This is a genomic window from Curtobacterium sp. MCBD17_019, from assembly GCF_003234555.1.
Taxonomy (GTDB): domain Bacteria; phylum Actinomycetota; class Actinomycetes; order Actinomycetales; family Microbacteriaceae; genus Curtobacterium.
In genome coordinates this window covers 1-57,671 of the sequence record NZ_QKTT01000012.1, presented here as the reverse complement: position 1 = coordinate 57,671, position 57,671 = coordinate 1, and the positions used below count along the sequence as shown (strand labels likewise).

Annotated in this window: 52 protein-coding genes (1 of these 52 running past the window's edge); 36 read left to right on the top strand and 16 right to left on the bottom strand. The window is 72.3% G+C overall.

The annotated features are described in order from the left end of the window. A protein-coding gene (locus DEI82_RS11900; protein WP_111036911.1) for an aldo/keto reductase crosses the window boundary here: on the top strand, positions 1-136 show its end. It extends 923 nt beyond the left edge of the window; the window shows 136 of its 1,059 coding nt (coding positions 924-1,059); the start codon falls outside the window, past its left edge; it ends in the stop codon at positions 134-136. 92 nt (positions 137-228) lie between these two features. Here DEI82_RS11900 and DEI82_RS11895 read toward each other — a convergent pair whose 3' ends face one another. Further along, on the bottom strand, positions 229-711 hold the full coding sequence (locus DEI82_RS11895; protein WP_111009812.1) for a glutathione peroxidase: 483 nt from the start codon (positions 709-711) through the stop codon (positions 229-231). 119 nt (positions 712-830) lie between these two features. On the opposite strand from DEI82_RS11895, the gene glmS reads away from it, so the two are divergent. From glmS to DEI82_RS11845, 10 genes are all read left to right on the top strand, one after another. After that, complete coding sequence (gene glmS / locus DEI82_RS11890) at positions 831-2,678, top strand: glutamine--fructose-6-phosphate transaminase (isomerizing) (protein ID WP_111009811.1); 1,848 nt, start codon at positions 831-833, stop codon at positions 2,676-2,678. A 4-nt stretch (positions 2,679-2,682) separates the two neighbouring features. Continuing rightward, positions 2,683-3,051: a holo-ACP synthase gene (locus DEI82_RS11885; RefSeq protein ID WP_111012143.1), complete on the top strand. Its 369-nt coding sequence runs from the start codon at positions 2,683-2,685 to the stop codon at positions 3,049-3,051. A gap of 96 nt (positions 3,052-3,147) precedes the next feature. Next, positions 3,148-4,233 carry an alanine racemase gene (gene alr / locus DEI82_RS11880; protein WP_111009907.1) on the top strand — a complete coding sequence of 362 codons (1,086 nt, stop codon included), beginning with the start codon at positions 3,148-3,150 and terminating at the stop codon, positions 4,231-4,233. Continuing rightward, positions 4,230-5,408 (top strand): alanine racemase, encoded by a 1,179-nt coding sequence (gene alr, locus DEI82_RS11875; protein WP_111036909.1) that lies wholly within the window; start codon positions 4,230-4,232, stop codon positions 5,406-5,408. Before alr (DEI82_RS11880) ends, alr (DEI82_RS11875) begins: the two co-directional genes overlap by 4 nt. Positions 5,409-5,446: 38 nt before the next feature. Further along, complete coding sequence (tsaE, locus tag DEI82_RS11870; RefSeq protein WP_111036970.1) at positions 5,447-5,923, top strand: tRNA (adenosine(37)-N6)-threonylcarbamoyltransferase complex ATPase subunit type 1 TsaE; 477 nt, start codon at positions 5,447-5,449, stop codon at positions 5,921-5,923. 84 nt (positions 5,924-6,007) lie between these two features. Continuing rightward, the gene (locus tag DEI82_RS11865; protein ID WP_111027350.1) at positions 6,008-6,694 is read left to right on the top strand and encodes an SGNH/GDSL hydrolase family protein; all 687 of its coding nucleotides are present in this window, start codon (positions 6,008-6,010) and stop codon (positions 6,692-6,694) included. A 147-nt stretch (positions 6,695-6,841) separates the two neighbouring features. Continuing rightward, a complete protein-coding gene (gene tsaB, locus DEI82_RS11860) occupies positions 6,842-7,510 on the top strand; it encodes a tRNA (adenosine(37)-N6)-threonylcarbamoyltransferase complex dimerization subunit type 1 TsaB (RefSeq protein WP_111012149.1) in 669 nt (222 codons plus the stop codon). After that, positions 7,507-7,998 (top strand): ribosomal protein S18-alanine N-acetyltransferase, encoded by a 492-nt coding sequence (gene rimI, locus DEI82_RS11855; RefSeq protein WP_258369899.1) that lies wholly within the window; start codon positions 7,507-7,509, stop codon positions 7,996-7,998. The genes tsaB and rimI overlap by 4 nt, the downstream gene beginning before the upstream one ends. Next, positions 7,995-9,056 (top strand): tRNA (adenosine(37)-N6)-threonylcarbamoyltransferase complex transferase subunit TsaD, encoded by a 1,062-nt coding sequence (gene tsaD / locus DEI82_RS11850; protein ID WP_111036907.1) that lies wholly within the window; start codon positions 7,995-7,997, stop codon positions 9,054-9,056. Before rimI ends, tsaD begins: the two co-directional genes overlap by 4 nt. Positions 9,057-9,265: 209 nt before the next feature. Beyond that, the gene (locus DEI82_RS11845; protein WP_111012151.1) at positions 9,266-9,802 is read left to right on the top strand and encodes a DUF4190 domain-containing protein; all 537 of its coding nucleotides are present in this window, start codon (positions 9,266-9,268) and stop codon (positions 9,800-9,802) included. A gap of 141 nt (positions 9,803-9,943) precedes the next feature. On the opposite strand, the gene DEI82_RS11840 is transcribed toward DEI82_RS11845, so the two are convergent. Next, positions 9,944-11,134, bottom strand: a complete 1,191-nt coding sequence (locus DEI82_RS11840) for a class I SAM-dependent methyltransferase (RefSeq protein WP_111036905.1) — start codon at positions 11,132-11,134, stop codon at positions 9,944-9,946. A gap of 213 nt (positions 11,135-11,347) precedes the next feature. Between DEI82_RS11840 and DEI82_RS11835 the strand changes: the two genes are divergently transcribed. The 8 genes from DEI82_RS11835 to DEI82_RS11800 all read left to right on the top strand — a co-directional run bounded on the left by DEI82_RS11835 (position 11,348) and on the right by DEI82_RS11800 (position 20,820). Further along, positions 11,348-12,526, top strand: a complete 1,179-nt coding sequence (locus DEI82_RS11835) for an EfeM/EfeO family lipoprotein (protein ID WP_111036903.1) — start codon at positions 11,348-11,350, stop codon at positions 12,524-12,526. Continuing rightward, positions 12,523-13,842, top strand: coding sequence for an iron uptake transporter deferrochelatase/peroxidase subunit (gene efeB / locus DEI82_RS11830; RefSeq protein ID WP_111036901.1), 1,320 nt, complete (start codon positions 12,523-12,525; stop codon positions 13,840-13,842). Before DEI82_RS11835 ends, efeB begins: the two co-directional genes overlap by 4 nt. A 36-nt stretch (positions 13,843-13,878) precedes the next feature. Continuing rightward, positions 13,879-15,612, top strand: coding sequence for an alkaline phosphatase family protein (locus DEI82_RS11825; protein WP_258372049.1), 1,734 nt, complete (start codon positions 13,879-13,881; stop codon positions 15,610-15,612). A 139-nt stretch (positions 15,613-15,751) separates the two neighbouring features. After that, positions 15,752-16,753, top strand: a complete 1,002-nt coding sequence (locus DEI82_RS11820) for an NAD(P)-dependent oxidoreductase (RefSeq protein WP_111036968.1) — start codon at positions 15,752-15,754, stop codon at positions 16,751-16,753. Between the two features lie 118 nt (positions 16,754-16,871). Further along, the gene (gene groES, locus DEI82_RS11815; RefSeq protein ID WP_111009800.1) at positions 16,872-17,168 is read left to right on the top strand and encodes a co-chaperone GroES; all 297 of its coding nucleotides are present in this window, start codon (positions 16,872-16,874) and stop codon (positions 17,166-17,168) included. 193 nt (positions 17,169-17,361) lie between these two features. Then, positions 17,362-18,324 carry an EamA family transporter RarD gene (gene rarD, locus DEI82_RS11810; RefSeq protein ID WP_258372048.1) on the top strand — a complete coding sequence of 321 codons (963 nt, stop codon included), beginning with the start codon at positions 17,362-17,364 and terminating at the stop codon, positions 18,322-18,324. Positions 18,325-18,580: 256 nt separating this feature from the next. Then, positions 18,581-19,921 carry an ABC transporter substrate-binding protein gene (locus DEI82_RS11805; protein ID WP_111036897.1) on the top strand — a complete coding sequence of 447 codons (1,341 nt, stop codon included), beginning with the start codon at positions 18,581-18,583 and terminating at the stop codon, positions 19,919-19,921. Positions 19,922-20,019: 98 nt separating this feature from the next. Continuing rightward, positions 20,020-20,820: an SDR family oxidoreductase gene (locus DEI82_RS11800; RefSeq protein ID WP_111012157.1), complete on the top strand. Its 801-nt coding sequence runs from the start codon at positions 20,020-20,022 to the stop codon at positions 20,818-20,820. Positions 20,821-20,972: 152 nt separating this feature from the next. Here DEI82_RS11800 and DEI82_RS11795 read toward each other — a convergent pair whose 3' ends face one another. Both DEI82_RS11795 and DEI82_RS11790 read right to left on the bottom strand, forming a co-directional pair. After that, complete coding sequence (locus DEI82_RS11795; protein ID WP_220037271.1) at positions 20,973-21,260, bottom strand: DUF3253 domain-containing protein; 288 nt, start codon at positions 21,258-21,260, stop codon at positions 20,973-20,975. 11 nt (positions 21,261-21,271) lie between these two features. After that, entirely contained in the window at positions 21,272-23,722 is a 2,451-nt protein-coding gene (locus DEI82_RS11790; RefSeq protein WP_111036895.1) for a phosphoketolase, read from the bottom strand. A gap of 163 nt (positions 23,723-23,885) precedes the next feature. On the opposite strand from DEI82_RS11790, the gene DEI82_RS11785 reads away from it, so the two are divergent. Beyond that, positions 23,886-24,896, top strand: coding sequence for an aldo/keto reductase family protein (locus DEI82_RS11785; RefSeq protein WP_111009796.1), 1,011 nt, complete (start codon positions 23,886-23,888; stop codon positions 24,894-24,896). 6 nt (positions 24,897-24,902) lie between these two features. Here the strand turns inward: DEI82_RS11785 and DEI82_RS11780 are convergent, their stop codons facing one another. Further along, positions 24,903-25,541 (bottom strand): DUF1992 domain-containing protein, encoded by a 639-nt coding sequence (locus DEI82_RS11780; protein ID WP_111009795.1) that lies wholly within the window; start codon positions 25,539-25,541, stop codon positions 24,903-24,905. Then, positions 25,538-27,355, bottom strand: a complete 1,818-nt coding sequence (locus tag DEI82_RS11775; RefSeq protein ID WP_111036893.1) for a glycoside hydrolase family 15 protein — start codon at positions 27,353-27,355, stop codon at positions 25,538-25,540. The genes DEI82_RS11780 and DEI82_RS11775 overlap by 4 nt, the downstream gene beginning before the upstream one ends. A gap of 447 nt (positions 27,356-27,802) precedes the next feature. On the opposite strand from DEI82_RS11775, the gene DEI82_RS11770 reads away from it, so the two are divergent. Beyond that, on the top strand, positions 27,803-28,969 hold the full coding sequence (locus DEI82_RS11770; protein ID WP_111009793.1) for an RtcB family protein: 1,167 nt from the start codon (positions 27,803-27,805) through the stop codon (positions 28,967-28,969). Positions 28,970-28,990: 21 nt separating this feature from the next. Here the strand turns inward: DEI82_RS11770 and DEI82_RS11765 are convergent, their stop codons facing one another. Beyond that, entirely contained in the window at positions 28,991-29,617 is a 627-nt protein-coding gene (locus DEI82_RS11765; protein ID WP_181434591.1) for a TMEM175 family protein, read from the bottom strand. Between the two features lie 68 nt (positions 29,618-29,685). Between DEI82_RS11765 and DEI82_RS11760 the strand changes: the two genes are divergently transcribed. Continuing rightward, the gene (locus DEI82_RS11760) at positions 29,686-30,555 is read left to right on the top strand and encodes an SMP-30/gluconolactonase/LRE family protein (RefSeq protein ID WP_111036891.1); all 870 of its coding nucleotides are present in this window, start codon (positions 29,686-29,688) and stop codon (positions 30,553-30,555) included. 124 nt (positions 30,556-30,679) lie between these two features. After that, positions 30,680-31,774 (top strand): alpha/beta fold hydrolase, encoded by a 1,095-nt coding sequence (locus DEI82_RS11755; RefSeq protein ID WP_146242905.1) that lies wholly within the window; start codon positions 30,680-30,682, stop codon positions 31,772-31,774. Positions 31,775-31,802: 28 nt separating this feature from the next. Here DEI82_RS11755 and DEI82_RS11750 read toward each other — a convergent pair whose 3' ends face one another. The 4 genes from DEI82_RS11750 to DEI82_RS11735 form a co-directional block, all read right to left on the bottom strand. Beyond that, positions 31,803-32,999: an NAD(P)/FAD-dependent oxidoreductase gene (locus DEI82_RS11750; RefSeq protein ID WP_111036887.1), complete on the bottom strand. Its 1,197-nt coding sequence runs from the start codon at positions 32,997-32,999 to the stop codon at positions 31,803-31,805. A 14-nt stretch (positions 33,000-33,013) separates the two neighbouring features. Next, positions 33,014-33,814 carry an SDR family NAD(P)-dependent oxidoreductase gene (locus DEI82_RS11745; protein ID WP_111036885.1) on the bottom strand — a complete coding sequence of 267 codons (801 nt, stop codon included), beginning with the start codon at positions 33,812-33,814 and terminating at the stop codon, positions 33,014-33,016. A gap of 125 nt (positions 33,815-33,939) precedes the next feature. Beyond that, positions 33,940-34,464 carry a Dps family protein gene (locus tag DEI82_RS11740; RefSeq protein ID WP_111009787.1) on the bottom strand — a complete coding sequence of 175 codons (525 nt, stop codon included), beginning with the start codon at positions 34,462-34,464 and terminating at the stop codon, positions 33,940-33,942. A gap of 110 nt (positions 34,465-34,574) precedes the next feature. Beyond that, complete coding sequence (locus tag DEI82_RS11735; protein WP_111036883.1) at positions 34,575-35,084, bottom strand: MarR family winged helix-turn-helix transcriptional regulator; 510 nt, start codon at positions 35,082-35,084, stop codon at positions 34,575-34,577. Positions 35,085-35,295: 211 nt separating this feature from the next. On the opposite strand from DEI82_RS11735, the gene DEI82_RS11730 reads away from it, so the two are divergent. The 5 genes from DEI82_RS11730 to DEI82_RS11710 all read left to right on the top strand — a co-directional run bounded on the left by DEI82_RS11730 (position 35,296) and on the right by DEI82_RS11710 (position 41,569). After that, entirely contained in the window at positions 35,296-36,948 is a 1,653-nt protein-coding gene (locus tag DEI82_RS11730; RefSeq protein WP_111036881.1) for a glycoside hydrolase family 13 protein, read from the top strand. Positions 36,949-37,101: 153 nt separating this feature from the next. Continuing rightward, entirely contained in the window at positions 37,102-39,045 is a 1,944-nt protein-coding gene (locus DEI82_RS11725) for a DUF11 domain-containing protein (RefSeq protein ID WP_146242904.1), read from the top strand. Positions 39,046-39,196: 151 nt separating this feature from the next. Further along, positions 39,197-39,838, top strand: a complete 642-nt coding sequence (locus DEI82_RS11720) for a DUF308 domain-containing protein (protein WP_258368540.1) — start codon at positions 39,197-39,199, stop codon at positions 39,836-39,838. Continuing rightward, positions 39,835-40,089: a hypothetical protein gene (locus DEI82_RS11715; protein ID WP_111009783.1), complete on the top strand. Its 255-nt coding sequence runs from the start codon at positions 39,835-39,837 to the stop codon at positions 40,087-40,089. Before DEI82_RS11720 ends, DEI82_RS11715 begins: the two co-directional genes overlap by 4 nt. Before the next feature lie 82 nt (positions 40,090-40,171). Then, a complete protein-coding gene (locus DEI82_RS11710) occupies positions 40,172-41,569 on the top strand; it encodes an MFS transporter (RefSeq protein ID WP_146242903.1) in 1,398 nt (465 codons plus the stop codon). On the opposite strand, the gene DEI82_RS11705 is transcribed toward DEI82_RS11710, so the two are convergent. Then, the gene (locus tag DEI82_RS11705) at positions 41,539-42,474 is read right to left on the bottom strand and encodes a LysR family transcriptional regulator (RefSeq protein WP_111036877.1); all 936 of its coding nucleotides are present in this window, start codon (positions 42,472-42,474) and stop codon (positions 41,539-41,541) included. The two genes, DEI82_RS11710 and DEI82_RS11705, sit on opposite strands and share 31 nt — an antisense overlap. Before the next feature lie 81 nt (positions 42,475-42,555). Here DEI82_RS11705 and DEI82_RS11700 point away from each other — a divergent pair, with 81 nt between their 5' ends. Next, positions 42,556-43,833 carry an MFS transporter gene (locus DEI82_RS11700; RefSeq protein ID WP_111036962.1) on the top strand — a complete coding sequence of 426 codons (1,278 nt, stop codon included), beginning with the start codon at positions 42,556-42,558 and terminating at the stop codon, positions 43,831-43,833. A gap of 15 nt (positions 43,834-43,848) precedes the next feature. Here the strand turns inward: DEI82_RS11700 and DEI82_RS11695 are convergent, their stop codons facing one another. Then, the gene (locus DEI82_RS11695; protein ID WP_111036875.1) at positions 43,849-44,763 is read right to left on the bottom strand and encodes a cation diffusion facilitator family transporter; all 915 of its coding nucleotides are present in this window, start codon (positions 44,761-44,763) and stop codon (positions 43,849-43,851) included. A 57-nt stretch (positions 44,764-44,820) separates the two neighbouring features. On the opposite strand from DEI82_RS11695, the gene DEI82_RS11690 reads away from it, so the two are divergent. Both DEI82_RS11690 and DEI82_RS11685 read left to right on the top strand, forming a co-directional pair. Then, the gene (locus DEI82_RS11690) at positions 44,821-45,495 is read left to right on the top strand and encodes a DUF4166 domain-containing protein (protein ID WP_111036873.1); all 675 of its coding nucleotides are present in this window, start codon (positions 44,821-44,823) and stop codon (positions 45,493-45,495) included. A 77-nt stretch (positions 45,496-45,572) separates the two neighbouring features. Then, complete coding sequence (locus DEI82_RS11685) at positions 45,573-46,583, top strand: epimerase (protein ID WP_111036960.1); 1,011 nt, start codon at positions 45,573-45,575, stop codon at positions 46,581-46,583. On the opposite strand, the gene purB is transcribed toward DEI82_RS11685, so the two are convergent. Next, positions 46,538-47,923 carry an adenylosuccinate lyase gene (gene purB, locus DEI82_RS11680; protein WP_111012169.1) on the bottom strand — a complete coding sequence of 462 codons (1,386 nt, stop codon included), beginning with the start codon at positions 47,921-47,923 and terminating at the stop codon, positions 46,538-46,540. The genes DEI82_RS11685 and purB overlap by 46 nt on opposite strands. Then, positions 47,920-48,444 (bottom strand): low molecular weight protein-tyrosine-phosphatase, encoded by a 525-nt coding sequence (locus tag DEI82_RS11675; RefSeq protein ID WP_111036958.1) that lies wholly within the window; start codon positions 48,442-48,444, stop codon positions 47,920-47,922. Before DEI82_RS11675 ends, purB begins: the two co-directional genes overlap by 4 nt. A gap of 297 nt (positions 48,445-48,741) precedes the next feature. Here DEI82_RS11675 and DEI82_RS11670 point away from each other — a divergent pair, with 297 nt between their 5' ends. Then, positions 48,742-51,420 carry a LuxR C-terminal-related transcriptional regulator gene (locus DEI82_RS11670; protein WP_146242902.1) on the top strand — a complete coding sequence of 893 codons (2,679 nt, stop codon included), beginning with the start codon at positions 48,742-48,744 and terminating at the stop codon, positions 51,418-51,420. A 139-nt stretch (positions 51,421-51,559) separates the two neighbouring features. Here DEI82_RS11670 and guaB read toward each other — a convergent pair whose 3' ends face one another. Further along, entirely contained in the window at positions 51,560-53,062 is a 1,503-nt protein-coding gene (guaB, locus tag DEI82_RS11665; RefSeq protein ID WP_111036871.1) for an IMP dehydrogenase, read from the bottom strand. Between the two features lie 351 nt (positions 53,063-53,413). Between guaB and DEI82_RS11660 the strand changes: the two genes are divergently transcribed. From DEI82_RS11660 to DEI82_RS11645, 4 genes are read left to right on the top strand one after another with little or no spacing between them, the layout of a single operon-like run. Beyond that, a complete protein-coding gene (locus DEI82_RS11660) occupies positions 53,414-54,805 on the top strand; it encodes a branched-chain amino acid ABC transporter permease (RefSeq protein ID WP_258368539.1) in 1,392 nt (463 codons plus the stop codon). 10 nt (positions 54,806-54,815) lie between these two features. Continuing rightward, positions 54,816-55,802 (top strand): branched-chain amino acid ABC transporter permease, encoded by a 987-nt coding sequence (locus DEI82_RS11655; protein WP_111036869.1) that lies wholly within the window; start codon positions 54,816-54,818, stop codon positions 55,800-55,802. Further along, positions 55,795-56,802, top strand: coding sequence for an ABC transporter ATP-binding protein (locus tag DEI82_RS11650; RefSeq protein WP_111009775.1), 1,008 nt, complete (start codon positions 55,795-55,797; stop codon positions 56,800-56,802). The genes DEI82_RS11655 and DEI82_RS11650 overlap by 8 nt, the downstream gene beginning before the upstream one ends. After that, positions 56,799-57,551 (top strand): ABC transporter ATP-binding protein, encoded by a 753-nt coding sequence (locus tag DEI82_RS11645; protein WP_111012171.1) that lies wholly within the window; start codon positions 56,799-56,801, stop codon positions 57,549-57,551. Before DEI82_RS11650 ends, DEI82_RS11645 begins: the two co-directional genes overlap by 4 nt. Positions 57,552-57,671: the final 120 nt, after the last annotated feature.

The following is a 57,671-nucleotide window of genomic DNA, read 5'->3' as shown; positions in this document are numbered from 1 at the left end:
GGACGAGATCGCCCGCCTCGACGACGCGAGCGCGACCCCGCTGCAGTACCCGTACTGGCACCAGGCGAACACGGCGGACGGTCGCTCGAGCGCGGCCGACCTCAGCCTCATCGGGCGGCACCTGCACCAGGACTGACCGCCGATCGGTCCGAGGCCCCGCACGCCACCGAGCGTGCGGGGCCTCGCCGTCGTTCAGCACCCCGCACGCCGTTCGGCTCAGGAGCAGGCTCAGGCGGGGAGCGCGGCCTCGATCACGGCGACGATCGCCGGGTCGTCCGGCACGGTGGTGGGCCGGAACCGGTGGACGGCGCCGTCCGGCGTCACGACGAACTTCTCGAAGTTCCACGTCACCCGTCCGGCCTTGCCGTTCGCGTCCGGGGTCTGCTTGAGCTCCTGGTACAGCGGATGGGCGCCGCGGCCGTTCACCTTGACCTTCTCGGACATCGGGAACGTGACGCCCCAGGTGGTGCTGCAGTACTCCTCGATGGCCTCGGACGACCCGAGCTCCTGCAGGAACTGGTTGCTCGGGAACCCGAGGACGGTGAACCCACGGTCGCCGTACCGGCGCTGGAGTTCCTCGAGCTGCTCGTACTGCGGCGCGAGGCCGCATCGGGAGGCCACGTTCACCACGAGGACGACCTTGTCGGTGAACGCGCCGAAGGTGGTCTGCTCGCCCTGGAGCGTGGTGATCGGGATGTCGGTGAGGGTCACGGGCCGAAGCTAGACCCGGCAGCTGGGCGCCGTGCGTGTCCCGGGACCGGCGACCGGCAGGGCGATCGCGCGACGCCCGTGCGGCGGGCTCCCGCCGCGCACCCCATAGGATCGAGCGCATGTGTGGCATCGTCGGGTACGTCGGCAACGGCAGCAGTCTGGAGGTCCTCCTCGGCGGACTGGGTCGGCTCGAGTACCGGGGGTACGACTCCGCGGGCGTCGCCGTGATCGACGCCGCGGGCGACCTCGAGTCGCGCAAGCGGGCCGGCAAGCTGCAGGTCCTCAAGGACGACCTGCAGGCCGACCCGATGACGGACGGCCGCACGGGCATCGGCCACACGCGATGGGCGACGCACGGCGGCCCGACCGATGGCAACGCCCACCCGCACCTGGCCGACGGTGGCAAGTTGGCGCTCATCCACAACGGCATCATCGAGAACTTCGCCCTGCTCAAGGACGAGCTCCTGGCCGAGGGTGTGACGTTCCACAGCGAGACGGACAGCGAGGTCGCGGCGCACCTGGTCGCGCGGGAGTTCCGTGCCGGCCACGACCTGACCGAGGCGATGCGGCGGACGGTCGCCCGACTCGACGGCGCCTTCACGCTGCTCGTCGTGCACGCGGACGAGCCGGACGTCGTGGTCGGCGCCCGCCGCAACTCGCCCCTGGTGGTCGGCCTGGGCGACGGCGAGAACTTCCTCGGCTCGGACGTCGCGGCCTTCGTGTCGCACACCAAGCGCGCGCTGGCGATCGGGCAGGACGAGATCGTCACGATCCGCCCCGACGCCGTGACGGTGATCGGGTTCGACGGCACGCCCGCGACCGCGAGCGAGTTCGAGGTGTCGTGGGACGCGTCCGCAGCCGAGAAGGGCGGCTGGTCGAGCTTCATGGCGAAGGAGATCAGCGAGGAGCCCGAGGCGGTCGCGAACACGCTGCTCGGCCGCGTGCACGACGGCGCCGTGACCCTGACGGACCTCGAGCCGATCGCGGACCGGCTCGCCCAGGTCGACCGCGTCATCGTGATCGCCTGTGGCACTGCGGCATACGCCGGAATCCTCGGCAAGTACGCGATCGAGCAGTGGGCGCGGGTCCCGGTCGAGGTCGAGCTCGCGCACGAGTTCCGGTACCGCGACCCGGTGCTCGACGAGCGGACCCTCGTCGTGTCGATCAGCCAGTCCGGCGAGACGATGGACACCCTGATGGCGGTCAAGTACGCCCGTGAGCAGGGTGCCCGCACGCTGTCCATCTGCAACACCCAGGGCGCGACGATCCCGCGCGAGTCCGATGCCGTGCTGTACACGCACGCGGGCCCCGAGGTCGCCGTGGCCTCGACGAAGGCGTTCCTGGCGCAGGGCGTCGCGCTGTACCTGCTCGGCCTGCACCTCGCGACGCTCCGGGGCACGCTCACGCCGGAGCAGGTCGCGGCGCAGGTCGCGGAGCTCGACGCGCTCCCGGCCAAGCTGCAGCAGACGATCGAGGACGCCGCCTCGGTGACCGAGCTCGCGCGCTGGATGGCGGACACCCGGAGCGTGTTGTTCCTCGGGCGCCACGTCGGCTACCCCATCGCCCTCGAGGGGGCGCTCAAGCTCAAGGAACTCGCGTACATCCACGCCGAGGGCTTCGCCGCAGGCGAGCTCAAGCACGGCCCGATCGCGCTCATCGAACCGGGGCAGATCGTGTTCGTCATCGTGCCGAGCCCCCGCGACGAGCGGTCGCTCCACCCGAAGGTCGTCTCGAACATCCAGGAGATCCGGGCCCGTGGCGCGCGGGTCATCGCGATCGCGGAAGAGGGCGACGCGGCCGTCCTGCCCTACGCCGACGAGGTCCTGCGCATCCCGCTGGCGACGCCGCTGTTCGAGCCGCTCCTGGCGGTCGCGCCGCTGCACATGTTCGGGATGGAACTGGCGGCGGCCAAGGGGCTCGACGTGGACCAGCCCCGCAACCTCGCCAAGTCGGTGACCGTCGAGTAGTCCCGTGATCATCGGCATCGGTGTCGACGTCGTGGACCTCGCTCGGTTCGCCGGGGTCCTCGAGCGCACGCCCGCGCTCCGGCGTCGCCTGTTCACGCCGGCGGAGCTGCTGCGGGACGGCGAGCCCCGCCCCACCGCCTCGCTCGCCGCCCGCTTCGCGGCCAAGGAGGCCCTGATCAAGGCGTTCGGCACGAGTGCGGGACTGAGCTGGCAGGAACTCGAGGTCGTCGCGGACGACCAGCGTGCACCGTCGCTGACCCTGCACGCGGGGGCCCAGGCGGTGGCCGACGCGCGTGGCGTGACGGCCGTCCATCTGTCACTGTCGCACGATGGACCGATCGCGACGGCGTTCGTCGTCATCGAAGGGAACTGAGGAGTTGACCGACCATACGTGGAGGCCGCGCGGGAGCGCGCGGCCGACCCAGCACGCCGGGGCCGAACCGTGCCTCCCGTCCGTGGTGGTGACCCGGTGAGCGCGTTCACCGGCGTCACCGTCGACCGGGAGGCCCTGATCGCCAACTACGCGACGCTCGCCGAGCGGGTGGCACCGGCGGGCGTGATCGCGGTCGTCAAGGCCGACGGGTACGGGCACGGCGCCGTCGAGGCGGCACGCGCCTTCGTCGACGCGGGCGCGGAGTGGCTCGGCGTCGCGGACGTCGACGAGGCCCTCGCGCTCCGGCGCGCGGGCATCGACGTCCGGATCCTCGCGTGGCTGCACGCCCCGGACGAGGACTTCGTGCGCGCCGCATCCGAGGGCATCACGCCAGCCGTCTCGTCGGTCGAGCAGCTCGCCGCGGCGGCCGGCGCGGAGGTGCCAGCGGTCCACCTCGTCCTCGACACCGGCCTGAGCCGCAACGGCGCCGTCGAGTCCGAGTGGCCCGAGCTCTTCGCCGCTGCCGCGGCGCTGCCGCGGACACGGGTGGAGGGCGTCATGTCGCACCTGGCCAACGCGTCCCGCGAGGACGACCTCGCCCAGGACGCCGCCCTCGACCGGGCGCTCTCGGCGCTCGCCGCCCACGGGATCGTGCCCGAGGTCGTCCACCTCGCGGCGAGCGCGGCGTCGATCGCGGTGCCCGAGACGCGACGCGACCTGGCCCGGATCGGCCTGTCCCTGTACGGCCTGAGCCCGTTCGCGGACCGGACGTCCGCCGAGCTCGGACTCCGCCCGGCGATGACGGTCACGGCGTCGGTCCTCCGGACGATCCGGGTGCCGGCGGGGCACGGTGTCTCGTACGGCTACACCCACCGCACCGAGCGCGAGACGACGCTCGCGATCATCGGACTCGGCTACGCGGACGGCTTCGACCGTGGCTTCGGCAACCGGGTGTCGGTGTCGATCGGCGGCCGACGCTTCCCGGTGGTCGGCCGCGTGGCGATGAACGCGATGCACATCGACGTCGGCGACGCGGAGGTCGCGGCGGGCGACGAGGTCGTCCTCTGGGGCGACCCGGCCACCGGGGTGCCGTCCGTCGAGGAGTGGGCGGCCGCCATCGGCACGATCAACTACGAGGTGGTCGCACGACTCGGCCCCCTCCTGGCGAGGAGGACCATGTGAGCGCGCCGCTCCGCGAGGCCGTCGTCGACCTCGATGCGTACCGGGCCAACATCGACCTCCTGCGGTCGTGGATGGACCCGGTCGAGGTCATGGTGGTCCTCAAGGCCGACGGGTACGGACACGGCATGGTGCCCCTCGCGCTCACCGCGGTCGACGCGGGCGTCCGCTGGCTCGGGGTGCTCACGGTCGAGGCGGCCCTGCGGCTGCGCTCGGTCGGTGTCGGCGAGGACGTCCGGTTGTTCGCGTGGCAGCACGACCCGGACCTCGACCCCCGGGACGCCGTGGACTCCGGTGTCGACCTCGGGGTGTCGAACGTGGCCGAGCTCGACCGGATCGTCGCGGCCGTGACCCAGCGGCCGGCGCGCGTGCACCTCGGCGTCGACACGGGCCTCCACCGCGACGGCGCGACGCCGGACCGGTGGCCTGCGCTCGTCGAGCGTGCCCGCGACGCCCAGCGCGCCGATGCGATCGAGGTCGTCGCCGCGTACACGCACCTCGCGGAGGCGTCCGACGACGACGACGCCGCGGCGGTCGCCGTGTTCACCGAGGCGGTCGACGCCGCCGCGGGACTCGGGCTCGAGCTGCCGATCCGGCACGTCGCCGCCAGCCTCGCCGGCCTCGAGCGGCCCGAGTTCCGGCACGACATGGTCCGCATGGGGGCGAACACGTACGGCATCCCCGGCGCGGACGGCGTCGTCGCGGCGGACCTCGGGCTCACCCCCGTGATGACGCTCACGGCGTCGGTCGCGAAGGTCAAGCGGGTCCCCGTCGGCACGGGTGTCTCGTACGACTACACCTACCGGACCGCCGCCGAGACCACGCTCGCCCTCGTGCCCGTCGGCTACGCGGACGGCGTGCCCCGGCGCGCCCAGGGACGGGTCGAGGTCACGATCGGCGGCGTCCGCTACCCGATCGCGGGCCGGGTGGCGATGGACCAGTTCCTCGTCGACGTCGGGGACGACGACGTCCGTGTGGGCGACACGGTCGTGTTGTTCGGCACGGGCGAGCGCGGCGAGTCGACGATCCTCGAGTGGGCCGCGGGGCTCGACACGATCGGCGAGGAGCTCGCCTGCCGGATCGGCGGACGCGTGCCACGGCGCTACTCCGGGCGGCACGCCGAGGAGTTCAGCCAGCGTGCCGCCGTCCTGAGCCGCAGTGCGGGTGGCCGACCGTGACCGTGTTGCTCGACGTCGTGGTCGACGGCACCGGGGCGATGGAGGCGCTCGGAGCCCGGCTCGCAGCGGTGCTCCGTGCGGGGGACCTCGTCGTGCTGACGGGGCCCCTGGGCGCGGGCAAGACGACCCTGACCCGCGGCCTCGGCGCCGCCATGGGCGCACGGGGTCAGGTGTCGAGCCCGACCTTCGTGCTCGCCCGGACCCACCCGACGGCCCGGGGCGTCGACCTCGTGCACGTCGACGCGTACCGGCTGTCCGACCCGGTCGAACTCGACGACCTCGACCTCGACTGGGACGGCTCGGTCGTCGTCGTCGAGTGGGGGCGGGGCATGGTGGACGGCATCAGCGCGGACGTGCTCGAGGTCGAGATCGAGCGGGCGAGTGGTGCTGCGCTGCCCGGCGACGGTGCGGGCGTGATCGACACGGACGACGTCGACCCGGACGACGTCCCGGACGAACCGCGCCACGTGGTGGTCCGCGCCGTGGGCCCGCGCTGGGACGGCGTCACCGTCTGACGCTGTACTCCCCGGGTCGGCTGCGCACCATCCGTCCCCCGAGCGCACAGGTCACGATCCGGTCACGCCGCTACCGTCACCGCCATGAAGATGCTCCCGAAAGCAATCCTCGTGTCCATCCTCGGTGTGGCCGCGTCATCCGGCCTCGTCGGACAGACCGCGTTCGCGGAAGCGGCCGACTCGACGGCGCCCTCCGCGGCGAACGCGACGCGACCGCACATCGTGACGATCGGCGACTCGATCATGGCCGGCTACGGCCTCGCCAGCCCGGACCAGGCGTGGCCCGCCCTGGAGGCGGCGGACGAGCACGTCGACGTCACGAACCTCGCGTGCAGCGGTGCCGGGTTCGTCCGCGTCGGCGACTGTGGGACGGACTTCAACGGGCTCGTCGGGCAGGCCGTCGCGGCGCACCCCGACCTCGTCGTCATCCAGGCGTCCGACAACGACCAGGGTCAGAGCGCCGCTGCGATCGCCAGGGGAGCCTGGAGGACCGTGGCGCGCATCCACGGAGCACTGCCGGATGCCCGGATCGTCGGGCTGAGCACCCTCTGGAACCAGCCCGGGCCCGCGGACCCGGTGGTCGCGGAGAGCTCGGACGCCCTCCAGGCCGCGGTGACCGCCGCCGGCGGGACGTTCGTCGACGTCGGGCAGCCGCTCGCCGGACAGCCGCAACTCCTCCAGGGGGACAGCGAGCACCCGACCGTCGAGGGCCAGCGGGTCCTCGGGGACGCGATCGCGGACGACCTCGCCGCGGCCGGCATCAGCAACTGAGCAACCCGCCGGCCGGTGCCGTGCACCGGCCGGCGACGGTGCGCCCGCGCTCGTCCAGCTCGTCGGACAGCTCGATCCCGTCCCCGCGTGCGCCGGGGAGGCGCGGGTGGCCACCCTGCGTCCCCACCACGACCGTACGATGGTCCGGTGCTCCTGACCATCGACACGTCCGCCGGCACGGCCGTCGCCCTCGTCGACCCGGCCGCCCGGACCGTGCTCGCCGAGCGGAGCACCGAGGACACCCGGCGGCACGCCGAGGTCGTCGGGCCCTTCCTGGCCGACGTCCTGTCGATCGCCGGCGTCACCCCTGCGGCGGTCACGGGCGTGGTCGCGGGCATGGGTCCCGGGCCGTTCACGGGCCTCCGTGTCGGGATCGCCGCGGCGCGGACGTTCGCCGTCGCGCGATCGGTGCCGTTCCTCCCGGTCGTGAGCCACGACGCCGTCGCCGCGGCCGAGGCCGACGGCGGGCCGCTCGTCGTCCTGACCGACGCGCGCCGACGCGAGGTCTACTGGAGCGTCTACGCGGGCGGCAGCGAGGCGGTGGCGACCGGCCGGTCGGACCGGCACCGTGCCTCCCGACCGCTCCCGGTGCGGACCGCCGGGCCCGGGCTCGCGCGCCCGGACGACCTCGACGCCGTGCTCGGTGACGCCGCCGACCTGCGTCGCGTCACCGCGGTGACGATCCCGGCCGGGCGCCTCGGACTGCTCGCCGCCGAACGTCTGGCGGTCGGCGCACCGTTCGCCGACGACGAGCCGCTGTACCTCCGGGACCCGGACGTGACCATGCCGGGTGCGCCGAAGCGGGTGCGCTCGTGAGCTGGCGGATCCGGCCCGCCCGGCCCGACGACCTCGACGCGGTCATGCGGCTCGAGCGGACCTCCTTCCCGACCGACGCGTGGTCGACCGCGCAGATGAGGGAGGAGTTCCGCTCGCCCTACGGCCACTACGTCGTGGCCGAGACGACCGACGAGGCACCGGAGCCGGTCCTGGTCGGGTACGCCGGGTTCTCGTCGTTGCCCGGAGGACACGACGGTGACGTCCAGACGATCGCCGTGGCCGCCGACCACCGCGGGCAGGGCCTCGGGCGAGCGCTGTTCCGCGAGCTGCTCGACGAGGCCGCCCGCCGCGACGTGCGCGAGGTGTTCCTCGAGGTCCGTGCTGACAATCCCGTCGCGCAGGCCATGTACCGCTCGTTCGGCTTCGAGGCCATCGGCACGCGGCCGCGGTACTACCAACCCGACGACGTCGACGCGCTGGTCATGCGGGGCTCGGTCCGGGACCGAACGACGGGAGGCACGGCATGAGCACGACGACGGACGGCCCGCTGGTCCTCGGGATCGAGACGAGCTGCGACGAGACCGGCGTCGGCATCGTGCGGGGCCGCACCCTGCTCGCGAACGTCATCGCGTCGAGCATGGAGGAACACGCCCGCTACGGCGGGGTCGTGCCCGAGGTCGCGGCGCGTGCCCACCTCGAGGCCATGACCCCGACGCTCGAGCAGGCACTCGACACCGCGGGCGTGCGGCTCGACGAGCTCGACGCCGTCGCCGTGACCGCTGGACCCGGGTTGGCCGGTGCCCTCATGGTGGGGGTCGGCGCGGCGAAGGCGCTCGCGGTCGCGACCGGCAAGCCGCTCTACGGCGTGAACCACCTGGTCGGCCACGTCGGGGCGGACGTCCTGCGTGCCGACGGCACCGAGATCGAACTGCCGACCGTCGCACTGCTGGTGTCGGGCGGCCACACGTCGCTCCTGCTCGTGCGGGACCTCGTCGACGACGTCGAGCTCCTCGGCGAGACGATCGACGACGCTGCCGGTGAGGCGTTCGACAAGGTCGCACGGCTGCTCGGGCTGCCGTACCCGGGCGGGCCCGAGATCGACCGAGCCGCCGCCGATGGCGACCCCTCCGCGATCCGGTTCCCCCGCGGCCTCACCCTGCCGAAGGACATGGCGGCCCACCGGTACGACTTCTCGTTCTCCGGCCTCAAGACCGCGGTCGCCCGCTGGGTCGAGCGCTGCCGCGACGACGGGCGCGACGTCCCCGTCGCCGACGTCGCCGCGAGCTTCCGCGAGGCCGTCGTCGACGTGCTCCTGACGAAGGCGCTCGCCGCGTGCCGGGACACCGGCGTCGACCGGCTCCTGCTCGGCGGGGGTGTCGTCGCGAACCGGCGGCTCCGGGCCGTGGCCGAGGAACGGTGCGCGGCCGCCGGCGTCACGCTCCGGATCCCGCCGCTCGACCTCTGCACCGACAACGGCGCGATGATCGCCGCGATCGGGGCGCAGCTCGTGGCGTCCGGGCACGCCCCGAGCGACCTGGGGATCGCGGCGGACTCGACGTTGCCCGTGACGACCGTGCAGGTCTGACGACGGTGCGGGTTTGACGAGGGTGCAGGTCCTGACGAGGGTGCAGGTCCGACGACGGTGCGGGCCTGACGACCGCGGCGGCGCGGCACCGCGCGTCCGCTGGCCGTGCCTCCCCCGCTCCGGGGGTGCTGGCGGCCGGTCGTGCGCACGCGCCCTGTGGGAGGATCGGCGGGACGCCCGCACCGTGGGCGACGAGGAGGGGAGAACACGTGTCCGACCAGAACGACCAGCCGCAGTACGGACAGACGCCGTCCGGCCAGGCGCCGTCCGGACAGACACCGTCGGGACACCACGGGTACGGACAGCCGCAGTTCGGACAGCCGCAGCACGGGCAGCAGTCGCCGTACGGACAGCAGGGTCAGCACGGTCAGCAGCCGTACGGGCAGGCGCAGTACGGCCAGCAGCCCTACGGACAGCAGCCGTACGGCCAGCCGCAGTACGGCCAGCCCAATCCCTACGGGCAGCCCGGGTCGGGGTACCCGCAGGCGTCGTCGAGCTGGAACCTGTTCTCGATCCTCGCCATCGTGTTCGGCTTCGTGGTGGCGCCCCTCGGGGTGGTGTTCGGGCACATCAGCCTGCACCAGATCAAGCGCACGGGGGAGCAGGGGCGTCCGCTCGCGCTCACGGGGCTCATCGCGGGCTACGTGATCACGGCGCTGTGGGTCGCCTACATCGTGTTCATCGTCATCTTCTTCGCGTTCGTCGCGTCGCACAACGGCGACTACTCGAACTACCCGAACACCTGATCCCGGGCCGCCCGGGCCGCCCGGGCCGCCCCGCCCGCCCGCCGACGGCGGTCCTCACCGAGATCGCACAACACGCCGCTCACCTTCGAAGGTGAGCGGCGTGTTGTGCGATCTCGGCGGATGGGGCAAGCAGGACCGGCGTCATGGGCGATCGCACAGGACGGCTGCGTGCCGTCCCTCCAGGCGGGTGAGGACGAGCGTCGCCTGCCCGGACCCGCCCTGCAGGCGCAACCGCCGACGGAACTGCGCGGGGTCCACATCGACGCCGCGCTTCTTGATCTCCACCCGGCCGACGCCGTCCGCTGCCAGCCGCGCGCCGATGCGCTTCGGGTCGAGCGGCAGGACGTCGCGGACGCGGAACACCTGGGCGAACGGGGTGTCGACGGGTGCGTCCGTGCTCAGGTAGGCGATGCCCGACGAGAGCATCCGGCCGCCGAGTCGCCGCCCGAGATCTCCGATGAGCCGAGCTCGGATGACCGCGCCGTCCGGCTCGACGAGGTACTCGCCCAGCGGGCCGACCTCGACGTCCTCGGCGTCGGCCGGACCCGTGAGCTCGGCGACCCCGTGCGCGCCGATGACGGTGGCCGCGCGGCGGACGCCCGGCCGCGCGAGGGGACCGAACCACAGCGCGAGTTCGACGACCTCGCGGTCGACGCTCGTCCACTGCGCCTCGGCCGTGTCGGGGACGAGGTCGCGGTCGACGCCCGGCCCGAGCTTGACCCCCGTGGGCAGCTGCGTCGCCGCGGCGAACACCGTGTCGAGGGACGGGGACCAGTCGTCCGGGTCGTCGAGCCGTCGTGTGTCGCTGTGTCCCGCGGTGCGCCGTGCCGGGTCGAGCCACACGCCGTCGACCCGGCCGACGTCGAAGCGGGCCGCGTCCCCGAGCTCGACCCGGGCCGCGGGCCACGGTGCCAGGTTGTGCGTGGCGATCGCGGCGGTGACCTCGTCGCGGTCGACGGCGACGACCTCGAGGTCGAGCGCCGCGAGCGCGAGCGCATCACCACCGATGCCACACCCGAGGTCGGCGACGCGTGTGATCCCGGCGGCGGCGAACCGGCCGGCGTGCTGTGCGGCGACGCGGAGGCGCGTCGCCTGCTCGAGACCGGCCTCGGTGAACAGCATCCGGCCCGCGAAGTCGCCGAACTTCGCCCGGGCCCGCTGACGGAGTCGCGCCTGCGTCAGGACCGTCGCCACGAGCCGTGGATCGTGGCCCTCCGCGCGGAGGCGCGACACGGCACGCACGACGTCGTCGCCCTCGGCGAGGCCCGGGACACGGTCGAGGAGCGCCATGCCCTCGGGTGTGAGCAGCTGTGCGAGGTCCGCGGCGTCCATGCCCCGATCCTCCCAGTTCCCGCACGACGGTTCGGCAAGCCCCCACTTCCGTGACCGTCGGCGGACGGGCGTCTGAACAGTCGGTGACGACGGTGAACGCAGGGGAAACCCGGCCTCGGAGCGGGCTTACGGTGTTCCGCGGATCCCCCCGGACGGGGGTCCGATCAGGGCGTCCCGTGCTGCTCCACGGGGCCGGGAGCGGAAGGGGCTCGGGTGTCGAATCGGTTCGCGTACGGAGTCGTCGGGCTCGTCGTCGCACTCGTCGTGACGGCCGGCATCGTCGTGCCGCACCTCCTGCCGACGCGCGCCGTCCCCGGACACTACGACGTCGCCGCGGGCACCGACGTCTGCGGGACGGGATGGACCGACCCCGCGGACGGCACGCAGACGCTCCGCATCACGAACACCTCGGTCGCGGGCGTCGAGGTGCAGCTCGAGGACCCCCGGTCCGGGGCCGTGTACCTCGACGCCGAGGGGCTCGGTGCCGGCGCGTCCCAGACCTACCGCGTGCGCCTCGGCTCGGGCGCCTACCGGTTCCGCTGCCTGCCGGCGGACGCCGACGCGGTGGTGGGTCCGGTCGTCCACCTCCACGGCACGGCGCACGTGACCGGCGCGACGCCCGGGGTCGTGCCCGTCACCCGCAACGACCTCATCCCCGCCGCGAAGGCGTACGGCGACTGGATCGAGGGTCGACTGCCCGTGCTCGAGGCCGACGTCCGGCGGGTCGCCGCCGACGTGCACGGCGGCGACCGCGCGGCCGCCGAGCGGGACTGGCTGACCGGGCACACGGAGTACGAGCAGCTCGGCGCCGCCTACGGGGCGTTCGGCGACGCCGACACGGCCATCGACGGCACCCCCGCATCGGGGCGGACCGCGCTCGACGACCCGGACCTCACCGGGTTCCACCGCCTGGAGGCCCTGCTCTGGTCCGGCGCACCGGTGTCCGCGAGCGCTCCGGTCGCCGACGCGCTCGTCGCGGCCGTCCAGCACCTCGAGGCCACGTTCCCGACCGCCCGCATCGACCCGCTCGACATCGGGCTCCGCGCACACGAGATCCTCGAGAACGCGCTGCAGTTCGAGGCCACGGGCGCGACCGACGCCGGCAGCCACACGAACCTGGCCACCATCGCCGCGAACGTCGCCGGCACGGAGCGGGCCCTCGACCCGATCAGGGGGATCCTCCGCACCCGGTACCCGCACCTCGCCGCGACCGATGCAGCACTCGCCGCGCTCACGGCGCGCGTCGACGAGGGCCGCCACGCCGACGGCACGTGGACGCCGCTCGCCGACCTCACGACCACGCAGCGGGAGGACCTCGACGCGTCCATCGACCGCGCACTCGAACTGCTCGCGCCCGTCGCGGCGATCTGCGACATCCGGAGGACCTCGTGACCGACCAGCCCCAGTGCCCGCACGCCGCGGCACGCCGTCCCTCCCGCCGTGGGTTCCTGGCGGGAGCGGCCGGAGCCGGCGCCGGGGCGGCGGCGACCATGACCGCGGCGCTGGCACCGGGCCTCCCGGCCGTGGCCGACACGACCGCGGCGAGCGCCGGGAACCCGGCGAGCGACACCGCGACCGACGGTGGTGCCGCCGCGTCGTACGCGTTCCACGGCGCCCACCAGGCGGGCATCACCACACCGGCCCAGCGGTCGGCGGCCTTCGTGGCGCTCGACGTGACCGCGGCTTCCCGGTCCGAGCTGCGCGACCTGCTGCGCACGATCACGGAGCGCTCGCGGTTCCTCACCCGCGGCGGACAGCCGACCGACGTCGGGATCACGGCACCGCCGTCGGACTCGGGCGTGCTCGGACCGGACGTGCCCGCCGACGGTCTGACGATCACCACGAGTGTCGGGGCGTCGCTGTTCGACGACCGGTACGGCATCGCGGACCGGAAGCCCGCGCGCCTGCGGACCATGGAGGACTTCCCGAACGACGCGCTCGACCGGGCGATCTGCGACGGCGACCTGCTCCTGCAGGTGTGCGCGAACAACACCGACACGGTCGTGCACGCGCTCCGGGACGTCACGCGGGCGACGCGCGGTGCGATGCAGGTGCGGTGGCGACAGGACGGCTTCGTGTCCCCGCCGCGGCCGAGTGGCACGCCGCGGAACCTGCTGGGGTTCAAGGACGGCACCGCCAACCCGTCGACGAGCGACCGGACGGCCATGGACGACCTCGTGTGGACCCGGGCGGGCCGGATCGAGGACGGCGTCGTCGAGCCGGACTGGGTGACCGGCGGCAGCTACCACGTCGTGCGGACGATCCGGATGCTCGTCGAGTTCTGGGACCGCGTGTCCCTGCACGAGCAGGAGACGATGATCGGCCGCCACCGCGACTCCGGCGCCCCGCTCACCCGAACGCACGAGTTCGACGACCCGGACTACGCGGACGACCCGACGGGCGACGTCATCCAGCTCGACGCGCACATCCGGCTGGCGAACCCCCGCACGGCCGCGGCGAAGCGCCAGCAGATGCTCCGTCGCCCCTACAACTACGACGCCGGCACCGACGCGAACGGGAACCTCGACATGGGGTTGCTGTTCGCGTGCTTCCAGGCGGACCTCGAACGGCAGTTCGTCACGGTCCAGAAGCGCCTCGCCGACGAACCGCTCGTCGACTACATCTCGCCCGTCGGCGGCGGCTACTTCTTCGCCCTCCCGGGAGTCCGCCACGCGGACGACTGGCTCGGGCGACCACTGCTCAATTGACGCACTGTTCCACACACCACCAGACAGGGGACACCAGTGATCCGACCATCCGCGCTCATGCGGTCGACGAAGGGGCGATTCGCACTCGCCGCCGGAGCGACCGCCGTGGCCGCCGTGACCGTGGGGGCCATCGCCATCGCGCCGCTCACGGCATCGGCCACGAACCAACCGGCCTCGTCGTCGCGCACGAGCACGCCCATCAAGCACCTCGTGGTGTTGTTCGACGAGAATGTCTCGTTCGACCACTACTTCGGGACCTACCCGAACGCGACGAACACCGACGGCACGACCTTCGCCGCCGCCAAGGGCACGCCGAGGGTGAACGACCTCGTCACCTCGGGCACGCTGACGAAGAACCCGAACCTCTACGCGCCGAGCCGGCTCACCCCGTCCCAGGCGCTCACCTGCGACCAGAACCACGGGTACGCGGCGGAGCAGAAGGCGGAGGACGGCGGGAAGATGGACGCCTTCGTACAGAACACCTCGACCGACACGTGCACGGGCGAGTACGGCAGCCCGGGCCTGGCCATGGACTACTACGACGGCAACACCGTCACGGGTCTGTGGAACTACGCCCAGAACTACGCCATGAGCGACAACGCCTGGGACACGACCTTCGGGCCGTCCACCCCCGGTGCGCTGAACCTCGTGAGCGGCCAGACGCACGGCGGCGTGGCGGTCGACTCCGTGACCGGCGCCGTGGTCAAGGGCTCCACCGCGGTCGCCTCGGCGAACGCGGGCGGTGTGGGCACCGTGATCGGTGACCCCGACCCCGCCTACGACGACTGCTCCGACAGCGACCACACGTCGACGTCGAACCTCGTCGCCATGCAGGGCAAGAACATCGGTGACCTGCTCAACGCCAAGGGCATCACGTGGGGCTGGTTCCAGGGCGGCTTCACGCCGACCACGAAGTACGCGGGCTCCGGCACGTACGCCAAGTGCGACGCCACCACCGCGAACGTCGGCGGGACCGCGGCGAAGGACTACTCGCCGCACCACAACCCGTTCGCGTACTACAAGTCGACGTCGAACCCCCACCACCTGCCCCCGACGAGCGACGCGATGATCGGCCACAGCGACCAGGCGAACCACGAGTACGACCTGTCGGCGTTCACCACCGCGCTCGCGCAGGACAACGTCCCCGCCGTGTCGTTCCTCAAGGCCCCCGAGGCGCAGGACGGCCACCCGGGCTACTCCGACCCGATCGACGAGCAGCAGTTCCTGACGCGCGAGATCAACGCCATCGAGCAGTCGAAGGCGTGGTCCTCGACCGCCATCGTCATCAACTACGACGACTCGGACGGCTGGTACGACCACCAGGTCCCGACGATCCTCAACGGGTCGAAGGACACGGCGACCGACAGCACCATCTGCACGAACGCCCGTGCCGCGGTCGCCGGCGGGTACCAGGACCGCTGCGGCCCCTCGCAGCGCCTGCCGTACCTCGTCATCTCGCCCTTCGCCAAGCAGAACGCGGTCGACCACACCCGGATCGAGCAGACGTCAACCACGGCGTTCATCGAGGACAACTGGGGCCTCGGCCACATCGGGGACGCCTCGTTCGACCGTCGCGGTGGATCGCTCGCCGGCATGTTCGACTTCGCGCACCCGCAGCAGCGCGAGGTCCTGCTGGACACCACCACCGGCGCCGTCGCGAAGGTCGTGTCGACCGTCCCGACGCACACGCCGGCCCCGCCGCACGGGCCGGGGAAGCCGGGGAAGCCGGGGAAGCCGGGCTGGGGCGGTGGGCACCACCACCACCACTGACGCCGCCGCGCGTCGGCGGGGGGACGTGACCGCCTGACGGCCGGGAGGCACGGTGCAAGCCCGCACCGTGCCTCCCGTTCGTCGTCGGTCCGGGGCCGCGGCCGCTCGCGGTCCCGCGCGGAGGAGCACGATGGAGGACATGAGCAACGTCGCCGTCATCGGAGCCACCGGTCACATCGGGAGCTTCCTCGTGCCCCGCCTCGTCCGGAGCGGACACCACGTGGTCGCCATCAGTCGCGGGCACCGCGCCCCCTACGTGGCGGACGCCGCGTGGGACGACGTGGAGCGGATCGTGCTCGACCGCGAGGGCGACCCCGAAGGGTTCCCGCGTGCGGTTGCGGACCTCGGGGCCGACGTCGTCGTCGACCTGACGAGCTTCACCGAGGACGACGCCCGGGGCCTCGTCGAGGCGCTCCGTGGGCGCGCCGGGCACCTCGTGCACTGCGGCACGATCTGGGTGCACGGTCCGTCGCTCGTCGTCCCCACCTCGGAGGACGACCCGCGGGGGCCGATCGGCGAGTACGGCACGCGGAAGGCGGCGATCGAGGACCTGCTGCTCGCCGAGTCCGCCCGCGCCGACGGGCTCCCCGCCACCGTGCTCCGCGCCGGCCACATCACCGGCCCCGGGTGGCCCGTCATCACGCCGCTCGGGAACCTCGACGCGACCGTCTGGGAACGCCTCGCCGCGGGGGAGCCGCTCACCGTGCCGGACCTCGGGCTCGAGACGCTGCACCACGTGCACGCCGACGACGTCGCCCAGGCGTTCGCGCTCGCCATCGAGCGGCCGGACGTGGCCGCCGGCCGCGTCTACAACGTCGTGTCGCCGCGCGCGATGAGCGTCCGCGGGCTCGCCGAGGGCGTCGCGAGCTGGTTCGGGCGCACCGCGGACCTCCGTCCGGCCTCGTGGGACGCGTTCCGCGCGTCCACCACGCCGGAGCACGCCGACACGACGTTCGAGCACGTCCGCCGGAGCCACGCGATGAGCATCGACCGGGCCGCGACGGAGCTCGGGTACGCGCCGGGCTGGACCTCCCTGGAGGCCCTCGCCGACGCCCTCGTGTGGCTCGCGGACCACGGCCAGGTCGACCTCGGTGGCTCCGTGCCCGAGGTCTTTCGGACGCTCGCCGCCGGCCGGCGGTAGGCTCTTGGCACTCGGATTGACCGAGTGCCAGACCACCCCCTACAGTTGGGGTTGGCACTGCCCCCGGGGGAGTGCCAGCCCCAGTTTTTCTTCAGTACCGAGAAAGAAGAGGTCAGCCGTGGCTGTCAGCATCAAGCCGCTCGAAGATCGCATCGTCATCCGTCAGGTCGAGGCGGAGCAGACCACTGCGTCCGGTCTCGTCATCCCGGACACGGCGAAGGAGAAGCCCCAGGAGGGCGAGGTCGTGGCCGTCGGCCCGGGTCGCATCGACGACAACGGCAACCGCGTGCCGCTCGACGTCGCGGTCGGCGACAAGGTCATCTACTCGAAGTACGGCGGAACCGAGGTCAAGTACTCGGGCGAGGACCTCCTGGTCCTGTCCGCGCGCGACGTGCTCGCCGTCGTCGTCCGCTAGGACAGCACCAGCAGCAGGACCAGCTCCAGCAGGCCCCGTCGGTTCCGACCGGCGGGGCCTGCTGCTGTCCCGGCCCGGCACCCGGCGTCCGCACGTCAGCCTGGCGCGCGTCCCGTCGGACGACAGCGGTTGCGTCGCTCGGGAACGCGCCAGCGGGGCGACCACGGTGTCGTCGGTGCCTAGGATCGGACGCGTGCCAGCACGACCCGCGTCCGCCGAAGCCCGATCGGAAGCGGCCGTCGGCGTCGTCCAGGCCCTGGCCGCGTACGGGCTCTGGGGCCTCATGCCGCTGCTGTTCGTGGCCATGGCACCGGCGGGAGCCACCGAGATCGTCGCGTGGCGGATCCTCTTCGCACTGGTGTTCTGCGCCGTCCTGACGGCGGTGCTCCGCGCGTGGGGTCGCCTGGTCGCACTGCTCCGACAACCGCGGGTCATGGGCGTGATGGCGCTCGCCGCGTTCCTCATCGTCGTCAACTGGACCGTGTACGTCGTCGCCACGACCACCGGTCACACCGTCGAGGCGGCCCTGGGGTACTTCATCAACCCGCTCGTGACGATCTTCCTCGGCGTCGTGCTGCTGGGGGAACGCCTCCGCGCCGCACAGTGGGCGGCGGTGGGCATCAGCGTCGTGGCGGTGGTGATCGTGGCCGTCGGGTACGGCCGGATGCCGTGGATCTCGCTCGCCCTCGCGTTCTCGTTCGGGCTCTACGGGCTCGTCAAGAAGCGCGTGAGCGGGGTCGTCGACGCGGTCAGCGGCCTCACCATCGAAACCATGTGGCTGACCCCCGTCGCGGTGATCGGCCTCGTCGTCGTCGCCACCGCGTCCCGTGGGGGGATCACCCTCACGGCGAACGGCTGGGTGCACGCGCTCATCACCATCGCGGCTGGGCCGGCGACCGCGGTGCCGCTGCTGCTGTTCGCGTCGTCCGCACGCCGGCTCAGCCTGTCGACGCTCGGCCTGACGCAGTACCTGACCCCGGTCCTCCAGCTCGTGGTCGGCGTCTGGCTGCAGCACGAGCCGATGTCGCCGGAGCGGTGGGTCGGGTTCGCGCTGGTCTGGGTGGCGCTCGTCGTCCTGTCGACCGACGGTCTGCTCGCCGGGCGCCGAGCCCGGCGCCCCGTCGGCGACCCTGTCCGCGTCGACCCGGTGATCTGAGCGCGCCGACAGGCTGACGCTCCGACGGGCCTCCGGGCCGAGCGCGAGCAGCGCCGGCACTGTGCACCCGCTGGGTCCGCATCGCCGTTCCCGTTCGTTCCCACAGGTTCGGTCACGGTTCAGCAACGAAACACCACCCTGACGAGACCGCCACATGGCCGAAACAATCGAACCCTACGTTTGCTCGCATCCCAGCGGACGCACAGCTGCTCGACGATCGAAGCGGTCGCGGCCGCTCAGAGAAAGGGCATCACGGATGATCAGAACCAGCAGCGCCGCCAAGGCGTTCGCGATCGCGGGAGCAGCCGCCATCCTGCTCGCCGCGTGTTCGACGGAGAGCGCCGGCAGTGGTGGCGCATCCGGTGCGGCGTCGACGTCGTCGTCGTCGGGCAAGGACCCGGCGGCCAGCTGCAAGGCGCCGTCGAAGCCCAGCCAGGACGCGTTGGAGTACGGCACGCTGCTGCCCCTGACCGGCAGCCTCGCCTACCTCGGGCCGCCTGCCATCGCCGGTGCAGGACTCGCGATCGATGACATCAACGCCGCTGGCGGTGTCATCGGCAAGGACGTGAAGATCTCGACCGCCACCGACTCGGGTGACAGCACCGACATGACGGTGTCGTCGTCCGCGGCCCAGAAGCTCATCGCGGCCAAGGTCCCCGTGGTCCTCGGCGCCGAGTCGTCGTCCGTGACCCTGAACGTGGTCGACCAGATCACGAGCAACTGCACGATCGAGATCTCGCCGGCGAACACGGCGACCGACCTGTCCGGCTACTCGTCGTACTACTACCGGACCGCGCCGCCGGACACGGTGCAGGGCTCCGCGCTCGGACAGCTCGTCGTCGGCGACGGCAACGCCAAGATCGCGTTCCTCGTCTTCAACGACGCCTACGGCACCGGCCTGCGGAACACCGTGCAGAAGGCCGTCGAGGCCGCGGGCGGCAGCGTGGTCTACGGCGGGAAGGGCAAGGGGCAGGAGTTCCCGCCCGGACAGACGACGTTCTCGTCCGAGGTGACCGCCGCGTTGGCCGCCAAGCCGGACGCGATCGTCATCCTCTCGTTCGACGAGACGAAGTCGATCGTGCCCGAGCTCGTCTCGCAGGGCTGGGACATGTCGAAGACGTACATGTCCGATGGCAACACCGCGGACTACTCGAAGGACTTCGACCCGAAGACGCTCCTCAACGGTCAGGGCACGATCCCCGGTTCGGACCCGAAGGCCGCGTTCAAGACGAAGTTGACGACGTGGTACAAGACGAACGAGGGCAAGGACCTCCACGACTTCGCCTACGCCGCCGAGTCGTACGACGCCATGGTGCTCACCGCGCTCGCGGCAGAGGAGGGCAAGGGCACCGACGCCGGTACCATCCAGGCGCACTTGGCCTCGGTCTCCGGTGCCAAGGGCGGGACGAAGTGCTCGACCTTCGCCGACTGCAAGAAGCTCGTCGACGCCGGCACGAAGATCCAGTACACCGGACCGTCCGGCGTCGGGCCGTTCAACGCCGACAACGACCCATCGAGCGCCTACATCGGCATCTACAAGTACGACCAGGACAACAAGCCGGTCTACCAGAGCGCCATCCAGGGCTCGACCAAGTAGGTCACGTCCGTCTGATCGCAGAGCGGTCCCGGGGCACCGGGGCCGCCCTGCGTCGTCGCTGGATGCACGGTCCGGCGGCTGGGGGTACCGTCCGCGGCATGAGTGACTTCCAGCCCACCACCGCCATCGTCACCGGAGCCGAGTCGGGGATCGGGAGGGCCACCGCGGTGGCGCTCGCCGAGGCCGGGATGGACGTCGGCATCACGTACCTCGAGGACCTCCGCGGCGCGGAGGACACCGCCGCCGAGGTCCGCGCCCACGGACGCCGCGCGGTCGTCATGCAGATCGACGTGACGGACCTGCAGCGCTGCGGGCAGGTCATCGACCGACTCGCGGAGGAACTCGGCGGCGTGGACGTGTTCGTCAACGATGCCGGCACCGGCGACAACGCACCGTTCCTCGAGATGACCCTCGACCAGTGGCGGCACACCGTCGCGACGGACCTCGACGGCGCCTTCGTGTGCATCCAGCACGCGGCCCGACGCATGGTCGAGGCCGGTCGTGGCGGTCGCATCATCGGCATCACGAGCGTGCACGAGCACCAGCCACGCGTCGGGTCCGCCGCGTACGACGCCGCGAAGCACGGCCTCGGAGGCCTGCTCAAGACGGTGGCGCTCGAGCTCGGGCGCCACGGGATCACCGTGAACGCCGTGGCGCCCGGCGAGATCGCGACGCAGATGACGGGCAACGAGGACACCGACCCGCACCCCATCGACCGGCCGGGGGTGCCGCTCGGACGCCCCGGGGATGCGCGCGAGATCGCCGCGGTCGTCGCGTTCCTGGCGTCGCCGCTCGCGTCGTACGTGACCGGTGCCTCGTACGCGGTGGACGGGGGCATGCTCCAGATGGGGCCGCAGGCCGGGTCGCACCTGCAGTCGGACGACTGGCGTCAGGCCTGAGTCGCCTCCGCACTGGGCGGCGGAGCCGGCCTGCTGTCGGCGCGCGCCGCCCGTGCGACCTCACGCTGCGGTCTTCGACGGGATCGATCACGGCGGTTCCTCCGACTCGCCGCGGATCGATCGCCGAAGGAGGGCGATGGGGAGGAGCGGCGTCAGCGCGGCCGGCGGATCCGGATCGGACCGTGGATGTGGTCGGGATCGATCACGGACCCGCGCTGGGTGATCTCGACCTCCCCGCGCGCGACCATGCGGCGCGCGGCCTGCCGCGTCGGCTCCATCAGGCTGCGCCAGTCATCGCCGCCGAGTGCCCGTGCCGCCTCCGACGGGCAGGTGCTCGACGTGGCGGCGCGTGTGTCGAGCAGACGGGCGATCGTCGCCTCGAGGGCGTGATCGGTGTCGGTCAGGACGCCGTCCCCGGCGGTCCGCTGGTCGTCACCCACGACTGCACGCCTCAGTGGTTGTCGTCCGACGAGTCCGCACCCTGCTGCACCCCGCCGGCGACGCCCTGACGGTGTCCGTCGGGGTCGTCCTGCGGCCAGCCGTTGAACTGCCAGCCGGCGACCGCCGGGTGGTCCTCACCGCGCTCGTAGGCGAACCGACGTGCCGCGTCCCGGGCCTCCTGGCAGGCCTGCACGAGACCCGCGTACCGGTCGGCGTCCACGTGGGACAGGGCGTCGGCGGCGAGCGCGAAGCGGTCCATGTCGTTGAGCATGACCATGTCGAACGGCGAGGTGGTGGTGCCGCGCTCCATGTAGCCGTGCACGTGCATGTCGTCGTGGCCGTGCCGGTTGTACGTCATCTGGTGGACGAGTGCGGGGTAGCCGTGGAACGCGAAGACCACGGGCGTGCCGGGCAGGAACAGGGCGTCGTAGTCGTCGTCGCTGATCGGGTGCTCGTGGTTCCGCGGGTCCCCGAGCGCGAGGAGGTCCACGACGTTCACCATGCGGATCGCGACCTCGGGCGCGTTCGCTCGGATGAGGTCGATCGCGGCGATGGTCTCGAGTGTCGGGACGTCACCGGCGGAGGCCATGACGAGGTTCGGCGTGGCGCCCTCCGCGACGGTGCCCGCCCAGTGCCAGACCCCGACGCCGGCCGCGACGTGCGCGACGGCCTCGTCGATCGGGAGCCAGTCGGGCTCGAGGTTCTTGCCCGCGACGATCACCTCGACGCGCTCGGTGGTCTCGAACGCGTGTCGGGCGACGGCGAGCAGCGAGTTCGCGTCCGGCGGGAACTTGACGCGGACGAGGTCCTGCTGCTTCGAGGCGACGACGTCGAGGAACCCGGGGTCCTGGTGTGAGAACCCGTTGTGGTCCTGCCGCCACACGTGCGAGGACAGCAGGATCGTCAGGTTCGAGACCGGGACACGCCAGTCGATGTCCGCGGAGGACTCGAGCCACTTGAGGTACTGGCCGACCATCGAGTCGATGATGTGCGCGAAGGCCTCGTACGTGTTGAACATGCCGTGCCGGCCGGTGAGCACGTACCCCTCGAGCAGCCCCTCGAGCGTGTGCTCGGACAGGACCTCGGTCACCCGGCCCTCGAGGGCGAGGTGCGCGTCGTCCGGTTCGAGCTCGGCGCGCCAGACGCGGTCCGTCGTCTCGAACACCGCGTCGAGCTTGTTCGAGATCGTCTCGTCCGGGCCGAACAGCCGGAAGTTCGACGGGTTGCGGCGGATGAGGTCCCGGAGCCACGGACCGAGCGTCCCGGTGGCGGACGTGTTCGTCGTGCGGTCGTCGGGGACGTCCACCGCGTAGGGCTCGAGGTCCGGCAGGTCGAGCGCCACCCGGAGCCGGCCGCCGTTCGCGTGGGGGGTCGCGCTCATGCGCTTGTCGCCCTCGGGGCGGATCGTGCCGAGGATCCCGATCGGCTGGCCCTGCTCGTCGAACAGTTCCTCGGGGCGGTAGGAGCGCATCCACTCCTCGAGCTGCCGGCGGTGGTCGTCGGAGTCGCGGACGCCCGGCAGTGGGACCTGGTGCGCACGGAAGGTGCCCTCGACCCGCTGGCCGTCGACCTCCTTCGGCCCCGTCCAGCCCTTCGGCGTCCGGAGGACGATGAGGGGCCACCGCGGGCGCTCGGTGCCCGAGCCACCGCGTGCGGCGGCCTGGAGGTCCTCGATCTGCCCGAAGGCACGTCGCAGAGCGGCGTCGAACAGGGCGTGCACCGCGAACGGGTCGTCGTCGACCCGTGCCGAGTCGACGATGATCGGCGCGTACCCGAGCCCGCGGAAGAAGGCGACGAGGTCCTCTTCCGGGATCCGAGCGAGCACGGTCGGATTGGCGATCTTGTAGCCGTTGAGGTTGAGGATCGGCAGGACCGCGCCGTCCTTGACCGGGTCGAGGAAGGTGTGTGCCTGCCAGGACGCCGCGAGCGGACCCGTCTCGGCCTCACCGTCGCCGATCACGCAGGCGACCACGAGGTCGGGGTTGTCCAGGGCCGCGCCGTAGGCGTGCGACAGCGAGTAGCCGAGCTCGCCACCCTCGTTGATCGAGCCGGGCGTCTCCGGGGCCGCGTGGGACGGGATGCCGCCCGGGAACGAGAACTGCTTGAAGAACTGCCGGAGACCGTCGACGTCGGGTGTGATGCCGGGGTAGAGCTCGCTCCACGTGCCGTCGAGCCACGCGTTCGCGTCCATCGCCGGACCGCCGTGCCCGGGCCCGCACACGTACAGCACGTCGTGTCCGCGCTCGCTGATGAGCGCGTTGAGGTGTGCGTACACGAGGCTCAGCGCGGGCGAGGTGCCCCAGTGTCCGAGCAGCCGGGGCTTGATGTCCTCGCGGCGGAGCGGGCGGGTGAGCAGCGGGTCGTCGAGCAGGTAGATCTGCCCGACGGTGAGGTAGTTCGCGGCGCGCCACCACGCGTCGATCGCGAGGAGCCGGTCAGAGGTCGAGGCGCTGTGCGACATGGCCCCCACCGTAGGCGCGCTCGAGCGTCACCGTCCACAGGACCGGACGCACGTGCACAGGTCGCCCCCGTCCACAGGACCGGAGACGCCGGTGCGCGCGGTCCCGGGTCGGGACTACCGTCGACCCCGGCGCCGCACCGACGCGGCCCGGGAGGAACGACACATGGAACACCGCTACCTCGGCGACTCGGGACTCAAGGTCTCGGAGATCACCTACGGCAACTGGCTCACCCACGCATCGCAGGTCGAGAACGACGCGGCCATCGCCTGCGTGCGGGCGGCACTCGACGTGGGCATCTCGACCTTCGACACCGCGGACGTGTACGCGAACACGGGTGCCGAGACCGTCCTCGGCGAGGCCCTGAAGGGCGAGCGGCGGCAGTCCCTCGAGATCGCCACGAAGGTCTTCGGGCCGACCGGGCCCAAGGGACACAACGACACCGGTCTGTCGCGCAAGCACATCCTCGAGTCGATCGACGGTTCGCTGCAGCGGCTCCAGACCGACTACGTCGACCTGTACCAGGCGCACCGCTTCGACCACGAGACCCCGCTCGAGGAGACCATGCAGGCCTTCGCGGACATCGTCCGGCAGGGCAAGGTCCTGTACATCGGCGTCTCCGAGTGGACGTCCGAGCAGATCGAGAAGGGCCACGCGCTCGCGAAGCAGCTCGGGGTCCAGCTCATCTCGAACCAGCCGCAGTACTCGATGCTCTGGCGCGTGATCGAGGGCGAGGTCGTCCCCACGTCGGAGCAGCTCGGCATCTCGCAGATCGTCTGGTCGCCCATCGCCCAGGGTGTCCTGACGGGCAAGTACCAGCCGGGCCAGCCGCTCCCCGAGGGATCGCGGGCGACGGACGAGAAGGGCGGCGCGCAGATGATCTCGCGCTGGATGCGCGACGACGTGCTCGAGCGGGTACAGCAGTTGCAGCCGATCGCGCAGGAGCTGAGCCTGTCCATGGCGCAGCTCGCCGTGGCGTGGACCCTGCAGAACGACAACGTCGCGTCCGCCATCATCGGGGCGTCCCGTCCCGAGCAGGTGCACGACAACGCCGGCGCGGCCGGTGTCCGGATCCCGGCAGAAGCCCTCGCCCGCATCGACGAGGTCCTCGGCGACGTCGTCGAGCGCGACCCGGCGAAGACGAACGACAGCTCGCCGAAGACGCGCGAGGCCTAGGAGCGGTCAGCGGCGGCGCCACCACCGACGCCGCCGCTGCCGTTCCTCCGCATCGGCGGCGGCCTGCTCGGCCGCTGCGGCGCGCTCGACCGCGTGTCGGGCCTCCCGGCGGTCGCGCCACCGCTCGATCTCGACGTCGACGTCCCGGACCGGCGTGACGACCGGCGGGCCGCCCATGAGCTGCCGCCGTGCCTCGACGACCCGCGCGTCGAAGTCCTCGACGATCTCGCGGACGCGTCGCTCGCTCGACTCCTCGTCGAGCCGGGCGTCGAGTTCCGCGTCCTCCTTCCGGAGGGCGAGCGCCGGCGGTCCGAGGCCGGTCAGCTCCTCGCGTTCGACGTAGCGCCGGATCCACCAGTCGGGGTCGTGCCGGCCGTCGTTGTCCGGCAGGGGCTTGCCGCGCAGCGGGTTGTGCTCGAACACCCCACGTTCGTCACCCTCCTCGATGAGCGCGTTGGCGTGCGCGACCATGTCCCGGGCACCCCGGAGCCGTCGCTCGGCACGGACCTCGTCGGGGTCGAGCGATCGCGATGCGGGCGTGCCCGATGCCTCCGTCTCGCGCGCCTGCTCCTCGGCGTACTGCGCGAACCGGTACCGGGCCGCTTTCCGCAGCCGGTCCATCCGGGCGTCGGGGTCGTTCGTCATCCTTCGCGGGCCATCTCCTCGATCGTGATCGCCGCGTTGATGAGGGCGAGGTGGGACAGGCCCTGCGGCAGGTTCCCCATGAACTCCCCCGTGTCGGCGCTGATCATCTCGGCGAACAGGCCGACGTCGTTCCCCTGGGCGACCATGTCGTCCATGAGCGCCCTGGCTTCGCCGTCACGTCCCACGCAGGCCAGCGCCGACGCGAGCCAGAACGAGCAGGCCACGAACGGCGACTCCTCGTCCTCGAGCCCGGAGTAGCGGTAGACGAGCGGCCCGACCGACAGCTGCTCCCGGATGGCGTCGATCGTCGCGGACATCCGCGGTCCCCGGTCGAACGACGACGAGGCGTGCAGCAGGATCGACGCGTCGAGGGCATCGGTGTCGGGGTGCATGACGTAGTGGCCGAGTTCCTCGTTCCAGCCGTGCTCAGCCACCCACTGCTCGATGAGCTCGCGGTTCTCCACCCACTTGTCGCGCGGGCCGCCGATCTGCCCCTTGTCGTGCAGTTCGATCGCCGCGTCGAGTGCCTGCCAGCAGCCGATCTTGCTCGTCGTGTAGTGGTGGGCCTCCTGGAGCTCCCACATCCCGGAGTCCTCCTCGACCCACTTGTGGCAGGCCTCGTCCGCGAGCCGTTCGAGCACGTGCGCCGTCTGCCGGTCGAGGACGTTCCCCTGCGCGACGTACTGCCGCATGATGTCGAACACGTCACCCCAGACGCCGAGCTGGAGCTGGTCCGCTGCACGGTTGCCCTCGGTCACCGGACCGATGCCGCGCCAGCCGGGCACGTCACGTTCCACGACGCCGTCCGACCGCGCGCCGGAGAGCCGGTAGAAGATCGGCATGCCGTCGCCGTTGTCCGCGATGGTCCGCATGAGCCACGAGACGGCGGCGTGCGTCTCCTCGCGGAGCCCGAACCGCGTCAGCGCGCGGACGGAGTAGGCGAGGTCGCGCACCCAGGCGAACCGGTAGTCCCAGTTCTTGTCGCCGTGCTCGTCCTCGGGCAGCGACGTGGTGGCCGCGGCTGCGATCGACCCCGTCGGCGCGAAGATGAGCAGCTTGAGCGCGAGGGCACTGCGGTGCACGGCGTCCGCCCAGGGGCCGTCGTACGCGAACTCCTTCGACCAGGTCTCCCAGTTGCGGATGGTGCGGTCGACACCGCGCATCGTCTCGTGCGGGTCCGGGATGAACAGCGGCTCGTCGAGCGTCCCGATGACCGACAGGATCGACCTCGAGCCCTCGGACGTCCGGAACCGTCCGGAGAACCGCGGGCCGTCCTCGTGCACGGGCTCGAACCCGAGCTCGACGATGGCGATGCTCACGCCGTCCACCGCCACGATCGAGCCGTTCACCGTGTCGAGTCGTTCCGGTCGGGCCTGCCCGAGGAGCGTGCCCGGCTGGACCGCCCACTCGAACTCGACCGCCCCGCGGACGCCCTGCACGCAGCGCCCGAGTTGTGCCCAGGGCAGTCGTCCGGCCACGCCGGTGGCCATGGCGTCCGTGACCGTGGCCTCGCCGTCGGCGGTGGTCCACGTCGTGCAGAGCACGTTCGTGCCGGGCAGATAGCGGCGCTCCATGTGCGCCGGGCCGGTCGGCTTCAACGCGATGTGCCCGCCGTGCTCGGCATCGAGGATGCTCGCGAAGGGAGCGGGGGAGTCCATGGACGGCACCGGCAACCAGTCGATGCGGCCGTCGCGGCCGACGAGCGCCACGGTGCGGCCGTCGCCGATGGCCGCGTAGGAGCGGAGGGGGGCGTAGCCGTCGGTGCGTTCGGCGTTGTCGGAGGAGTCCGGGGTGTCCGGAGTGCGCTCGGGCATCCTCCTACTCTGCTCCCCTCGACTGCGAGCAGTCCGGCTGCCGTTCCCACCTCCGGTCCACGTGCGCACACCGACCGGTGCGACCCGCGCCGGGCCTCCCGGGCGTGTCGCGATTGTGCAGCTCGGGCGTGTCGCACTATGGTCGGTGCTCCGTGCCCGCCCTGGGCACCCGACTGGAGGACCGCCGTGCGCGTCGAACAGCAGCCCCGGAAGCGGAACGAGCAGCAGCTCGTGCCGCTCATGTGGCGTGCGCTCGAGCAGCGGCCCACCAGCAGCTATCCCGTGTAGGCACGGTCGTCCTCCGACGCCCGTGCCGACCAGGCCCAGGGCGTCTTGCGCACCCGTCTCCCGTCGACCACATCGGTCACCGACCACCGTGTCGGTCGGGAGGGACGGTGCCGGTCCGCCCCGGACCGTCACCATCCCGATCCGACGGAAGGCGGAACGATGCAGAAGATCAACGACCGATTGCTCTCGTGGGCGAGTCTCCTCGAGGAGACGACCGAGCAGCAGGCACGGACCACGGCCGCGATGCCCTTCGTGTTCCCGCACGTGGCGCTCATGCCCGACGCGCACCTGGGGCTCGGCGCGACCGTGGGCTCCGTCATCCCGACGCTCCGCGCGGTCATGCCCGCCGCCGTCGGCGTGGACATCGGCTGCGGCATGATCGCCGTCCGGACCCAGTTCGACCGCGCCGACCTGCCGACCGACCTGCGCCCGCTCCGCGAGCAGATCGAGCGGGCGGTCCCGCTGTCGGCCGGGGCCGCGAACCGGAAGGTCGTCGCGACGGCCGCGCCCCGCATCGCGGAGCTCGAGGCGCTCGCCGACGCCGCGGGGTTCGACCCGGCGCGAGCCCTCGGCGGATGGCGCGAGCAGCTCGGCACACTCGGGAGCGGTAACCACTTCATCGAGGTGAGCGTCGACGAGACCGACCGCGTCTGGCTGTTCCTGCACTCGGGCAGCCGGGGTGTCGGGAACAAGATCGCCCAGCGGCACATCGCGGTCGCGAAGCGGCTCATGGAGCGCTGGTGGATCCAGCTGCCCGATGCCGACCTCGCGTACCTGGTCGAGGGGACGCCGGAGTTCGACCGGTACATCGCCGAGCTCCGGTGGGCGCAGCACTACGCCCTGCTCAACCGCGAGGAGATGATGGACCGCGTCGTCCGCCAGCTCAGCGAGGTCATGGGGGTGGTGGTGGACGAGCAGGAGCGCATCAACTGCCACCACAACTTCACGCAGCAGGAGCGGCACTGGGGCAAGGACGTGTGGGTGTCGCGGAAGGGTGCGATCTCGGCGCGCGAGGGGCAGCTCGGACTCGTGCCGGGGTCCATGGGCACGGCCTCGTACGTGGTCGAGGGGCGCGGCAACGCGCAGTCGCTCGCGTCGTCACCGCACGGAGCCGGCAGGTCCTACTCGCGGTCCGCGGCTCGGCGCACCTTCACGCACGAGCAGCTCCGCGCGGCGATGGCGGGGATCGAGTTCCGGGACACGGATGCGTTCCTCGACGAGATCCCGGCGGCCTACAAGCCGATCGACCAGGTGATGGCGGACGCCGCCGACCTCGTGACGATCCGTCACACGCTGCGACAGCTCGTCAACGTCAAGGGCGACTGACGCCCCGGGCGCCGCGCCGGGTCACCCCGGCGTGGCGCTCGTCCAGCGTCGGCGGAGCACCCGCTCGACCGGCCCGGAGGCGAACAGCAGCAGGAGCGCGAAGAAGTTGACGGCGGGCACGAGGCTCCCCACCACGGCGGCCAGGAGCAACAGGCCGGCGCTCACGGCCGAACCGAGGAGCTGCTGGCGGGCGGCGGTGCGCTCGCGGTCGGTCAGGTCATCGCGGCGGAGGAACGCCCGCGCGATCCCGGCGAGCGCCGCGGTGGCGAGCACGAGCGTGCCGACGTAGAGCTCCACGGTGAGGGGGCTCGGCCGGTACGCGGTGATGATCGCAGTCGGCAGGGGCAGCGCGACGATCGCGAACGTCCACACGAGGTTCCACCGCACGACCGCCCGGCTCAGGCGTGTGACGGTGCGGAACAGTTCATGGTGGGACCACCAGAACCGCGCGATGACCGCGAAGCTGAGCACGAACCCGCCGAACTGCGGCACGTGCTCGCGGAGCAGCGCGCCGACGTCGCCGTCCCGGTGCGCGGCCTCGGGCACGATGTCGACGAGCGGCAGCACGAGCAGCGTGATCGCGATCGCCGCGACCGCGTCGGTGAACACCACGAGTCGCTCGGTCTCCGACTCGCGCTGCGCATCCACGGGATGAGTATGGAGCACGCGTCACGTCCGGGGTGCGTCCTCAGCGCGGCCCGGGTAGACCGGGGTGCATGTCCACCGCCACGACCGGTCCCGTCCGCGTGTTCACCGATGCGAAGGCAGCGCTCGTCGAGAGCATCGTCTGGGACCCGGACGGCCAGCGCCTGCACTGGACCGACATCCCGCTCGGCACCCTGCACACCGCGACCGCGGACGGCGTCGTGGTGTCCTCGGTCCCGCTGCCGCCGCCGCTCGCGTCGTTCCAGCCCCGTGCCTCCGGGGGGTTCGTCGCGGCGCTCGGGGACCGCGTGGTCCTGACCGACGCCGACGGTGCGATCGACCGTGAGCTCGCGACCGTCGAGCACGCCAAACCGGACATGCGGTTCAACGAGGGCAAATGCGATCCCTTCGGCCGGTTCCTCGTGGGGAGCATGGACCTCCAGGGCGACGGCGACGCGGCCCTCTACGCGATCGACCCGGACGGCACCGTACGCGTGCTCCGAGGCGGGTTCGGCACGACGAACGGGATGGAGTGGTCGCCGGACGGCAGCGTCATGTACGTCACGGACACCGCGGTCTCCACGATCTTCCGCGGCTCCTACGGCCCGGACGGCGAACTCGGCGACCTGGAGCCCTTCGTCAGTGGTGCCGCGCACGACGGCCTGGTGCGCGACGACGAGGGCTCTTTCTGGGGCGCGATCTACGGCGAGGGGCGCGTGGAGCGCTACTCGCCCGACGGCGAACGCCTGGAGGTCGTCGACCTGCCCGCCCCGAACGTCACCTCGGTCGCGTTCGGGGGCGTGGACATGAGCACGCTGTTCATCGGCACCGCGCGCGAGAACCTCACGGAGGAGCAGCTCGAGCAGGCGCCGCTCTCCGGCGCCGTCCTCGCGGTGCCGACGCGGGTGCACGGGATCCCGGCCCACCGCTTCGCGGGCTGACCGCGCAGGGTGACGGGAGGGACGGGACGGCCGCATCCCGCGCCTCCCGGCCCGTCGCGCCACCCGTTCGGGGGTGCGGCCGTTATCGTCGGTCATCCGCCCGAGCGAGCACCCGGAGGTCCACGTGTCCGACGCCCTGCCAAACGCCACCGTCACCGTCAGTCGCGTCCCGGTCGACGGCACCACCGTCCGCGTGAGCACGATCGGCGCCCCCGGGGACCGTGCGTTCGTGCTCGTCGCGGGCCTCGGCGTCGCGGCGACCCACCGCGAGCGGCTCGCCTCGAACCTCAACGCGTTCGGCCCGGTGCACGCCCTCGACCTGCCCGGGTTCGCCGGGGTCCGACGGTTCCGCGGGACCGTCTCGATCGAGCGGTACGCCGACGCGGTCGAGGCCGTCATCGACGCGCTCGGGCTCGTCGACCCGGTCCTCGTCGGGCACTCGATGGGGGCGCAGGTCGTCACGGAGGTGGCGGCCCGCCGGCCCGACCTCAGCGACGTCGTCCTGATCAGCCCGGTCGTCGACAGCGCTGCGCGCACGGTGAGCGAGTCGATGGTGCGGTTCGCCCGCTCGGTCGTCCACGAGCCGGCCGCGATCCGCTGGCACGCCCTCACCGCGTACGCGTTGTGCGGCTGGCACTGGTTCCGGGCGGTCCTGCCCCGCATGCTCGCGTACCCGATCGAGCGTCGGGCGGAGGCCGTGCAGGCCCGGGTGCTCGTCGTCCGCGGTGAGCACGACGCCCTCGTCCCGCGCGACTGGGTGCGGCGGCTCGGGCGGGTGTTCCCGTACGCGGTCCTCCGTGAGGTCACGGGCGGCGCCCACGCCGTCGTGCACGCGCAGGCGGACGTCGTCGCGGCGCTCGCCGTGGCGCACGTGCGCGGGGACCTGCCGGACCGCGGCGTGGCGTCGCTCACCGCGGTGGCGGACACGACGACGGCGTCGGACCTCGACCGACTGCGCCCTGCGGAGGCGTGGCACGTCCTCGTCGCGCGAATCCGTGCACTCGTCGGCGTGGCCCGCGGGGAGGACCTGCTCGCGGCCGGGAAGAGCGAGCACGCTCGCGCCACCGCCCACGACGACGAACCGGTCGCCGACGCCGAGCAGGTGATCGCGGACGGCGAGCTCGCCGCGGGGTCGGAGGACGGCGCCGAGCGCCGCGCCGACGGCGACGAGCGGTCGACACCGGTCCGTGGGCCCGAGCGCGTCGAGGACGCGGCCTGAGCGACGGACGGAGGCTGGGCCTCCCGGCTCAGCCCCCGGTGGGGATCCGGCCCGGCAGCGTGTCGGGGGTGAGCGCTTCCGCCTCGGCGAGCACCTGGCGCGCCGCGTCACGCTGCCCCTGCACGTTCCACAGGAGCACGCCGCGGGTCACGTCCCCGTCGAGGTAGTACACGACGCCCTGTTCGAGCGGGGCCGCCCAGTCCTCGACCGTGCGGAGCGTCGCCTGGACGCGGCCGACGGCCTCGTACCCGATGTCGAACACGTTCGAGTAGTAGTAGGGCGTGTGGGTGTACGGCTCGTCAGCACCAGCGAGGTTCCGGCCCGCCTGCCGGCCCTGTTCCTGCGCGTTGTCGACGTGCTCGACGCGGCGGCGGCCGAGGACCAGGTCCGGGTACTCGGCCACGTCGCCCGCGGCGAAGACGTCCGGGTCCTCCGTCACGAGCGTCGCCGAGACGACGATGCCGTCGTCCACCGGGAGGCCCGCATCCCGTGCCAGGTCGACGTTCGGCGTGATCCCGAGCCCGGAGACGACCGCGTCGGCGCGGAGCTCGCGGCCGTCGTCGAGCGTGACGATCACGCCGTCGTCGGTCCCGTGCCCGTCGGTGACCCTGCGGCCGCCGACGAGATCGACACCGGCGTCGCGGTACCGGCGCTCGAACGCCGCCGCGAGGTCCGCCGGGAACATGGAGCCGCCGAGCACGTCGTCGGGGTGCACGAGCGTCACGGTCGCGCCGTTCTGCACGAGCGCCGCGGCGAGTTCCGTGCCAATGTACGAGCCGCCGACGACGATGACGTGGGCGTGCTGGTCCGCGAACCCCCGCAGTCGTCGGTAGTCCTCGGCGCTCCGGTAGTCGATCACGCGGTCGTCGTGCTCGATCGGCAGCGGCGTGGGTGTTCCGCCGGTCGCGATGAGCAGCCGCTCGTACCCGAACCGCTGTCCGTCATCGGTCGTCACCGTCTTCGCCGTACGGTCGATCGCGACCACCGTCGTGCGCAGGTGGATCTCGGCGCCGGTCGCGTCGGCCGTGTGCAGGTCGACCTCGTCGTCCCAGCTGAAGTCCGGATCGGTCCAGAGTTTCTTCGACAACGCGGGGCGGGCGTAGGGGGTGTCCACGTCGGTGCTGAGGATGCCGATCGAGCCCTGCTCGTCGATCTCGCGGATGCCCTTGGCGGCGGCGTCGGCGACCATGCCCCCGCCGATCACGAGGTAGCGGTGGTCGGTCATCGTGTGTCTCCCGGTCAGATGGTGGCGACCGAGCCGGCGTCGACCCGGTAGTTGGACCCGTTCACGAACGAGGCGCGGTCGCTGCAGAGGAACGCGATGACGCTCGCGACCTCGTCGGGCTCGCCGCGGCGGTGCAGCTCGAGGTAGGGGCGCTCCTCGTCGAGGAACGACTCGATCGCCTCGTCGAAGCCCTGGCCCGTCTGCTCGGCCCGCTTCGTCATCATGGCGTCCGTCATCGGGGTGTGGATGAAGGCGGGGGAGACCGTGTTGACGAGCAGCCCCTCCTTCGCGTAGCTCCGGGACAGTCCCTTGGCGAACGAGAGCACGCCGGCCTTCGCCGCGCAGTACGGCAGCTCGTCGTCGTAGGGCTGGAGGGCGTCCTCGCTCGTCACGTAGACGATCCGGCCCCAGCCGCCGTCGCGCAGGTCACCGATGAACTCGCGCGTGATCCGCACCGGACCCATGAGATCGATGTCGATGGTCGACAGCCAACCCTGCTCGTCGATCTCGTGGAACATGCCCTGGGCGCCCGTGACCCCCGAGGACTGCACGAGGATGTCGATCGCGCCGACGGCCTCGCGGACCTGGTCGTGGAGGCGGGCGAGGCTCGCGCTGTCGGTGACGTCCGCGGCGAACGCGTAGAGCCGGCCCGGGTGGGCCTCGAGCTTCGCGGCCGAGTCGTCGAGGGCGGCCTGGTCGAGGTCGGTGATCACGACGGTGGCGCCCTCGCTGAGCAGGAGCTTGGCCGTCTGCCAGCCGATGCCGGAGTCCGCCCCGAAGACGAGCGCGATGCGGCCCGAGATGCCGAGGTCCATGGGGTGGTGCTCCTGTCTGTCGTTCTGCGTGCGCGCACGACGACGGCCGCGTCGGCGGATGCCGCCGCGGCCGGCCGCCGGTGCGTCGTGGCCCGGATGGGCGGGTGACCCGGAGAGGGGTCGGCTCAGCTCAGGCTGGTCGACTGCGCGCTCTCGACGCTCTCGGCGTTCGGAGCGGTCGTCGCCGCCGACAACGTCTGCTTCGGCGTGCGGTTCTCGGCGCTGACCATCCACGCGAGCTGCTCGAGTCGGTCGATGATCGCGTGCAGGATGTCCGCGGTCGACGGGTCTTCCTCGTCAACCTCGTCGTGCACGTCGCGCATGGTCCCCACGGCTTGGTAGAGGCGCAGGGTGATCATGTCGACGACGTCGTGGGTCGAGACCTCGCCCTCCGGGAACTCGTCGAGGCTCGAGGTGGCGCCGACGGTCTTCGAGCGACCGTCCGGCGTGGCGTAGAGGGCGCGCATGCGCTCCGCCACGGTGTCGGAGAACTCACGTGCCTCCGTGACGATCTCGTCGAGCTGGAGGTGGAGGTCCCGGAAGTTGTGTCCGAGCACGTTCCAGTGGGCCTGCTTGCCCTGGACGTGCAGGTCGATGAGGTCCACGAGGACCTTCTGGAGATTGCCGGCGAGCTTGTCCGATGCGTGCATGATGGCTCCGTTCCGAGATTCGGTGACGGTTCCCGGTCTACCCGGGGCGGCATGGGCGACGCTCAGCCGACGTCCGGACACGCGTCCCCCGTGACCGGACGGCTGGGCGGTCAGTCCTCGTGCGGGTCGACCATGTCGACCGCCGCGCGGACGTCCTCGAGGAAGGTCATGACGACCCGGGCCTCGTCCGCCGTGAGGGACTCCGCGATGTGCATCATCCGCCGGTGCATGCGACCGAGCGTCGCGCGGACCTCGGTGTCCGTGTTGGTCGTCGGGACGATGACGAGTGCACGCCGGTCGGTCGGGTGCGGCTCACGCCGGACGTGGCCGCTCTTGACGAGGCGGTCGACCAGGATCGTCGTCGACGCCGACGAGATCTTGAGGTAGGCGGCGAGGTCCTTCGGGCTGATGGTGCGGTCCGCCCGCTGCGCCTGCAGCAGGAACCGGACGGCCAGGAGGTCCGTCTCGCCCATGCCCATCGCGTCACGGGTCCGGCGACGCATCGCCGTCTCGGCCCCGCGGTAGCGGCGCAGGGCGTTCAGCACGTCGACGCCCCGCTGGGTCGCATCGTCGTCGGGGTACCAGTACCCGGACGGCTCGGTGACCTCCTGCGTGCTCATGCACACCACCCTAACCTGCCTACTTGCTAGACCGGCTAGCGAACGCCGGCACGTACAGGAACCACTCGGGCGGTGGTGCGCGCAGTGGCCGGGCGTGGCGGGCAACGGCCAGCTCGGGATGCGGGCCTCCCTCGGGTCCGCGATCCCTCCGAGCCACCGCCGCGTACCGTGACCGACGCACCGAACCCGCCGCGAGAGGAACGACGCTTCCGTGTCCACCCAGCCACCGGTCCCCGGGACCGACCAGCCGACCCCGTCCCTCCACGACCCGGACTGGTGGCGCCAAGCCGTCGTCTACCAGGTGTACCCACGGAGCTTCGCCGACGTCGACGGCGACGGCGTCGGTGACATCGCCGGGGTGACCGACCGGGTGCCGTACCTGCGGGAGCTCGGCGTCGACGCGATCTGGCTCAGCCCGTTCTACCCGTCCGCCCTCGCCGACGGCGGCTACGACGTGGCCGACTACCGCGACGTCGACCCGAAGCTCGGGACGCTCGCCGACTTCGACGCCCTGGTCGCGGCCGCGCACGCCGCCGGGATCCGGATCATCGTCGACGTCGTCCCGAACCACACCTCCGACCTGCACGTGTGGTTCCAGGAGGCACTCGAGTCCCCGCGGGGCTCCGCCGCCCGGGCCCGCTACGTGTTCCGCGACGGCTCCGGTCCCGACGGCGCGGAGCCGCCGTCCGACTGGGTCTCGAACTTCGGCGGCTCCGCGTGGACCCGGGTCGCCGACGGCCAGTGGTACCTGCACCTGTTCGCGCGGGAGCAGCCCGACCTCGACTGGTCGAACCCGGAGGTCCGCGCCGACTTCGAGCAGACGCTCCGCTTCTGGTCGGACCGCGGGGTCGACGGCTTCCGCGTCGACGTCGCGCACGCCATGGCCAAGGACCTGTCGGAGCCGTTCCGGCCGAGCGACCAGGACCACCTGCCCCTCGACGGCAGCGACCCGCTCTACGACCGCGACGAGGTGCACGAGATCCTCGGGTCCTGGCGACGGGTGCTCGACGAGTACGACCCGCCGCGGAGCGCGATCGCCGAGGCGTGGGTACCCGCACGCCGTCGTGTGCTCTACGCCCGACCGACGGAACTCGGGCAGGCGTTCAACTTCGACCTGCTCGAGGCCCCGTTCGACCCCGAGGCCTTCCGCGCGATCATCGACGAGAACCTCGCGCAGGCGAGCCAGTCCGGGGCCTCGAGCACCTGGGTGCTGTCGAACCACGACGTCGTGCGGCACGCCACGCGGTACGGGCTCCCGGACGGGGCGGACTCGGGCGCCTGGCTCATGAGCGACGGCAGGGAGCCGGTGCTCGACCGCGACCGCGGGCTCCGTCGTGCCCGTGCCGCGTCCCTCCTCGTGCTCGCGCTGCCCGGGTCCGCGTACGTGTACCAGGGCGAGGAGCTCGGCCTCCACGAGGTCGCGGACATCCCGCGCGACCGCCTGCAGGACCCGAAGTGGGCGCGCTCGGAGCACACGGACAAGGGCCGTGACGGCTGCCGCGTGCCGATCCCGTGGAGCCGGTCCGGCTCCTCGTTCGGGTTCGGGCCGGACGGGGCACACCTGCCGCAGCCCGCCGACTTCGGGACGTGGAGCGTCGAGGCCGAGGACGGCGTCGACGGCAGCACGTTGGAGCTGTACCGCGCGGCGCTCGCGTTCCGTCGGACGCACCGCGGCGGCGAGGACCTGACGTGGCTCGAGACACCGGACCGGGTGGTCGGGTTCGCGCGCGGCGACGGATGGCGCTCGGTCACGAACTTCGGCACCGACCCCGTGCCGCTGCCCGAGGGCGCCGTCGTCGTGGCGTCGTGCCCGATCGAGGACGGGCTGTTGCCGGGCGAGAGCACGGTGTGGCTCACCGCGTGAGCTGACGGCGGACCGTCCACTGCGTGCGGTGGGCGGCCCGCCGGTCCGTCGGCCCGTCGGTCCGCCGTCCACAGCCGGGAGGCCCGGGCGCGGCCTCCACAACCGGTCCGCTCCCGCCTCGGGGGAGCGACTCCGGTCCCCAGCATGGGCGGCATGACATCAGCACCACGAGCACATCCACCGACACCAGCACGACCCGGGACGCCGGGCGCCGTACCCCGCGCCGCGGCGCTGCGGCGACTGCGGCGCATCGCCTGCGGAGCCCTGGCACTCTCCGCGCTGAGCGCCGGGGCCATGGTCCCCGTGACGACCGCCCACGCAGCCGAGCTCGCGTTCCCGTTCCACACCGACTTCGACTCGGCCGACGGCGGGACGCTGTCCGGCGACGCCGAGGTCGGGGACGGCTGGCTGCGACTCACGGACGCCGCGCGGAGCGAGGCTGGCTCCTGGGCCACCGACGACGTGTTCGCGTCGGACCTCGGGCTCGAGATCGAGTTCCGGTACGCGATGCACGGCGGCACCGGGGCGGACGGCCTGCTCATGTCGCTGTCGGACGGTGCCGTCGCGCCGGGGGTCGGGCGACCCGGCGCGGCGCTCGGGTACAGCTGCTACGACGACTCGGGCCACTACGGCACCTGCGACGTCGCCGGCATGCCCGGGGCGTTCGTCGGCGTCGGGTTCGACCTGCGCGGCAACTTCTCACGCCCGTTCAACGGGTCCGGCCCCGGCCCCCAGCCCGACCACGTCGTGCTCCGCGGCTCGGGGAACGGCACGGACGGCTACCGGTTCCTCCGCGGCGCGGTCGGCCCCGACGGTGGAGTGGGGACGCAGTCCCGGTCCGACGAACGGACGGTGCACGTCACGTTGCTGCCGGCCGCCGACGGGGTCCTCGCACTCACGGTGCGGTCCGACTCCGGACCGGGTACCCGGATGCGGACCGTGATCGACCAGGTGGCGCTCGAGGGTGACGGACAGGCGCCGCTCCCGGACACGTTGCGCCTCGGGTTCACCGCCTCGACCGGGAACTCGACCAACGCCCACGAGGTCGACGACCTGACCGTGTCCATCCCGACCGACGTCGGCATCACGCAGGAGATGCCGGAGCGCGTCGTCGCGGGCACGCACGTCCGGTACACGGCGACCGCGACGAACCGGGGGCGGAACGGCTCCGCGCGCAACGACGTGGTGATCGCGACGCCGACCGAACTGCACGACGTCCGCTGGACGTGCGCCGCCACGGCCGGTGCCGCGTGCGGTGCGGGGTCCGGCGCCGGTCCGGAGATCGCGACGACGGCCGACATCGACCCGGGGGCCACGGTCACCTGGACGATCGAGGGCGACCTCGCTGCGGACGCCACGGGGCAGATCGCGAGCGCGGCACGGATCACCACGCCACCATCGCGCGCCGACACGAACACGGCGGACAACGCGTCGACGGTCCGGGCCGCGATCGGGACCGACGCCGCGCTGCGCACCGAGAAGGCCGCCGACCTCCTGCCCGGGGACGTCGAGCTGCTGCCCGGGGGCGTGTTCCGGTACACGATCAGCGCGGTCAACGGCGGACCGTCCGACGCGCGCCGGGTCGGTGCGGTCGACGACCTGCCGGAGCCCGTGCGCTTCGTGGGGTCCGAGGACGGTTGTCGCGCCGACGGTCAGCACGTGACGTGCTCCTCGGCGGTCACGATCGCACCGGGCGAACGGCACCGGTTCCGCTTCGACGCCCAACTCGACGCCGCGTACCGCGGCGACGGCGCCGACGTCCTCAACGTCGCGATCGCCACCTCGCCCGACGACCCGGACGACGGCGACCCGTCGGACCCCGTGCCGCTGCCCGGACCGATCGGCACGATCGAACCGCCCGTCGTGACACCGACCACCCCGCCCCACGGCGGTGAGCACCCGACCGCGACGCCACGGCCCTCGGCCTCCGCGACACCGGTCGCCGTCGGAGCGCACCCGGCCCGGCTCGCCTTCACCGGAACCGTGGGCACGGCTGCTGTGGTCCTGGTCGCGGCGATCGCCGTCGTCACCGGCCTGGGCGTCCGCTCGGTCCGTCGCCGACGTGAGCTCGAGCGACAGGAGGACCCCGCGGCCTGACCGGTCGTGTCGCGCGCCGTCGGCCCGCGGGGTCGGCGGCGCGCGTTCGCGGTTCGAGCATCCTCAGCCGCGACGCCGCCGGCCGGACGGGCCCGCATCGGCCCGGCGGTACCATTGACCGTACGATCAGCCTGCCCAAGAGAGGGATTCCGTGTCCGACACCGTGGACGACGCCGCGCAGCGCGCCCGGTACTGGACGGTCCCGTTGTCCCGGGCACTGCCCGCCGCGGTCGTGGCGATGGTGATCACGTTCTCGTCGAACCACGCCACCTCGCTCGGGCTGGTGCTGTTCGGCGCCTTCGCGATCGTCGAGGGCGCCCTGCTCGGCGTCGGCAGCCTGCGCCGACTCGACGACCCCCGGTCCCGTCGCCTCGCCGTCGTGCAGGCTGCGGTGACCGTCGCCGCCGGCGTCGTCGCGCTGTTCCTCCCGTCTGCGGGACTCCCGGCGTTCCTCGCGGTCGTCACCGCGTTCGCGGTCGTCACCGGGGGCATCGAACTCCTGCAGGGCGTCCTCGCGCGGCGTACGTCGCCCTTCGCCCGCGACTGGATGACCGTCGGGGGGCTCACGGTCCTGCTGGCGATCGCGTTCCTGCTGACGCCTCCGGACTACTCCAAGGACCTCGGCGGCATCGAGCACGTCAGCGGCACCCTCGATTCGTCGATCATCCTCGTCGGCCTGCTCGGCGCGTACCTCGCCCTGACGGCGGTCTTCCACGTGATCGCCGCCCTCTCGCACAAGTGGGGGACCTCGGCACCCACGCCGTCGGCCCCGAACGGAGCACCACACGCATGACCACCCCAAGCCGCCGCGACCGGCTCCGCCCGGTCGAACTCCTCGCGATCTCGGCGATCGTCGCGGTGTTCGTCGGACTCGTCGTCCTGATGTCCACCCGTCAGCCCGAACTCGCGGCGGTGTTCCTCTGCATCGCGTTCATCGTCGTCATCGTCGTGCTGGCGATGTTGCAGCTGGCGGCCACGAGTGAGCAGGACGACAACGACATGCTCGGCGGACACCGGAAGGACGAGGGCGACGACCACCACTGACCACGACCGACGCGAGTCCGTCCACGCACGCAGCCCCCAGCAGGGCGACCCGGACCTCCCGTCGCGGTACCGCCACCGGTACGTGATCCTGACGGTCTGCTGCCTCAGTCTCTTCATCGTCTCGTTGGACGCCACCGTCGTGAACGTGGCGCTGCCGTCGATCGGCCGTGAGCTCCACAGCACGATCTCCGGGCTCCAGTGGACGATCGACGCCTACACGCTGGTCCTCGCGAGTCTGCTCATGCTGTCGGGGTCCACCGCGGACCGCATCGGCCGACGCAGGACGTTCCAGGTCGGGCTCGTCCTGTTCACCGTCGGCTCGCTCCTCTGTTCGTTGGCGCCGAGCGTCGGCTGGCTGGTCGTGTTCCGGATGGTCCAGGCCGTCGGCGGCTCGATGATGAACCCGGTCGCGATGTCCATCATCACGGCGACCTTCGACGACGCCAAGGAGCGTGCTCGCGCGGTCGGCGTCTGGGGGGCGGTGGTCGGCGTCTCGATGGGGGTCGGTCCGCTCGTCGGTGGAGCCCTGACGGACACGATCGGTTGGCGGGCGATCTTCTGGATCAACGTGCCGATCGGCATCGCGGCCGTCGTGCTGACGTTCGCGTTCGTCCCGGAGTCCCGTGCGGCTCGCCCCCGGCGCTTCGACGCCCCGGGTCAGGCACTCGTGGTCGTGTTGCTCGCGGCGCTCGTCGGCGGACTCATCGAGGGTCCACGGCTCGGGTGGGGCTCGGTCGCGGCGATCGCCCTGTTCGCCGCCGCAGCGCTCGCGCTCGTCCTCATCGTCGTGGTGGAACGGCGGCGCCGGGAGCCGCTCGTCGACGTCCGGTTCTTCCGGAGCATCCCGTTCTCGACGGCCGTGCTCACGGCGGTCGGTGCCTTCGGCGCGAACGGTGCGTTCCTGTTCCTCAACGCGCTGTACCTCCAGGAGGTCCGGCACATGTCACCGTTCGAGGCCGGGCTCTGGACGCTCCCCGCCGCGGTGGCGACCATGGTCGTGTCGCCGTTCTCCGGTCGCCTCGTCGCCTCGGTCGGCACCCGGATCCCGCTCGTGCTCGCGGGTGTCGGCATCGGTTCGGGCGCGGCGGTCCTCACGACGATCGGCGCGGACACGCCGATGTGGATGCTCGTCGTCGCCTTCGCGCTGTTCGGGTTCGGCTTCGGGATGGTGAACGCGCCGATCACGAACACGGCGGTGTCCGGCATGCCCCGTGCCCAGGCGGGATCGGCTGCGGGGGTCGCGTCGACGAGTCGCCAGACCGGGGTCTCCCTCGGCGTGGCGCTCGCCGGGACGGTCACGGGAGCGAGCGGAGCGGCGGCGGTCCACGCGAGTTTCGCGGTCGCGACGCACGCCATGTGGTGGATCGTCGTCGGCATCGCCGTGGGCGTCGTCGTGATCGGCTTCGTGTCGACGACGGCGCGCGCCCGGCGTTCGGTGGAGGCGATCGGTCACCTGCTCGAGGAGCCGTCCGCGGCCTGATCCGAGCCGGCGCTCCGCTCGACGCTGCCGCCGCCGGTACCGCCCACGACCGCTCGGGCGAGGGCGCGTGTGGCGCGGTTCAGAGCGGCGCCGGCAGCGGTGGCGAGTCCGACTCGCAGCGGCTCGACCGGGTCCGCGAGTTCGAGCACGACGGCGTCCCCAGCGGTGCCGGGATCGGGGACGACCGCGACGCCGAGCCCGGTCGCCGCGAACCGGACGACCGACGGCAGGTCGTTCATCTCGGCCACGATGCGGCGCCGGATGCCCCGGTCGCGGAGCGCCGCGTCGAGGATGATGCGGTTCCCGAACCCGCGCGCGGTGTCGACGAACGGCTCGTCCGCGAGTTCGGCGAGGGACACGACACCGCGGTCCGCGAGTCGATGCGGTGGTGCGACGTACACCCGGAACGGCAGGGCGCGGAGCGGAGTCACCGCGATCCCCGGCGGGTCCTGCGGCAGTGCGGTGAAGGCCAGGTCGAGCCGGCCGGCCCGGAGGTCCTCCGCCAGGCCGGTGGTCCCCGCCGCGGAGGCACTGAGGTGCACGTCGACGAGCGGGTGCCGCGCGTGGAAGGTCGTGATGATCCGCGGCAGGTCGACGATGTCCATGTTCGCGAAGATCCCGACGCGCACGCGGCCGCGGAGCTGCGCGTCGGCGGTGACGGCGCCGTCCCGGAGGCGCTCGACCGCGCCGAGCGCCGCCCGGGCGTCCGGCAGGAGCGCCTCGCCGAGGGGGCTCAGGGTCAGACGGCGACCGACCCGGTCGAACAGGGCCCCGCCGAGCTCGCGCTCGAGGCTCTGCAGACCGGCGGACACGGTCGATTGCGCAGCGAAGAGCCGGGCGGCGGCGCGGGTGACGTTGCCCTCGTCGGCGACGGCGACGAACTGTTCGAGCAGGCGGGTCTCCATGCGTCCATCATCGTCCACGTCGATGGACGTCAGCGGTCCTGTCCGTTGGACACGATCGGCGCAGTCCTGCACGCTCGGACCATGACCACCACCGCTCCCCGGACCGCACCCGTGCCGCTGCCCGATCCCGTCGCTGGTGCCGGACGCCCGGAGCGGCCCGCCCGACCGACCCCGAGCCGTCAGCGCCACGCGGCCGGGTTCTGGATCGTCGCGGGGAGCTTCCTCAGCGTCATGGCGTTCGCCGCCGTCCCCGCACCGCTGTACGCGCTGTACCAGGCACGCGACGGCTTCCCGACCTTCACCGTGACACTCGTGTTCGCGGCGTACGCCGTGGGGGTCATGATCGCGCTCTGGCTCGCCGGGCACCTCAGCGACGTCCACGGACGCCGACGGCTCATCCTCGTGTCGGTCGCGCTCGAGCTCGTCGCCGCCGTGCTGTTCCTCGTCTGGAACGACGTCCCGGGCCTCCTCGTCGCGCGGTTCATCAGCGGACTCGGTGTCGGCACCCTGACGGCCTCGGCCACGGCCCACCTCGGTGAACTCCGGGTCCGAGCGCGCCGGGACGGGGGCGCGGGCGGGAACGCGAGCGTCGTCGCCGGAGCGGTCAACCTCGGCGGCATCGGAGGCGGTGCCCTCGTCGGCGGTGTGCTGGCGGAGTTCGTCCGGCACCCCCTCGTCGTGCCGTACGCCGTGTTCGTCGTGGTCCTCGCGGTCGCCTTCGTCGCCATGCTCGTCGTCCCGGAGACCATCGACACCGGGCGGGGACGCCCGGCCTACCGACCCCAGCCGATCACCGCGCCGTCCGGGGCGGCGGGACCCTTCTGGGCGGCGGGCGCCGGGGCGTTCAGCACCTTCGCCGTGCTCGGCCTGTTCACGTCGATCGCGCCGACGTTCCTCGCGACGACCTTCCACGTCACGGACCGGCTCGCCGCCGGTGCGACGAGCTTCGGGGTCTTCGCGGGCGCTGCGGTCGCGCAGATCGCCCTCGCCCGCCTCGCGATGCGTGCGCAGGTCCGCTGGGGCATGCTGCTCGTCACCGTCGGACTCGCCGGGGTCGCGGTCGGCGCGCTCGTCCTCGTCGTCGCGGTGTTCGTCGTGGGCAGCGTGCTCGCCGGTGCCGGCGTCGGACTGCTCTTCCGGGCCTCCATCGCCGGTGCGGGCGGTCTGGTCGGGCCGGAGCGGCGCGGCGGTGTCCTGGCGGCGACGTTCCTCATCGGCTACGCGGGGATGGTCGTCCCGGTGGTCCTCGCCGGCGCGGTGCTGCTCGTGGTCGCGCCGCTGCCCGTGCTCCTCGGGTTCGTGGTCGTCGTCATCGCACTCGCGCTCTGGGCCGGCAGCCGTCTCGCAGCCCGGGCCTGAGCCGCGCCGCCGGGGTCAGGCGTGGACGTCGTGCTCGTGCCGCTGGTGTGACGCGGGCTCGAGCTGGAAGGTCGAGTGCTCGACCGGCACGGCGAAGTGCTCGGCGACGCACTGCTGCAGCTCGTCGAGGATCGTCGGGGCGTGCGCGGAGGTGAAGCAGTGGTCGTCGATCACGACGTGCGCGGTGAGGGTCGGCACCCCGGTGGCGACGAGTGACGCGTGCAGGTCGTGCACGGCGCGCACGTGGTCGAGCCGGAGGATGTGACGACGTACGGCGTCGAGGTCGAGCCCGGGCGGGGTGGCCTCGAGCAGGACGTCGGTGGTCTCGCGGAGCAGCCGGAGTGCGCGCGGCAGGATGAGCGCACCGATGAGGATCGCGGCGACGGAGTCCGCGCGCTCCCAGCCGGTCAGTGCGACGACGATCGCCGCGGCGACGACCGCGAGGGACCCCAGCGAGTCGTTCAGCACCTCGAGCCGCGCCGCCCGCGCGGTGAACGTCCCGCCTCCGGAGCGTGTGAGCGCCGCCAGCGCGACCGCGTTGCCGACCACGCCGAGGACACCGAACACCAGGAGCGGCACCGCGGGGACGGGGACCGGCGTGACCAGGCGCTGCACGGCCGTCACGAGGACGACGATCCCGACCCCGAGCAGGACCGCGGCCTGCGCGACGGCGCCGAGGACCTCGGCGCGTTGGAAGCCCCAGGTCCGTCTGGCCGTCGGTGAGCGCTGCGCGAGCCGCACCGCGACGAGCCCGATCGCGAGACCGCCCGTGTCGACGACCATGTGCCCGGCGTCGACGAGGAGCGCCAGGGACCCGGTCACGACGGCGCCGACGACCTCGGCGACGAGGATCGCGGCGGACACGCAGAACGCCACGGTCAACGCCCGAGCGCTGGCCGACCGCGCGCCGTGCTCGTGGTGGTGGCCCATGCCGCCATCGTAGGCATCCGCACCGACCGGGCACCGGGGACGTGACAGGATCCGACCGTGACCCCGAGCGCACGATCGCCCTACGAGGCGAGCACCCGTCCCGGCACCCTCGACGCGCTGCACCCCCGCTTGCGCGGCTACTTCGGCGCGATCCCCGCGGGGCACGTCGGACGGGGCACCGGCGTCTTCGACGTCGTCGGGACGCCACGACGCTGGATGTGGCCGCTGCTCGCCTGGTTCGCCCGCGACGCGGTCATGGCGCCCGTGTGGGAACGCGACGTGCCGTTCACGGTCGAGAACCGGCCGGCCGTCGACCGGGAGGGACGCATCGCCGTCCTCGCTCGCCGGACGTTCCACTTCCGGTCCGGGCCCTGGGTGATGCAGGACGCGATCACGGCGGACGCCGATGGGCTCGCCGACCACCTGGGGCGCCGCGGCCGGCTCGTGGCCGCGCTCGACGTCGCGGTCGCCGACGGCGCGCTCCGCCTGGTCTCGACCCGTGTGTCGTTCCGGGTGCTGGGACGGATGCTGCGCCTCCCGGCCGCCGTGGCACCGCGGGTGGTCCTGACCGAGCGGTACGACCCGGGCATCGACCGCCAACGCGTGTCGCTGACGCTGTCGGCGCCGCTCGTCGGCACGCTGTACCGGTACGAGGGGTCGTTCGTCCACGGTGTCGTGCCCGACGACGCGGACGCCCCCGGGGGAACCGGCGGACCGGGGAGGCGTCCATGAGCGACAGCGGGAGCGACAGCAGGAGCGAGCACGGTGCTGCCGGCGGCGGCGGCAGCGGCAGCGGTGGTGGCGACGCGGTGCGGCCACTCGTCGTGGTGGCCGGTGCGTCCGGCTTCATCGGCCGGTACCTCGTCGACGCGTTCCGCGCCGAGGGCGCCGACGTCACGACCGTGGGACGGACCGGCGATGCGGTGTGGGGCGACACCCGCCGGATCACCGAGCTCGTCGACGGCGCCGACCTGGTCGTCAACCTCGCGGGCAAGAGCGTGGACTGCCGGTACGGCGCCCGCAACCGTGCCGAGATCCTCCGCTCGCGGGTCGAGACCACGCGCGAACTCCGGGACGCCATCCGCGCGGCGCGACGGCCGCCGCGGGTCTGGTGCAACGCGTCGACCGCGACCATCTACCGGCATGCGGAGGACCGCCCGCAGACCGAGGCCGACGGCGAGATCGGCACCGGGTTCTCCGTGTCGGTCGCACGGGCGTGGGAGGCGGCGTTCTTCGACGGGGACCTGCCGGGCACCCGTCGGGTCGCGCTCCGCATCGCCATCGTGCTCGGCGACGGCAGCGCCCTCGTGCCGCTCATCCGGTTGGCGCGGCTCGGACTCGGCGGTCCGCACCTGGACGGACCGTGGTTCGCGACGCGTCGCCGTCGCGCCGCCGGGACGTTCCACGAGGACCGGCACACGCACGGGAGGCAGCGCTTCAGCTGGGTGCACATCGCCGACGTGCTCGGGGCCATCCGGTTCGTGCGCGACCATCCGGAGATCGACGGGGTCGTCAACGTCTGCGCCCCCCACCCCACGGACGACCGCACCATGATGCGGACCCTCCGCGAGATCGTCGGGCGGCGTTTCGGGCTCCCGCTCCCGCGCTGGATGCTCGAACTCGGGTCGATCGCGATCCGGACCGAGACGGAGCTCGTGCTGAAGAGCCGGTGGGTCGTCCCCGCGCGCCTGGAGGGAGCGGGCTACCGCTTCGTGCACCCGGAACTCCGCGGAGCGCTCGCGAGCGCCGTGGCGGAGCACCGGCAGCGCGGTCGTCAGGAGTCGAGGAACCCGACGAGCTCGTCGGCGAGGCCGGTGTAGGTCGCCGGGGTCAACGCGGCGAGCCGCGCCTTCGCTCCGTCGGAGATGTCGAGTCCGTTCACGAACGCGACGAGGTCCTCGCGGCCGACGCGGCGGCCCCGGGTGAGCTCCTTGAGCAGCGCGTACGGGTCCTCGATCTCGGAGCGGCCCGCGGTCACCTCGGCGCGGATGACGGTCTGGATCGCCTCGGCGAGGACCTCCCAGTTGCCGTCGAGGTCGGCGGCGAGGCGGCCCTCGGCCACGGCGATCTCACCGAGCCCGCGGCGCAGGTTGTCGAGGGCGAGCAGGGAGTGCGCGAAGGCGACCCCGATGTTCCGCTGCGTCGTCGAGTCGGTGAGGTCGCGCTGCATGCGGCTCGTCACCAGTGTCTCGGACAGCGTCGAGAACACCGCCGTCGAGAGCTCGAGGTTCGCCTCGGCGTTCTCGAAGCGGATCGGGTTGATCTTGTGCGGCATCGTCGACGACCCGGTGGCACCGGCGACCGGGATCTGCGTGAAGTACCCCATCGAGATGTAGGTCCAGACGTCCGTCGCCAGGTTGTGCAGGATGCGGTTCGCGTGCCGGACCCGGTCGTACAGCTCGGCCTGCCAGTCGTGCGACTCGATCTGCGTGGTGAGCGGGTTCCACACGAGCCCGAGCGACTCGACGAACGCCCGGGAGAGTGCCGGCCAGTCGGCCTCGGGATCGGCGGCCAGGTGCGCCGAGAACGTGCCGGTCGCGCCGGAGAACTTGCCGAGGTACTCGGTGTCCTCGACCTGCGCGAGCACCCGCTCGAGGCGGTGGACGACGACGGCGAGCTCCTTGCCGAGCGTCGTCGGCGTCGCCGGCTGTCCGTGCGTGTGGGCGAGCATGGGGACCGCGCGGAGCTCGACCGCCCGGGTGCGGAGCGCCTCGGTGACGGCTCGGGCGGCGGGCAGCCAGACGTCCTGCACGGTGTCGCGGATGGTGAGCGCGTAGGCGAGGTTGTTGACGTCCTCGCTCGTGCAGGCGAAGTGCGTCAGCTCGGCGATGGCGTCGAGCCCGAGTTCGGACAGCCGGGCGCGCACGAAGTACTCGACGGCCTTGACGTCGTGTCGGGTGGTGGCCTCGAGCCCGGCGAGCTCGTCGATCGCCGCCTGCCCGAAGTCGTCCGCGACGGCGCGGAGCGCTGCTCGGTCGTCGATCGACAGCGGCGACGTCGCGAACATCGCGTGGTCCGTCAGGAACACGAGCCACTCGACCTCGATCCGGACGCGGGCCCGGTTGAGACCCGCCTCGGAGAGGTGTTCCCCCACCGTGTGCACGACCGGGAAGTACCGCCCGTCGAGCGGGCTGATCGGCTGCGGGGGAAGGGGTGTCATGGGGCTCCCTGACGGACTGCCGGTTCGATCTGGTGGAAGAGGGCCCGCGACGCGCGTTCGATGGTCGCGAGGACCCGGTCGAACTCGTGCCGATCCGCGTAGTACGGGTCGGGCACCTCGGCGTGCTGCGGCCAGGCCTCGTCGTACCGCAGCATGAGCGTCACCTTCGCGGCGTCGTCCATCGTGGGGGCCCACGATCGCAGGATGCGCTCGTGGGAGCGGTCGAGTGCGACCACCAGGTCGAACTCCGGGAACCGGTCCGGGGCGAACTGACGGGCGCGATGCCTGGACCCATCGTATCCGCGTGCCGCGAGGGCGGCGATCGTCCGCTCGTCGGCCGGTTCGCCCACGTGCCAGTCGCCCGTGCCGGCGGACGAGACGGCGAAGCGGTCGGCGACCCCGGCCTCCTCGACGATGCGGCGGAAGACGACCTCGGCCATCGGGGACCGGCAGATGTTGCCGCTGCAGACGAAGGAGATGCGGAACGGCGACGAGGTCGGGACGTCGGCGGCCGAGGGCATCTGCACATCATGGCGCACCGCCGGCCACGACGCGAGGGCACCCCCGTCCACCGGACGGTCCGTCGTCGGTCGTGCTCGACCCGCGAGCGGTGTCGAGATACCCTCAGGGCGGGAGGGTCTTGCCCTTCACCTCTGGGTACCGGGTGAAGTGGAACGACCCGGTGTTGTTCCGGAATGTCACCCGTGGGCGAGATAACGGCGATGTACGAAGTTTCGCCGTCGCGTCCGCCTGATCACGCACCTAGCCTCCTCGTACCCAGTCAGGGGTACGTGATGTGGTCATCGGAGCGAACGCGTATGGAAGAGATGCTGACCTCGGTCGGGACGGAACAGGCGGCGGACGTCGCCCGGGCGCGAGGCGGAGGTGGTCGGACACCGCGGCCGGGCTACCCGCGACCGCGCCGGTTCCAGCTGCGTCGGCCGCGGTGGCTCGAGGCGCTCGACGACGCCGCTCGCGCGCAGATCGTGTGCGTCCGTGGTCCGGCCGGGACCGGGAAGACCACCGTGGTGGCGGACTGGGTCGACCGCGAGGTCACCGAGGGCGGACGACGCGTCGCGTGGCACGGCGCCCGCGAGACCGACACACGGTGCGGGTTGTGGCGGAGCGTGGTCGCCCAGCTCCGACGGGAAGCGGACGGATCGCAGCCCGAGCACCCCGACCGCGATGACGCGCCGGACGAGGAGGTCGTGGCGGCGTTGCTCACCCGACTCGACGGCGACGAGGTCATCGTGCTCGACGAGTTCGACCGGCTCCGCGACGCCGGGATCGCGGCGGCGGTGGAGGACGACGTCGCCTGGCTGCTCGAACGCACCCGCTGCACGGTCGTGGTCGTGTCGCGGCGCAGCACGGCGTTCGAGGGGAGTGCCGTCGCGGCCCGGTTCGACGTCGAGGTCCTCGACACGTCCGGCCTGCTCTTCACCCAGCAGGAGACCGCGGCGGTCCTGACGCTCCGCGGTGTCGCGTTCGACAGCCCCGCCATCGCGATGGTGCACGAGCGGCTGTCCGGCTGGCCGACCGCGGTGCAGCGGCTGACGAACCAGCTCGCGCTCGAACCGCACCGGGTGTGGCACCGCGACGAGCTCGAGCCCGTCGTCCGCCGCATCGCCGTCGAGATCGTCGACGAGTTGACGTCGGGGCTGCGGGGGACGGCGTCGTGGCCGGCGATCGTCACCGGCGCGGTCCTCCCGTTCATGAACAAGGACATGCTCGTCCGCGACGAGGGCGACGCGGCGCAGGTCGCGCAGCTCCTCGACGTGGCGGAACGAGCCGGGCTCGGCGCGTGGACCCGCGTGCGCGGCCGCTCCCGCTTCACGCTCACCCCCGTCGTCAAGCGCGTCCTCACGGAGCAGCTGGCCCTGCAGGAGGACCGTTCCATGCCCGACATCGCGGCCGCCGGAGCGCGCCTGCTCGAGGGGGAGGGCGAGATCCGGGAGGCCGTGGGCCTCGCCGCCGCCGCGCAGGACTGGCCGTACCTGGCCGCGCTGACGCGACAGCACTACGCGGTGCTGTGCCGCGACCACCACGCCGAACTCGTGGCGATCCTCGCCGTCGTGCCGCGTGACCACATGGAGACGGACCCCTGGCTCCTCCACCTGCAGGCGGCCATGCACTTCGCCGACGACGGCGGGCGGACGGCGGTGCCGGCCGCGGCCTTCGCCCGGGCCGACGCCGCGGCGCGCGAGCGGTTGAAGTCCGACGTCGGAGCGGAGAGCGTCCGCGACTCGGTCCTCCGCGTCGCGTCCCTCCGCCGCGCCGGGAGCTTCGGACGGGCCCTCGCGGTCGCCCGGTCCCTGCCGGACCTGCTCACGGCGATGCGCACCACGCCGGCAGCGGGCGTGCGCCTGAGCGCGGACGGCCACATGCAGGTCGGCATCACGCACCTGCACGACGGCAGCCACGAGGAGGCCCTGCAGCACTTCGCGCCGCTCGCCCGCTCGAACGAGGACCCGCACCTGCGCATCCAGGCGATGGGCTACTCCGCGTACCTGCACGTCCTGCGCGGGGACGTCCGGCGTGGTCGGGAACTCGTGACCCTCGCGATGCGCGACGGCAGCTGGTTCCCGTGGCGGCACAGCGTGTGGGCGGTCCCCGTCCACGTCGCCGCCGCCCTCGCCGCACTCGAGACCTGGGACCTCCCGACGGTCGACCGGCACATGCGGGTGCTCGACACCCTGCCGTACGACCTCGAGGACTGGCCGCTCGTCGTGCACCTCCGCGCCTTCCGACTGTTGCTCCAGGGCGACGGCCTCGGAGGGTTCGGGGTGATCCGCGACGCCGAGGGCCACTACGGCCGTGACGCCCTGAGCAACCACCACCAGGGGCTCATGCACGTCCTCAAGTCCGACCTGCTGCTGCTCGCGCGGCAGGCGAAGGCCGCGCTCGCCGGCCTCCGCCCGTTCCTCGACGGGCGCGAGAGCGTCGCCGGCGCCCAGGCGCGCGCGCTGCTCCTCGCGGGCAACGCGCCACATGCCCGTCTCTTCGCCGACCGGCTCATGTGGCGGAGCAACCCGAGCCCCCGGACCCGGACCGAGCTCCACGTCGTCCGCGCGGTCGCGTCCTGCCGGCTCGGCGACCTCGACGCCGCGCGGACGTCGCTCGACGAGGCGGCGACGGTGAGCAGCGCGCGGGGCCTGTCCACCCCGTGGTGGCTCGTCCCACGCGACGAACTCGAGGGGTTGTTCGACCAGGTGGCCCCGCACCTCCGGCCGGTGCTCGCGGACGCCCCGTCGGTGTACTCGAGCGACCTCACGGTGCCGCGGCTGACCCGCCGCGAAGGGGTCGTGCTCACGCGGCTCCGGGCACAGGGCTCCATCGAGGACATCGCCACCGACCTGGGGGTGTCGCCGAACACCGTGAAGACGCAGGTGCGGAGCATCTACCGCAAGCTCGGCGTCGGCTCCCGTGCGGAGGCCGTGCGGGTCGCGTACGAGTGGCACCTCATGGGAGCGCCGGAGGGGCAACGGGCCGACGTCTAGGGCCGGGCCACCCTCCCCGCACCAGCGACCGCGCGTGGGCCGCGGAACGGCGGCGGGCCCGCGGAACGGCGACGGGCCCGCGGAACGGCGACGAGCCCGCCGACCGGAGTCGACGGGCCCGTCCACGGGGAAGCCCGTGTCAGCCGCGGTAGTTCGGCGCCTCGACGACCATCTGGACGTCGTGCGGGTGCGACTCCTTGAGCCCCGCGGCGGTGATCCGGACGAACTTGCCGCGGGCCTTGAGCTCGGGCACCGTGCGACCGCCGACGTAGAACATGGACTGCCGGAGGCCGCCCACGAGCTGGTAGACCACGTTGCCGAGGGCGCCGCGGTAGGGCACCTGGCCCTCGATCCCCTCGGGGATGAGCTTGTCGTCCGAGGGGACGTCCGCCTGGAAGTACCGGTCCTTCGAGTACGAGGTCTTCTTGCCGCGGGTCTGCAGCGCGCCGAGCGACCCCATGCCGCGGTACGTCTTGAACTGCTTGCCGTTCACGAACACGAGGTCCCCGGGGGACTCGTCGCAGCCGGCGAGCAGCGAACCGAGCATGACCGTGTCGGCGCCGGCGACGAGCGCCTTGGCGATGTCGCCGGAGTACTGCAGACCGCCGTCGGCGATCACGGGCACACCGGCCTCGCGCGCGGCCAGCGAGGCCTCGTACACGGCCGTCACCTGCGGCACCCCGACGCCCGCGACGACGCGGGTCGTGCAGATGGAGCCCGGGCCGACACCGACCTTGACGGCGTCGACGCCGGCGTCGATGAGCGCCTGCGCGCCCGCGCGGGTCGCGACGTTGCCGCCGATCACGTCGACGCCGGCGAACGCCGGGTCCGCCTTGAGCCGGCGCACCATGTCGAGGACGCCCTCGCTCTCGCCGTTCGCGGTGTCGACGACGAGCACGTCGACGCCCGCCTCGAGCAGTGCCGTCGCCCGTTGCCAGGCATCGCCGAAGAAGCCGATCGCGGCACCGACGCGCAGGCGGCCCTCGGCGTCCTTCGTGGCGTCCGGGTACTTCTCGCTCTTGTCGAAGTCCTTGACCGTGATGAGCCCGCGGAGCCGGCCGGACGCGTCGACGAGCGGGAGCTTCTCGATCTTGTGCTGGGCGAAGATCGCGACCGCCGCCTCGGGGTCGATGCCCTCGGGCGCGGTGATGAGGGGCGCCTTGGTCATGACGTCGCGGACGAGTGTCGTGCTCTGCTCGAACGGCGCGACGAAGCGCATGTCGCGGTTGGTGATGATGCCGACGAGCGTGCCGTCGGACTCCACGACCGGGAGCCCCGAGACGCGGAACTGCCCGCAGAGTGCGTCGACCTCGGCGACGGTGGCGTCGGGCCGCGTGGTCACGGGGTTCGTGATCATGCCCGACTCGCTCCGCTTGACCTTGTCGACGGCAGCCGCCTGGTCGGCGATCGACAGGTTGCGGTGCAGGATGCCGATCCCGCCCTGGCGGGCCATCGCGATCGCCATGCGCTCCTCGGTCACGGTGTCCATGGCCGCCGACAGGAGCGGTACGGCCACCTCGATGCGCTTGGTGAGGCGCGAGCGGGTCGACGCCTCGCTCGGGATGACGTCGGTGTGCCCGGGGAGCAGCATGACGTCGTCGTAGGTGAGTCCGATGAATCCGAACGGATCCGGCTGGTCCATGGGTCCCTCTCGTCGTTCCGGGCTGGCTGCAGGTGCTCCGGCCACGACGTCGGGTACCGGATGGGACATGCTAACGCGGGCGCGTGGGCCTGCCATTCCCGTAGCCGGGCACCGTCCGACCGTGTGGGAGGCAGGACCTGAGCGGTCCGCCCGGGTTCGGCTGAGCGGACGCTGGGTCCCCACTCGCGCTCCTGTGCATCATCACGGTTCCGTGACGAAGCACGCAGGGAACCTGATGGAAACACAGGTGACACAAACGCTCCGTACTGTCGGCGCAACCGCACGGACCGCCCGATCGGACGGAGGTCGTGCCGGAACCGTCGACGTCCGACGGTCCGAGAGGGAGGCTCAGTGGGTTCCACGACGTCGACGGGCACGGCGCCGCACACGCGCCGTCCCCGCACCCGGGTGGGCCGGCACCGCCCGGTCGTCCTGCTCCTCGCCGCACTGCTGTCGCTCGCCGCGGTCGTGGGCCTCCAGTGGGCGTCAGCGCCGCGCGCGGTCGCGGCCACGGCGGCGACCTGCACGGTGAGCGACGCGAACGGCTGCATCCAGGGCACGATCCTCGACTCGGACCGCGAGCCGGTCCGGGGAGCGGAGGTCCGGGTCACGGGACCCGGTGGGTTCGCCGAGACCTCCACGACGGAGGACGACGGTCGCTGGTCCGTCCGCATCACGACGTCGGGCCGGTACCGGGTCTCCCTCGATCAGACGACCCTGCCCCAGGGGCAGTACCTGGCCGACGCGCAGCAGGACGCGCGCCCCGTGCAGGCCACGGTCGGGTCGAACGCCGGCACGATCTTCCAGCTGACCACCGTCAAGGGCGCGACGAGCGCGAGCCTCGACGACGGTTCGGGCGTCACCTGGGGTCGGACCTGGCAGCAGCTCGCATCCGGCATCCGCCTCGGGCTGCTCATCGCGCTCGCGTCGGTCGGCCTCTCGCTCATCTACGGCACCACCGGGCTCTCGAGCTTCTCGCACGGCGAGCAGGTCACGCTCGGCGGGCTCCTCGCCTACCTGTTCGCGAACGTCCTGGGGTTCGACATCTGGCTCGCCGGGATCATCGTCGTCGTGCTCTGCGCGGCGACCGGGTACCTGCAGGACGCCGTGATCTGGCGCCCCCTCCGACGGCGGCGGATCAGCCTGACGCAGCTCATGATCGTGACGATCGGACTGTCGATCGCGCTCCAGTACGCGTTCCAGTACTTCTTCGGGGCGGCGACGGTGCGGATCCAGCAGGGCAACCCGCGCACGGTCGACTTCGCCGGCGTGACGCTGACCGTGCAGTCGTACGTCGCGATGGGCATCGCGGTGCTCGTGCTGGTCGGGACCGGCCTGTTCCTCGTCCGGACCCGCCTCGGCCGGGCCACCCGCGCGGTGTCCGACAACCCCGCACTCGCGGCGGCGTCCGGCATCGACGTGGACCGGGTGATCCGGTTCGTGTGGACCCTCGCCGCGGGCCTCGCCGGCCTCTCGGGCGTCATGCTCGGGCTCGTCCTCAACGGGGTGAACTGGCAGACCGGGCTGCAGCTGCTGCTCCTCATGTTCGCGGCGGTCACGCTCGGCGGCCTCGGCACGGCGTACGGCGCGCTCGTCGGCTCGATGGTGATCGGCATCGTCGTGGAACTCACGAACCTCGTGCTGCCCGGCGACTTCAAGTACGCCACCGCGCTCGTCATCCTCATCCTCGTGCTGCTGCTCCGGCCGCAGGGCATCTTCGGACGCGCCGAACGGATCGGTTAGGGAACGGACCATGGACTACCTCGTCAGCCTGCTCACGTCGCTCTCGGCCGAGGCGATCGCGCCCACCACGGCGGCGTTCGCCATCGCCGCGATCGGCCTCAACATCCACTTCGGGCTCACCGGACTGGTCAACATGGGACAGGCCGCGTTCCTGTTGCTCGGCGCGTACGGGTACGCGATCGCGGTCATCCACGGCGTGCCCGTGGGACTGGCGATCGTCATCGCACTGCTCACGGCGATCGTGTTCGCGGTCGTCCTCGGCATCCCGACGCTCCGGTTGCGGGGGGACTACCTCGCGATCGTCACGATCTCGGGCGCCGAGATCATCCGGATGGTGGGGCGTTCCAGCCTCCTGACGACGGTCACGGGCGGGTCGAACGGCCTCACCGGGTCGAGCTACCGCGACTCGTTCAACGCGCTGTCGTTCCTGCCCGAGGGCAGCACGCGGATCCTCTGGTTCGACTTCACGAACAACGGCGTCAACGGCTGGTGGATCCGCATCGTCGGTTGGGGCCTCGTCGCCCTGTTGTCCCTGATGCTGTTCGCGCTCACGCGGAGTCCGTGGGGGCGCGTCCTCAAGGCGATCCGCGAGGACGAGGACGCCGTCCGCTCCCTCGGCAAGAACGTGTACTCGTACAAGATGCAGGCGCTCGTGCTCGGCGGGGTGATCGGTGCGCTCGCCGGCATCGTGTACGTCCTGCCGTCGTCCGTGCAGCCGGACGCGATGGGCCGCTCGATGACCTTCTTCATCTGGACCGCACTCATCCTCGGCGGGGCGGCGACGGTCTTCGGCCCCGTGCTCGGTTCGGTCCTGTTCTTCGTCGTCCGGCTCGCCATCCGCACGCTCGCGAGCGACGTCATCCCGAGCTCGATCATGAACACGCAGCAGGCCGAGCAGTTCTCGTACGTCCTCGTCGGGGTCGCGCTCATGCTGCTCATCGTGTTCCGCCCGCAGGGACTCCTCGGGAACAAGAAGGAGCTGACGTTCAGTGTCTGACCCCACGACAGCGGCCGTCGCCCTCCGGGACGTCCCGCACGCGCCCGGTTCCGCCAAGCCCGACCCCGTGCTCCGCGTCGATCGCATCACGCGGCGGTTCGGTGGGATGACGGCGGTGGACGTCGACCACCTCGAGGTGCAGCGCGGCGCGATCACGGCCCTCATCGGACCGAACGGCGCTGGCAAGACCACCTTCTTCAACCTGCTCACGGGCTTCGACAAGCCGAGCTCCGCGCCGCGCGCCCTCGCCCGGCGGCGCCCGGAGGACGCGGCGTGGGAGTTCGACGGACGTCCGCTCGGCTCGGTCGGCGCGGCCGCGGTGGCCCGCGCCGGCATGGTGCGGACGTTCCAGCTCACGAAGGCGCTGTCCCGGCTCACGGTGCTGCAGAACATGCTGCTCGGCGCCACGGACCAGCCCGGTGAGCGGTTCTTCACGGCCCTCGTCAAGCCGCTGTGGGCCAAGCGGGAGGCCGAGATCACCGAGAAGGCGCGCGAGCTGCTCGCCCGCTTCTCGCTCCTCGACAAGCAGGACGACTACGCCGGGTCGTTGTCCGGTGGGCAGCGGAAGCTGCTCGAGATGGCGCGGGCGCTCATGTCCGATCCGACGATGATCATGCTCGACGAGCCGATGGCGGGTGTGAACCCCGCGCTCACCCAGAGTCTGCTCGGGCACATCCAGGGCCTCCGCGACGACGGCATGACCGTCCTGTTCGTCGAGCACGACATGCACATGGTCCGGCACATCTCGGACTGGGTCGTCGTGATGGCCGAGGGGCGCGTGGTCGCCGAGGGGCCCGCGGCCAGCGTGATGGAGGACCAGGCCGTGATCGACGCCTACCTCGGCGCGCACCACGACACGGACCTCGGTGACGACGCGCTCCTCAGCGACGAGACGCTCGACGAGCTCGAGCAGGAGGTCGCGGCCGAGGACGCCGCCCACGACCAGGACCACCCGGCGCCGCCGACCGCGAGCGACCACATCGGAGGAACCACGCGATGACCGCCACCATCGGGGAGCCCGTGCTGCGGGCCGAGAACGTCGTGGCCGGCTACCTGCCGGGCGTCGACATCCTGAACGGCTGCGACCTCGTGTGCGCGCCGGGGGAGCTCATCGGCATCATCGGCCCGAACGGCGCCGGCAAGTCGACGCTCCTCAAGGCGCTGTTCGGGCTCGTGACGGTCCGGAGCGGCAGCGTGACCCTCGAGGGCGAGGACATCACGAACCACCGGGCCGACAAGCTCGTGCGGGCCGGGATCGGGTTCGTCCCGCAGACGAACAACGTGTTCCCGTCACTGTCGATCCAGGAGAACCTGCAGATGGGGATGTACCTGCGGCCACGGAAGTTCGCCGAACGGCTCGAGGTCGTCTACGACCTGTTCCCCGTCCTCGGCCAGCGGCGGGGGCAGCGGGCCGGATCGCTGTCCGGCGGCGAGCGACAGTCGGTGGCCATGGCCCGCGCCCTCATGATGGACCCGAAGGTGCTCCTGCTCGACGAACCGAGCGCCGGGCTGTCGCCGGTGCGGCAGGACGAGACGTTCATCCGCACCCGACGGATCAACAAGGCGGGCGTCTCGATCGTCATGGTCGAGCAGAACGCCCGCCGCTGCCTGCAGATCTGCGACCGGGCGTACGTCCTCGACCAGGGACGCAACGCCTACTCGGGCACCGGCCGTGCGCTCGCGGACGACCCGAAGGTGATCGAGCTGTACCTCGGTACCCTCGCGAAGGACGTCGACGCCGCCGGGTAGGCCGCGCCGACCGCGGGTGCCGCCGTGGGGGCGGCATCCGCCGGGAGGGCCGGACGAGGTCGCGCGAGCGCCGTGCGGTCCTCCCGCCCCCCCCCCGCACCACGCCCGGGAGGCCCGGAC

Excerpts from the sequence above, each read along its gene's own strand:
- glmS (WP_111009811.1), top strand. The coding sequence starts at position 831 with ATGTGTGGCATCGTCGGGTACGTCGGCAACGGCAGCAGTCTGGAGGTC.
- tsaE (WP_111036970.1), top strand. The coding sequence starts at position 5,447 with ATGGAGGCGCTCGGAGCCCGGCTCGCAGCGGTGCTCCGTGCGGGGGAC.
- DEI82_RS11865 (WP_111027350.1), top strand. The coding sequence starts at position 6,008 with ATGAAGATGCTCCCGAAAGCAATCCTCGTGTCCATCCTCGGTGTGGCC.
- tsaD (WP_111036907.1), top strand. The coding sequence starts at position 7,995 with ATGAGCACGACGACGGACGGCCCGCTGGTCCTCGGGATCGAGACGAGC.
- DEI82_RS11840 (WP_111036905.1), bottom strand. The coding sequence starts at position 11,134 with ATGGACGCCGCGGACCTCGCACAGCTGCTCACACCCGAGGGCATGGCG.
- DEI82_RS11820 (WP_111036968.1), top strand. The coding sequence starts at position 15,752 with ATGAGCAACGTCGCCGTCATCGGAGCCACCGGTCACATCGGGAGCTTC.
- DEI82_RS11805 (WP_111036897.1), top strand. The coding sequence starts at position 18,581 with ATGATCAGAACCAGCAGCGCCGCCAAGGCGTTCGCGATCGCGGGAGCA.
- DEI82_RS11800 (WP_111012157.1), top strand. The coding sequence starts at position 20,020 with ATGAGTGACTTCCAGCCCACCACCGCCATCGTCACCGGAGCCGAGTCG.
- DEI82_RS11790 (WP_111036895.1), bottom strand. The coding sequence starts at position 23,722 with ATGTCGCACAGCGCCTCGACCTCTGACCGGCTCCTCGCGATCGACGCG.
- DEI82_RS11785 (WP_111009796.1), top strand. The coding sequence starts at position 23,886 with ATGGAACACCGCTACCTCGGCGACTCGGGACTCAAGGTCTCGGAGATC.
- DEI82_RS11780 (WP_111009795.1), bottom strand. The coding sequence starts at position 25,541 with ATGACGAACGACCCCGACGCCCGGATGGACCGGCTGCGGAAAGCGGCC.
- DEI82_RS11775 (WP_111036893.1), bottom strand. The coding sequence starts at position 27,355 with ATGCCCGAGCGCACTCCGGACACCCCGGACTCCTCCGACAACGCCGAA.
- DEI82_RS11770 (WP_111009793.1), top strand. The coding sequence starts at position 27,803 with ATGCAGAAGATCAACGACCGATTGCTCTCGTGGGCGAGTCTCCTCGAG.
- DEI82_RS11760 (WP_111036891.1), top strand. The coding sequence starts at position 29,686 with ATGTCCACCGCCACGACCGGTCCCGTCCGCGTGTTCACCGATGCGAAG.
- DEI82_RS11750 (WP_111036887.1), bottom strand. The coding sequence starts at position 32,999 with ATGACCGACCACCGCTACCTCGTGATCGGCGGGGGCATGGTCGCCGAC.
- DEI82_RS11745 (WP_111036885.1), bottom strand. The coding sequence starts at position 33,814 with ATGGACCTCGGCATCTCGGGCCGCATCGCGCTCGTCTTCGGGGCGGAC.
- DEI82_RS11740 (WP_111009787.1), bottom strand. The coding sequence starts at position 34,464 with ATGCACGCATCGGACAAGCTCGCCGGCAATCTCCAGAAGGTCCTCGTG.
- DEI82_RS11735 (WP_111036883.1), bottom strand. The coding sequence starts at position 35,084 with ATGAGCACGCAGGAGGTCACCGAGCCGTCCGGGTACTGGTACCCCGAC.
- DEI82_RS11725 (WP_146242904.1), top strand. The coding sequence starts at position 37,102 with ATGACATCAGCACCACGAGCACATCCACCGACACCAGCACGACCCGGG.
- DEI82_RS11715 (WP_111009783.1), top strand. The coding sequence starts at position 39,835 with ATGACCACCCCAAGCCGCCGCGACCGGCTCCGCCCGGTCGAACTCCTC.
- DEI82_RS11705 (WP_111036877.1), bottom strand. The coding sequence starts at position 42,474 with ATGGAGACCCGCCTGCTCGAACAGTTCGTCGCCGTCGCCGACGAGGGC.
- DEI82_RS11700 (WP_111036962.1), top strand. The coding sequence starts at position 42,556 with ATGACCACCACCGCTCCCCGGACCGCACCCGTGCCGCTGCCCGATCCC.
- DEI82_RS11695 (WP_111036875.1), bottom strand. The coding sequence starts at position 44,763 with ATGGGCCACCACCACGAGCACGGCGCGCGGTCGGCCAGCGCTCGGGCG.
- purB (WP_111012169.1), bottom strand. The coding sequence starts at position 47,923 with ATGACACCCCTTCCCCCGCAGCCGATCAGCCCGCTCGACGGGCGGTAC.
- DEI82_RS11675 (WP_111036958.1), bottom strand. The coding sequence starts at position 48,444 with ATGCCCTCGGCCGCCGACGTCCCGACCTCGTCGCCGTTCCGCATCTCC.
- DEI82_RS11670 (WP_146242902.1), top strand. The coding sequence starts at position 48,742 with ATGGAAGAGATGCTGACCTCGGTCGGGACGGAACAGGCGGCGGACGTC.
- guaB (WP_111036871.1), bottom strand. The coding sequence starts at position 53,062 with ATGGACCAGCCGGATCCGTTCGGATTCATCGGACTCACCTACGACGAC.
- DEI82_RS11655 (WP_111036869.1), top strand. The coding sequence starts at position 54,816 with ATGGACTACCTCGTCAGCCTGCTCACGTCGCTCTCGGCCGAGGCGATC.
- DEI82_RS11645 (WP_111012171.1), top strand. The coding sequence starts at position 56,799 with ATGACCGCCACCATCGGGGAGCCCGTGCTGCGGGCCGAGAACGTCGTG.